General features: G+C 66.7%; 49 protein-coding genes, 1 pseudogene and 1 riboswitch (2 of these 51 cut by a window edge). Of the genes and pseudogenes, 20 read left to right on the forward strand and 30 right to left on the reverse strand.

The window, feature by feature from the left end; genetic code table 11:
- Positions 1-726, reverse strand: partial view of a 23S rRNA (uracil(1939)-C(5))-methyltransferase RlmD gene (gene rlmD / locus D0Y85_RS15065; RefSeq protein WP_025879185.1) — the 5' portion only. 609 nt of this gene lie to the left of the window's left edge; 726 of the gene's 1335 nt are visible here — the first part of the coding sequence; it begins with the start codon at positions 724-726; its stop codon lies off the left edge, out of view.
- A gap of 128 nt (positions 727-854) precedes the next feature.
- Between rlmD and D0Y85_RS15070 the strand changes: the two genes are divergently transcribed.
- On the forward strand, positions 855-1577 hold the full coding sequence (locus D0Y85_RS15070) for a response regulator (protein WP_117311952.1): 723 nt from the start codon (positions 855-857) through the stop codon (positions 1575-1577).
- Positions 1578-1807: 230 nt separating this feature from the next.
- Here the strand turns inward: D0Y85_RS15070 and D0Y85_RS15075 are convergent.
- From D0Y85_RS15075 to rpoE, 10 genes and pseudogenes are all read right to left on the reverse strand, one after another.
- Positions 1808-2715: pseudogene (locus D0Y85_RS15075) on the reverse strand (IS110 family transposase).
- Positions 2716-3343: 628 nt separating this feature from the next.
- Positions 3344-4063 carry a DNA repair protein RecO gene (gene recO, locus D0Y85_RS15085; protein WP_117311004.1) on the reverse strand — a complete coding sequence of 240 codons (720 nt, stop codon included), beginning with the start codon at positions 4061-4063 and terminating at the stop codon, positions 3344-3346.
- Between the two features lie 18 nt (positions 4064-4081).
- Positions 4082-4978: a GTPase Era gene (era, locus tag D0Y85_RS15090; RefSeq protein WP_025877117.1), complete on the reverse strand. Its 897-nt coding sequence runs from the start codon at positions 4976-4978 to the stop codon at positions 4082-4084.
- Positions 4975-5655, reverse strand: coding sequence for a ribonuclease III (gene rnc / locus D0Y85_RS15095; protein WP_117311005.1), 681 nt, complete (start codon positions 5653-5655; stop codon positions 4975-4977). Before rnc ends, era begins: the two co-directional genes overlap by 4 nt.
- Positions 5645-6028: a DUF4845 domain-containing protein gene (locus D0Y85_RS15100; RefSeq protein ID WP_117311006.1), complete on the reverse strand. Its 384-nt coding sequence runs from the start codon at positions 6026-6028 to the stop codon at positions 5645-5647. Before D0Y85_RS15100 ends, rnc begins: the two co-directional genes overlap by 11 nt.
- 34 nt (positions 6029-6062) lie before the next feature.
- Positions 6063-6857, reverse strand: a complete 795-nt coding sequence (lepB, locus tag D0Y85_RS15105) for a signal peptidase I (RefSeq protein ID WP_025877111.1) — start codon at positions 6855-6857, stop codon at positions 6063-6065.
- Between the two features lie 54 nt (positions 6858-6911).
- On the reverse strand, positions 6912-8705 hold the full coding sequence (lepA, locus tag D0Y85_RS15110; RefSeq protein WP_049465871.1) for a translation elongation factor 4: 1794 nt from the start codon (positions 8703-8705) through the stop codon (positions 6912-6914).
- A gap of 184 nt (positions 8706-8889) precedes the next feature.
- Positions 8890-10422 (reverse strand): DegQ family serine endoprotease, encoded by a 1533-nt coding sequence (locus tag D0Y85_RS15115; protein WP_117311007.1) that lies wholly within the window; start codon positions 10420-10422, stop codon positions 8890-8892.
- A 76-nt stretch (positions 10423-10498) separates the two neighbouring features.
- The gene (locus tag D0Y85_RS15120; protein ID WP_117311008.1) at positions 10499-11374 is read right to left on the reverse strand and encodes a sigma-E factor negative regulatory protein; all 876 of its coding nucleotides are present in this window, start codon (positions 11372-11374) and stop codon (positions 10499-10501) included.
- A complete protein-coding gene (gene rpoE, locus D0Y85_RS15125; protein ID WP_025877103.1) occupies positions 11371-11991 on the reverse strand; it encodes an RNA polymerase sigma factor RpoE in 621 nt (206 codons plus the stop codon). The genes D0Y85_RS15120 and rpoE overlap by 4 nt, the downstream gene beginning before the upstream one ends.
- Positions 11992-12226: 235 nt before the next feature.
- Here rpoE and D0Y85_RS15130 point away from each other — a divergent pair, with 235 nt between their 5' ends.
- The 4 genes from D0Y85_RS15130 to D0Y85_RS15145 all read left to right on the forward strand — a co-directional run bounded on the left by D0Y85_RS15130 (position 12227) and on the right by D0Y85_RS15145 (position 17263).
- Positions 12227-14290, forward strand: coding sequence for a 3-hydroxyacyl-CoA dehydrogenase NAD-binding domain-containing protein (locus tag D0Y85_RS15130; RefSeq protein WP_025877101.1), 2064 nt, complete (start codon positions 12227-12229; stop codon positions 14288-14290).
- Between the two features lie 613 nt (positions 14291-14903).
- On the forward strand, positions 14904-15767 hold the full coding sequence (locus D0Y85_RS15135) for a pirin family protein (protein ID WP_117311953.1): 864 nt from the start codon (positions 14904-14906) through the stop codon (positions 15765-15767).
- A 121-nt stretch (positions 15768-15888) separates the two neighbouring features.
- Complete coding sequence (gene aqpZ / locus D0Y85_RS15140; protein ID WP_032951977.1) at positions 15889-16608, forward strand: aquaporin Z; 720 nt, start codon at positions 15889-15891, stop codon at positions 16606-16608.
- A 196-nt stretch (positions 16609-16804) separates the two neighbouring features.
- On the forward strand, positions 16805-17263 hold the full coding sequence (locus tag D0Y85_RS15145) for a hypothetical protein (RefSeq protein ID WP_117311009.1): 459 nt from the start codon (positions 16805-16807) through the stop codon (positions 17261-17263).
- A 165-nt stretch (positions 17264-17428) separates the two neighbouring features.
- On the opposite strand, the gene D0Y85_RS15150 is transcribed toward D0Y85_RS15145, so the two are convergent.
- On the reverse strand, positions 17429-18280 hold the full coding sequence (locus D0Y85_RS15150) for a pirin family protein (RefSeq protein ID WP_117311010.1): 852 nt from the start codon (positions 18278-18280) through the stop codon (positions 17429-17431).
- Between the two features lie 269 nt (positions 18281-18549).
- Here D0Y85_RS15150 and D0Y85_RS15160 point away from each other — a divergent pair, with 269 nt between their 5' ends.
- Together D0Y85_RS15160 and D0Y85_RS15165 are read left to right on the forward strand one after the other, a co-directional pair.
- A complete protein-coding gene (locus D0Y85_RS15160; RefSeq protein ID WP_117311012.1) occupies positions 18550-20631 on the forward strand; it encodes a carbon starvation CstA family protein in 2082 nt (693 codons plus the stop codon).
- A complete protein-coding gene (locus tag D0Y85_RS15165; RefSeq protein WP_025877091.1) occupies positions 20631-20855 on the forward strand; it encodes a CstA-like transporter-associated (seleno)protein in 225 nt (74 codons plus the stop codon). The genes D0Y85_RS15160 and D0Y85_RS15165 overlap by 1 nt, the downstream gene beginning before the upstream one ends.
- A gap of 340 nt (positions 20856-21195) precedes the next feature.
- Here D0Y85_RS15165 and D0Y85_RS15170 read toward each other — a convergent pair whose 3' ends face one another.
- Both D0Y85_RS15170 and D0Y85_RS15175 read right to left on the reverse strand, forming a co-directional pair.
- On the reverse strand, positions 21196-22335 hold the full coding sequence (locus D0Y85_RS15170) for a DUF3103 family protein (protein ID WP_162887680.1): 1140 nt from the start codon (positions 22333-22335) through the stop codon (positions 21196-21198).
- Between the two features lie 177 nt (positions 22336-22512).
- Positions 22513-23763 carry a DUF819 family protein gene (locus D0Y85_RS15175; RefSeq protein WP_025877087.1) on the reverse strand — a complete coding sequence of 417 codons (1251 nt, stop codon included), beginning with the start codon at positions 23761-23763 and terminating at the stop codon, positions 22513-22515.
- Between the two features lie 156 nt (positions 23764-23919).
- Here D0Y85_RS15175 and D0Y85_RS15180 point away from each other — a divergent pair, with 156 nt between their 5' ends.
- Positions 23920-24309 carry a VOC family protein gene (locus tag D0Y85_RS15180; RefSeq protein WP_025877085.1) on the forward strand — a complete coding sequence of 130 codons (390 nt, stop codon included), beginning with the start codon at positions 23920-23922 and terminating at the stop codon, positions 24307-24309.
- A gap of 87 nt (positions 24310-24396) precedes the next feature.
- On the opposite strand, the gene D0Y85_RS15185 is transcribed toward D0Y85_RS15180, so the two are convergent.
- Together D0Y85_RS15185 and D0Y85_RS15190 are read right to left on the reverse strand one after the other, a co-directional pair.
- Positions 24397-25677: a HAMP domain-containing sensor histidine kinase gene (locus tag D0Y85_RS15185; protein ID WP_117311014.1), complete on the reverse strand. Its 1281-nt coding sequence runs from the start codon at positions 25675-25677 to the stop codon at positions 24397-24399.
- Positions 25667-26377: a response regulator transcription factor gene (locus D0Y85_RS15190; protein ID WP_025877081.1), complete on the reverse strand. Its 711-nt coding sequence runs from the start codon at positions 26375-26377 to the stop codon at positions 25667-25669. Before D0Y85_RS15190 ends, D0Y85_RS15185 begins: the two co-directional genes overlap by 11 nt.
- A 132-nt stretch (positions 26378-26509) precedes the next feature.
- Between D0Y85_RS15190 and D0Y85_RS15195 the strand changes: the two genes are divergently transcribed.
- The 4 genes from D0Y85_RS15195 to D0Y85_RS15210 all read left to right on the forward strand — a co-directional run bounded on the left by D0Y85_RS15195 (position 26510) and on the right by D0Y85_RS15210 (position 32945).
- Positions 26510-28213, forward strand: coding sequence for a glycosyltransferase family 39 protein (locus D0Y85_RS15195; protein ID WP_117311015.1), 1704 nt, complete (start codon positions 26510-26512; stop codon positions 28211-28213).
- Positions 28214-28325: 112 nt separating this feature from the next.
- On the forward strand, positions 28326-29078 hold the full coding sequence (locus tag D0Y85_RS15200) for a phosphatase PAP2 family protein (protein ID WP_117311016.1): 753 nt from the start codon (positions 28326-28328) through the stop codon (positions 29076-29078).
- Positions 29075-30724, forward strand: coding sequence for a phosphoethanolamine--lipid A transferase (locus tag D0Y85_RS15205; protein WP_117311017.1), 1650 nt, complete (start codon positions 29075-29077; stop codon positions 30722-30724). Before D0Y85_RS15200 ends, D0Y85_RS15205 begins: the two co-directional genes overlap by 4 nt.
- Before the next feature lie 256 nt (positions 30725-30980).
- Positions 30981-32945, forward strand: a complete 1965-nt coding sequence (locus tag D0Y85_RS15210) for a M2 family metallopeptidase (RefSeq protein WP_117311018.1) — start codon at positions 30981-30983, stop codon at positions 32943-32945.
- A 121-nt stretch (positions 32946-33066) separates the two neighbouring features.
- On the opposite strand, the gene D0Y85_RS15215 is transcribed toward D0Y85_RS15210, so the two are convergent.
- The 3 genes from D0Y85_RS15215 to D0Y85_RS15225 all read right to left on the reverse strand — a co-directional run bounded on the left by D0Y85_RS15215 (position 33067) and on the right by D0Y85_RS15225 (position 35801).
- Positions 33067-33459, reverse strand: a complete 393-nt coding sequence (locus D0Y85_RS15215) for a hypothetical protein (RefSeq protein ID WP_025877073.1) — start codon at positions 33457-33459, stop codon at positions 33067-33069.
- 77 nt (positions 33460-33536) lie between these two features.
- Entirely contained in the window at positions 33537-34433 is an 897-nt protein-coding gene (locus tag D0Y85_RS15220; protein ID WP_117311019.1) for a siderophore-interacting protein, read from the reverse strand.
- A gap of 141 nt (positions 34434-34574) precedes the next feature.
- Entirely contained in the window at positions 34575-35801 is a 1227-nt protein-coding gene (locus tag D0Y85_RS15225; protein ID WP_117311020.1) for a multidrug effflux MFS transporter, read from the reverse strand.
- Positions 35802-36100: 299 nt separating this feature from the next.
- Positions 36101-36203: riboswitch (glycine riboswitch) on the forward strand.
- Positions 36204-36264: 61 nt separating this feature from the next.
- Between D0Y85_RS15225 and gcvP the strand changes: the two genes are divergently transcribed.
- Entirely contained in the window at positions 36265-39132 is a 2868-nt protein-coding gene (gene gcvP, locus D0Y85_RS15230; RefSeq protein ID WP_093818633.1) for an aminomethyl-transferring glycine dehydrogenase, read from the forward strand.
- Between the two features lie 100 nt (positions 39133-39232).
- On the opposite strand, the gene D0Y85_RS15235 is transcribed toward gcvP, so the two are convergent.
- From D0Y85_RS15235 to D0Y85_RS15245, 3 genes are all read right to left on the reverse strand, one after another.
- The gene (locus tag D0Y85_RS15235; RefSeq protein ID WP_117311021.1) at positions 39233-39643 is read right to left on the reverse strand and encodes a VOC family protein; all 411 of its coding nucleotides are present in this window, start codon (positions 39641-39643) and stop codon (positions 39233-39235) included.
- A 105-nt stretch (positions 39644-39748) separates the two neighbouring features.
- Entirely contained in the window at positions 39749-41119 is a 1371-nt protein-coding gene (locus D0Y85_RS15240; protein ID WP_117311954.1) for an amino acid permease, read from the reverse strand.
- Between the two features lie 81 nt (positions 41120-41200).
- A complete protein-coding gene (locus D0Y85_RS15245) occupies positions 41201-41923 on the reverse strand; it encodes an AraC family transcriptional regulator (RefSeq protein WP_025877061.1) in 723 nt (240 codons plus the stop codon).
- A gap of 118 nt (positions 41924-42041) precedes the next feature.
- Here D0Y85_RS15245 and D0Y85_RS15250 point away from each other — a divergent pair, with 118 nt between their 5' ends.
- Complete coding sequence (locus D0Y85_RS15250) at positions 42042-44138, forward strand: catalase (protein ID WP_117311022.1); 2097 nt, start codon at positions 42042-42044, stop codon at positions 44136-44138.
- A 21-nt stretch (positions 44139-44159) separates the two neighbouring features.
- Positions 44160-44648 (forward strand): hypothetical protein, encoded by a 489-nt coding sequence (locus D0Y85_RS15255; RefSeq protein WP_117311023.1) that lies wholly within the window; start codon positions 44160-44162, stop codon positions 44646-44648.
- Here D0Y85_RS15255 and D0Y85_RS20620 read toward each other — a convergent pair.
- Both D0Y85_RS20620 and D0Y85_RS15260 read right to left on the reverse strand, forming a co-directional pair.
- Positions 44645-44809 (reverse strand): hypothetical protein, encoded by a 165-nt coding sequence (locus D0Y85_RS20620; RefSeq protein WP_162887682.1) that lies wholly within the window; start codon positions 44807-44809, stop codon positions 44645-44647. The two genes, D0Y85_RS15255 and D0Y85_RS20620, sit on opposite strands and share 4 nt — an antisense overlap.
- Positions 44810-44870: 61 nt before the next feature.
- Positions 44871-46997, reverse strand: a complete 2127-nt coding sequence (locus D0Y85_RS15260; RefSeq protein WP_117311024.1) for a methyl-accepting chemotaxis protein — start codon at positions 46995-46997, stop codon at positions 44871-44873.
- Positions 46998-47231: 234 nt separating this feature from the next.
- On the opposite strand from D0Y85_RS15260, the gene D0Y85_RS15265 reads away from it, so the two are divergent.
- Together D0Y85_RS15265 and D0Y85_RS15270 are read left to right on the forward strand one after the other, a co-directional pair.
- Positions 47232-48197, forward strand: coding sequence for a L,D-transpeptidase family protein (locus D0Y85_RS15265; RefSeq protein WP_117311025.1), 966 nt, complete (start codon positions 47232-47234; stop codon positions 48195-48197).
- A 4-nt stretch (positions 48198-48201) separates the two neighbouring features.
- Positions 48202-48858, forward strand: a complete 657-nt coding sequence (locus D0Y85_RS15270) for a M23 family metallopeptidase (RefSeq protein ID WP_117311026.1) — start codon at positions 48202-48204, stop codon at positions 48856-48858.
- Positions 48859-48888: 30 nt separating this feature from the next.
- Here the strand turns inward: D0Y85_RS15270 and D0Y85_RS15275 are convergent, their stop codons facing one another.
- The 5 genes from D0Y85_RS15275 to hflK all read right to left on the reverse strand — a co-directional run bounded on the left by D0Y85_RS15275 (position 48889) and on the right by hflK (position 53520).
- Positions 48889-49545 carry a hypothetical protein gene (locus tag D0Y85_RS15275; protein WP_117311027.1) on the reverse strand — a complete coding sequence of 219 codons (657 nt, stop codon included), beginning with the start codon at positions 49543-49545 and terminating at the stop codon, positions 48889-48891.
- 144 nt (positions 49546-49689) lie between these two features.
- Positions 49690-50982: an adenylosuccinate synthase gene (locus D0Y85_RS15280; protein ID WP_117311028.1), complete on the reverse strand. Its 1293-nt coding sequence runs from the start codon at positions 50980-50982 to the stop codon at positions 49690-49692.
- Positions 50983-51270: 288 nt separating this feature from the next.
- Positions 51271-51456: a DUF2065 family protein gene (locus D0Y85_RS15285; RefSeq protein ID WP_025877042.1), complete on the reverse strand. Its 186-nt coding sequence runs from the start codon at positions 51454-51456 to the stop codon at positions 51271-51273.
- Positions 51457-51523: 67 nt separating this feature from the next.
- Positions 51524-52387: a protease modulator HflC gene (locus D0Y85_RS15290; protein WP_025877040.1), complete on the reverse strand. Its 864-nt coding sequence runs from the start codon at positions 52385-52387 to the stop codon at positions 51524-51526.
- A complete protein-coding gene (gene hflK, locus D0Y85_RS15295) occupies positions 52384-53520 on the reverse strand; it encodes an FtsH protease activity modulator HflK (RefSeq protein WP_117311029.1) in 1137 nt (378 codons plus the stop codon). Before hflK ends, D0Y85_RS15290 begins: the two co-directional genes overlap by 4 nt.
- A 152-nt stretch (positions 53521-53672) precedes the next feature.
- Here hflK and D0Y85_RS15300 point away from each other — a divergent pair, with 152 nt between their 5' ends.
- Both D0Y85_RS15300 and pilH read left to right on the forward strand, forming a co-directional pair.
- Complete coding sequence (locus D0Y85_RS15300) at positions 53673-54668, forward strand: YhdH/YhfP family quinone oxidoreductase (protein WP_117311030.1); 996 nt, start codon at positions 53673-53675, stop codon at positions 54666-54668.
- Positions 54669-54756: 88 nt separating this feature from the next.
- Positions 54757-55128: a twitching motility response regulator PilH gene (gene pilH / locus D0Y85_RS15305; protein WP_005410644.1), complete on the forward strand. Its 372-nt coding sequence runs from the start codon at positions 54757-54759 to the stop codon at positions 55126-55128.
- A 162-nt stretch (positions 55129-55290) separates the two neighbouring features.
- Here the strand turns inward: pilH and D0Y85_RS15310 are convergent, their stop codons facing one another.
- Positions 55291-56181 carry a DnaJ C-terminal domain-containing protein gene (locus tag D0Y85_RS15310; protein WP_025877033.1) on the reverse strand — a complete coding sequence of 297 codons (891 nt, stop codon included), beginning with the start codon at positions 56179-56181 and terminating at the stop codon, positions 55291-55293.
- 259 nt (positions 56182-56440) lie between these two features.
- Here D0Y85_RS15310 and D0Y85_RS15315 point away from each other — a divergent pair, with 259 nt between their 5' ends.
- Positions 56441-56775, forward strand: partial view of a peroxiredoxin gene (locus D0Y85_RS15315; protein ID WP_025877032.1) — the 5' portion only. It continues 148 nt past the right edge of the window; only the first 335 of its 483 coding nucleotides appear in the window; it begins with the start codon at positions 56441-56443; its stop codon lies off the right edge, out of view.

The following is a 56775-nucleotide window of genomic DNA, read 5'->3' on the forward strand; positions in this document are numbered from 1 at the left end:
GCCGCCCGACTGCAGGTAGATGACAAAGCCGTGCTGTTGGCCGAAGGCCGCCCAGGCGGCGCGATCGGCATCACTCAGCGGCTGCAGGTGGCGCACGGTCAGCACCACGGCCTGGTCACCGGCGATGAACTCGATCTGCGGGATGTCGCGCTTGCCATCCAGGGATTCGATGAAGGTCGACAGCACCTCCACCTTGGTGCCGATTTCCGGGATCACGGTCAGGCACTGCTGCAGGTCCGCGACGAAGCGCGGGTCCTGCTCGCGGAAGCCGACCAGGGTCTTGTCCTTCTTCTCGACCCGGCGCACCGAGAACCGGCCCTTGCGGCGGTAGCCCCAGCTGTCACCCACCAGCGGCGGCAGCACGGTGCCCGGCTTCACATGGCCGATGCGCTCCAGGTTGTCCATCAGCACGCGCTGCTTGGCGACGATCTGCTGGTCTTCGTCCAGGTGCTGCAGCACGCAGCCGGCGCAGGTGCCGAAATGCGGGCACTTGGGCGTCACCCGCTGCGGCGAGGCCTGCAGCACTTCCACCGTACGCGCTTCATCGAAGTGGCGGCTGCGGGCGGTCTGTTCGGCCATCACCACTTCGCCCGGCAGGGCGCCGCTGATGAAGGTGACCTTGCCGCCCTCGCCTTCACGGCGGGCAACACCGCGACCATCATGGCTGAGGTCGAGGATCTCGGTCTGGAAGGGAGTACGGTCGATGCGGGAGCGGGATCGGGCCACGTGGCAACAGGCTGCGGGCAAAAGTGGGGGCGTATTGTCGCAGATCCTGACCGGCCGGGCCGCTGGCCGCTTGCGCCCGCCGCCGCCGTGCTTGATGATTGACCCCAGCTGACATGGAGGCAGCCCTGATGCAGATGACCCCGCGGGCCAGTCGACCCCGCTTCCTGCTTGTCGAGGACGACATCATCAGCCGTGGTTTTTTCAAAGCGGCGTTGGAAACGTTACCAGCAGATGTGGACACCGCCGACTCACTGGCCAGCGCACTGGCGCGCGCCGAGCCCGGTGCCCACGATCTGTGGCTGATCGACGTCAACCTGCCCGATGGCAATGGTGCCCAGCTGTTGCACCAGCTGCGCCGCTCGCACCCGGACACCCCGGCGCTGGCGCATACCGCCGACGGCGATGCTGCCATTCACGCCCGCCTGCGCGAGGCGGGTTTCAGCGACACCCTGGTCAAGCCGCTGGGCCGTGACCAACTGCTGAAGGCGGTCCGTCGTGCGCTGGTCAACAGCCCCGCCGGTTCCACGTTGCCGCCGGCGGCGGTCGAGCTGGCCCTGGAGGACTGGGACGAAACCGCCGCCCTGGCCGCGCTCAATGGCCAACGCAACCACCTGATCGCCCTGCGCGAGCTGTTCCTGGCCGAACTGCCGGGCGTGCGCGATGCGGTCGAACAGGCGGTGGACCAGCATGACGAGCGCCAGCTGCGCAGCCAGCTGCACCGGTTGCAGGCCAGCTGCGGGTTCGTGGGTGCAGCGCGACTGGCACGTGCGGTACGGCAGCTCCATCACACGCCCGAATCGGGGCAGGCACAGGCGGGGTTCCGCGCGGCGGTAGCGGCCCTGCTGCACTGAGGGTTGCTCGGCGGGGCTGCGCCCTGCACCTGCAGAGGCAACAGCCGGAGCAACGGCAACAGCCAAAGCAGCTTCCTGCGGGATGGCGGGACGGTGTCGGATTGCGGGGACGCCGCAAGTACGTCCGTGTAGCAACTGTGTTGCTGGAGGAGCGCCAGCCCTTCCGGTAAACGGGCACGGTAGTGCCGGCCGCTGGCCGGCAGCCTCAGGAGCAACGCCCTCTGGTGCGCTCAGGCGGGGATCGATCCGCCGTCACGCATACGGGCGTTGAGAATCACCAGCATCTTCCGCATCACCGCCACGATGGCCACTTTGCCTTCCTTGCCCGCGCTCGCAGCGACTGGTAAAAGTCCCGCAGGCGAGGTTCATGCCGCATGGCCGACATGCTGGCCATGTAGAGCACCTGACGGATCTCAGCCCTGCCGCCATGGATGCTTCGTTTGCCACGCATGGTCCCGCTGTCATGGGACATCGGTGCCACACCGACCAGGCTGGCCACGGCCTTGCCACTGATCTTGCCCAGCTCGGGAAGATAGCTGGCCAACACGGCCTGCAGGCCCGGGCCAACACCTTTCATCGACTTCAGGACAGCCAGTTGAGGCTGCTTGGAAACCTGTTCGGAAATCCGCTTTCCCAAACGTTCCACCGTTCTCTGCAAGCAAGTGATGTTGGCCTGAAGCAGTCGGCGTAATTTACGATTACCCACCATTTCCTGCTGCTGCCGCGCGACGGTCAGCGCGTGCATCGCCTGTCGGCGTGCCCGCACGAAGTCACGCATTTCCCGCTGCCAAGGCTCCAGTGGCTGATAGGAACGCAGCTTCACCAGCGCGGCCATCTTGGCCAAGGCATAGGCATCCAAGCGGTCGGTCTTGGCCATGTGGCCAAGCCCCTGGGCCAGTTTCCGCGCCCGCAGGGCATTGGCGCGGACCACCGGATGACCAGCGTTGTGCAGGAAGTCCAGCACAGGCTGTTCGTAGCCACCAGTGGCCTCCAGCACGATCTGGACGGCCGGATGCCCTTGCAGCCAGAGGTCCAATTCAGCAAAGCCGGAGCGGCTATTGCTGACCTGCAGGGTCTTTCCGTCTGTCGTGCCAACGTCCAGCTGGCGCTTGCTGACATCAATCCCGATCCCGTTCATCACCGGACTCCGTATAGTCTGGAAGGGTCGAGAGCTCCCCGCTTGCCCAGTCTTATCACTGCGAGTGTCAGCTCCAGCAACTGTTCGGGCGGATCAAGGGAGATTCCGGCGTGGGCGCCAAGCTACATGGCGATCGTTGAGATCCAGGCTTACACGGCGGCCCACGCCGGCTCTCGACACCTACGGTGCCAGATTCCAATCAGATAAGGCTTGGCCGCGGCATCCATGCCGCGGACACCCCGCAATCCGACACCGACCCGCCTCCGACAATTCCCCGAATGCTGGTAGATCCGCGCCATGCGTGGATGAATCTCCATCGAAATCGAATATTTCGACACTTGAACGAAGAGCATCCACGCATGGCGTGGATCTACGTGTCGACCAAGGTCGACACCTACCAGAGGCGGAAGCCGTTCCGACAGCTCGCGGACAATTGTCGAAGGCGGGGTGGGTCCGGTTGCGGGGTGTCCGCGGCATGGATGCCGCGGCCAAGCCCCAGGGATGGGTTTACGGCGTCCCCCGCTACCGGACCCACCCCGCCTACCCACGGATAGCCAGCTTTTGCCGTTGACGTTGACGTTGACGTTGATTCGGCAGGTGCAGGGCTGCAAGCCCTGCCGAACACCCCTCAACGCCGGGGTGTCAGCTGCTCCAGCATCTCCCACGACTTCAACCCGCGCGCGCCCAGGTGATGGGCCAGCACCCGCCGCATCGGCAGCCGCAGGCTGGCCAGATCGGCTGCGTCGGGTTCGTCGTCGGCTGCCAGCGCCAACAGCGCCGAGCCGGTAGCCGCTGCGCGACGCTCGCCGCCGCGCTCGCTGAGCAGGCGCTGCGGTCCTTCCTGCGGGTCCAGTTCATAGCGCGCCGCCGGGTCGATCGGCTGGCCATCGCTGGCGGTCTCCAGATCGAAGCCCACCCCCAGCACCGCCAGCAGTTCGCGTTCGAAACGGCGCAGGGTCCAGGCCAGTCCAGCCCCCACGGCCAGGCGCGCACGCGCCTCACCAAAGGCCAGGTACAACTCCGGCAGCGGGTCCTGGCGCGGCGCCAGGCGCAGGGTCAACTCGCTGAGATAGAACCCGGCCAGCATGGCCTGGCCGAGCAGGCGCGGCGCCACATCCAGCGCTTCAGCACCGCGCAGCTGGGCCAGTTCGCCACGCTGCAGCGCGCTGAAGCGGATCCACTGCAGTGGCTGCAGGGCCGCTCGCAGCACCTGGCCCTTGGCCGTGGAAACACCACGCGCGAGCAGGCCGATCCGGCCGTGCTCGGCGCTCAATACCTCGACCAGCAGGCTGGTCTCGCGATAGGCCCGCGCATGCAGCACGAAGCCGGTGTCGTCCTCGATCAGCATCGAAGCGACCGTCGCGGCTTATTCGTAGCCGAAGGCCTTCAGCGCGGCCTCGTCATCGGACCAGCCCTCACGCACGCGCACCCAGGTTTCCAGGAACACCTTGGCCCCGAACAGACGCTCCATCTGCAGGCGGGACTTGGCCCCGATCTCCTTCAGGCGGGTGCCGCCCTTGCCGATCACGATCGCCTTCTGGCCTTCGCGCTCGACCCAGATCACCGCACCGATGCGCAGCAGGTTGCCGTCCTCGGTGAAACGCTCGATCTCCACGGTAGTGGCGTACGGCAGCTCTTCGCCCAACTGGCGCATCAGCTGTTCACGCACCAGTTCGCCGGCCAGGAAGCGCTGGCTGCGGTCGGTGATCTCGTCTTCGCCGAACATCGGCGGGGCTTCCGGCAACAGCGCCAGCACGTCACGGACCAGGGCTTCCAGGCCGTTGCGCTTCTGCGCCGAAATCGGATGCACCGACGAGAAATCACGGCCGGCGGTCACTTCCTGCAGGAACGGCAGCAGTGCGCCCTTGTCCTTCATGCGGTCGATCTTGTTGACCACCAGCACCACCGGGATACCGGCGTCGCGCAGCACGTTGAAGGCCAGGCTGTCCTCTTCGTCCCAGCGACCGGCTTCGATCACCAGCAGGCCGGCGTCGACGCCTTCCAGCGAGCCGCGGGCGGCGCGGTTCATGACCCGGTTCATCGCCCGCTTCTGCACCTTGTGCAGGCCAGGCGTATCGACCAGCACCAGCTGCCCTTCCGGGTAGGTGGCGATGCCCAGCAGGCGGTGACGGGTGGTCTGCGGCCGGTTGGACACGATGCTGACCTTGGCCCCGACCAAGGCATTGGTCAGGGTCGATTTGCCCACGTTGGGGCGGCCGATGACGGCCACGCTGCCGCAATGATGGGGAGTTTGTTCGCTCACTTGGAATCCAGTTGTTCAAGGACGGCCGCAGCCGCTTGTTGTTCGGCAATCCGCCGCGAGGAGCCTTCGCCCTCGGTGCTGGCGGCGGGGTCGGCTACGTTGCAGCGTACCCGGAAGTGTTTGGCGTGGTCGTCACCGGATTCTGACACCAGTTCGTACTGTGGCAACGCCTTCTGTCGGCCCTGCAGCCATTCCTGCAGGCGGGTCTTGGGATCCTTCTCCGGCCGCCCCGTAGCCGGCAGCGCCTCCATCGAAGCGGCAAACCACGGCAGGACCTTCGCCCGGCAGGCTTCGAAGCCGGCATCCAGATAGATCGCCGCGACCACGGCCTCCAATGCATCGGCCAGGATCGAGTCGCGGCGATGGCCGCCGGACTTCATTTCGCCAGGCCCCATCGTCAGCCGCTCACCCAGCTGCAGGGCACGCGCGATCACCGCCAGCGCTCCCTCGCGCACCAGCTCGGCGCGGGCGCGGGTCATCGCGCCTTCGTCGGCCTTGGGCCAGCGCAGGTACAACGCCTCGGCGACCAGCATGTTGACGATGCTGTCGCCAAGGAACTCCAGCCGCTCGTTATGCGGCGCGCCGGCACTGCGATGGGTCAGCGCCTGCTTGAGCAGGTCTGGATCGCGGAAGGCGTGACCGATCAGGTCTTCACGTTGGAAAGATTTATTCGGCACCGCTACGGGTCAGGTCCTGGGAAGAATCGAATTTGCCAACCACATCCAGGTTGCCGACCAGCGGGCGGCGCACTTCGTAGTTGACCTTGAGGGTCCAGCCATTGTCGCGGCGATCAAACTTGACGTTGGCCGGCTTCACGTTGTCCGAGTAGTTGATGTACAGCCGCTTGAAGAACAGATCCTGGATGTTGGCCGGCGCCATGCTGCCGATGCCCGGTTCCTTGGCCAGGCTCTTCATCGCCGAGCGCACCGCGTAATACTCCTGGTACATCGGGAACAGCTTCATGCCGATGTAGAGGAAGAAGCCAACCACGATCAGGACCGTCAGGAACGAAGTCAGGGTCATGCCGCGCTGCGTGTTCATCGTCTTCATTGCGTTCTCCCCAGATACGCGAGTGGATGTGAAGTCAGTTGATGCTCGAGCCGATCCGCGACGGTTCGAAGCCGTCCTTGCAGAACCAGCCCTGGCAGTTCAGCCAGATCAGGAATGCCTTGCCGCGCAGGTTCTCTTCCGGCAGAAGGCCCCAGAAACGGCCGTCGTCGCTGTTGTCGCGATTGTCACCCATCACCAGGTACTTGCCCGCCGGCACCGTCCACTGGCCCTGGCCACGCGGATAGTCGGTCTCCAGCACGGTGTGGGTGCGGCCCGGCAGGTGCTCGACCAGCAGGTTGGCGCCCTCGCCCTGGCCCTTGTGGCCGGCGTAGATGCCCTTGTTGTCGTACTTCAGCGGCTCGCCGTTGAGGATCACGCCGTCGCCTTCGAACACGACGGTGTCGCCCGGCACGCCGATCACGCGCTTGATGAAGTTCTCGCCCTTGGCCGGGTCGTTGTCACCATGGCCGGGGAAGTGGAACACCACCACGTCACCGCGGGCCGGATCGCCGACCGGCACGAAGCGGGTATTGGTGATCGGCAGGCGCAGGCCATAGGAGAACTTGTTGACCAGGATGAAATCGCCGATCAGCAGGTTCGGCATCATCGAGCTGGACGGGATCTTGTACGGCTCGGCGATGAAGCTGCGCACGATCAGCACGATCGCCAGCACCGGGAAGAACGCACGCGAGTAGTCCACCAGCACCGGCTCGGTGTCGAGCAGGCCGGCGCGCTGGGCGCGACGCTTGGCCAGGTACAGCTTGTCGGCCAGCAGGATCAGGCCGGAGGCCAGGGTCAGCACGACCAGGAGGATCTCAAACAGTTTCATTCAGGGTCCTTTGCAACGTCACCGGACGATCGGCCCGAAGGCCGGTTTCGGGGCTTATTTGTTGTCCATCTGCAGCACGGCCAGGAACGCTTCCTGCGGAATTTCCACGCGGCCGACCTGCTTCATGCGCTTCTTGCCTTCCTTCTGCTTTTCCAGAAGCTTCTTCTTGCGCGAAACGTCGCCACCATAGCACTTGGCCAGAACGTTCTTGCGCATGGCCTTGACCGTGGTGCGCGAGATGATCTGCGAGCCGACGGCAGCCTGGATGGCCACGTCGAACTGCTGGCGCGGGATCAGGTCCTTCATCTTTTCGCACAGCTCGCGACCACGACGATCGGCATGGCTGCGATGCACGATCAGCGACAGCGCATCGACCTTGTCGCCGTTGATCAGCACGTCCACGCGCACGAACGGACCGGCATCGAAGCGCACGAAGTGGTAGTCCAGCGAGGCATAGCCACGGCTGACCGACTTCAGCTTGTCGAAGAAGTCCAGCACCACTTCGGCCATCGGCAGCTCGTAGCTGATCTGCACCTGGCTGCCCAGGTAGTTGATGCCGATCTGGCTGCCGCGCTTTTCTTCGCACAGCTTGATGATGTTGCCGATGTACTCCTCGGGAGTGAGCACGTTGGCGCGGATGATCGGCTCGCGGATCTCCTGCACATGGTTGACCGGCGGCAGCTTGGCCGGGTTGTCCATGTTGATGATCGTGCCATCGGTCTTCAGGACTTCATACACCACCGTCGGCGCGGTGCTGATCAGGTCCAGGTTGTATTCGCGCTCCAGGCGCTCCTGCACGATTTCCATGTGCAGCATGCCGAGGAAGCCGCAACGGAAACCGAAGCCCATCGCTTCGGAGCTTTCCGGCTCGAAGCGCAGCGCGGCATCGTTCAGGCGCAGCTTGTCCAGCGCTTCGCGCAGGTCCGGGTAGTCCTCGGCATCGACCGGGAACAGGCCGGCGAACACGCGCGGCTGCATTTCCTGGAAGCCCGGCAGCGGCTTCGGTGCCGGGTCGCCGGCCAGGGTCAGGGTGTCGCCCACGGGCGCGCCGTGCACGTCCTTGATGCTGGCGGTGACCCAGCCCACTTCGCCCGCACGCAGTGCCGGCAGCACCTTGCGCTTGGGGGTGAACACACCGACGTTGTCGACCTGGTGGTTGCGGCCGGTGGACATCACCTGCAGCTTGTCACCGGCCTTGATCTCGCCCTGCATCACGCGCACCAGCGAGACCACGCCCAGGTAGTTGTCGAACCACGAGTCAATGATCAGCGCCTGCAGCTTGTCGGTATCGCGCGGCACGGGCGCCGGAATGCGATGCACGATCGCTTCCAGCACGTCCTGCACGTTCAGGCCGGTCTTGGCGCTGACCGGCACGGCGTCGCTGGCATCGATGCCGATCACGGCCTCGATCTCGGCCTTGGCGCGCTCGATATCGGCGGTGGGCAGGTCGATCTTATTGATCACCGGCACCACTTCCAGCCCCTGCTCAACGGCCGTGTAGCAGTTGGCGACGGACTGCGCTTCCACGCCCTGAGCCGCATCGACCACCAGCAGCGCGCCCTCGCAGGCGGCCAGCGAGCGGCTGACTTCATAGGAGAAGTCGACGTGGCCGGGGGTGTCGATGAAGTTCAGGTGGTAGGTCTGGCCATCCTTCGCCACGTACGGCAGCGACACCGACTGCGCCTTGATGGTGATGCCACGCTCGCGCTCGATCGGGTTGGAGTCGAGCACCTGCGCTTCCATCTCGCGGGCCTGGAGGCCGCCGCAGAGCTGGATGATGCGGTCGGCCAGCGTGGACTTGCCGTGGTCGACGTGGGCGATGATGGAGAAGTTGCGGATGTTCCGCATCGAATCAGAGGACATAGAGAGGTGGCGGCGGCGCGCGGCGTCGTCAGGGTAACGGTCGATTATCGCATGCCCGGAGGGCCGCCGCGTGGTTGGCCTGCCGGCACGGCCCCGGAATGGCCGAAGCCCCGCCGGGGCGGGGCTTCGGGGACATCACGAGGGCCACCGTGAAGGCGGCCATCGGTCGTTACGGGCCGGCCTTGACCGCGACAAAGGCGCTGTTGCCGCTGCCGGTACGGACCAGCAGCATGACCACATCGCCCTTCTTGTAGCCGGACAGCGCACGGTTCAGGGCTTCGACGCTGCCGACCGGAGTGCTGGCCACCTGCAGGATCACCATGCCACCGGACAGGCCGGCATCACGCGCGCCCTCGCCCTTCACGGCGGTGATGCGGACACCTTCGCCCGCCTCCAGGCCCAGCTGCTTGCGCTGCGGTGCGGTCAGGTCGGCAACATCCAACCCCAGCAGGGCATTGGCGCCGGTCTGGGGAGCTGCGGTGTCATTGCCGGCGGAAAGGCTGCGGGCATTGCCCTGCGCGTCCTCGGCCAGAGCGGTCAGGGTCGCACTCAGATCACGCGGCTTGCCATCGCGGATCACGCCCAAGGTGACGCGGCTGCCCGGCGCCATCGCACCGATCAGCGGCGGCAGATCGGACCAGCTGTTGACCGGCGCGCCGTTCACCGTGCGGATCACGTCACCGATCTTGACCCCGGCCTTGGCCGCAGCGCTGTCCGGCACGATCTGGTTGACCAGCGCACCGCGGCTGTCGGGCAGGCCCATCGCCTGCGCCTTCAGGCCGTCGATTTCCTGGACCACCGCGCCGAGCTGGCCACGGGTGACCTTGCCTGTCTTCTTGATCTGCTCGACTGCGCTCATCGCCAGATCGATCGGGATCGCGAAGCTGATGCCCATGTAGCCACCCGAGGCCGAGAAGATCTGCGAGTTGATGCCGACCACCTCACCACGGGTGTTCAGCAGCGGGCCGCCGGAATTGCCCTGGTTGATTGCCACGTCGGTCTGGATGAACGGCACATAGCGCTGGTCCGGTCCACCGGTGTTGCGGCCGAGGGCACTGACCACGCCAGCGGTAACCGAGTGGTCGAGGCCGAACGGCGAGCCGATCGCGACAACCCACTGACCGGGCTTCAGGCTGTTGGAATCACCCACGCGCACGGTCGGCAGGTTCTTGCCGTCGATCTTCAGCAGGGCGACGTCGTACTGCTGGTCGCTGCCGACCACCTTGGCGGTGAACTCGCGACGATCGCCGAGCTTGACCTTCACTTCGCTGGCGTCGGCGACCACGTGGTAATTGGTCAGCACGTAGCCGTCAGGCGAGATGATGAAGCCCGAGCCCATGCCGCGGCCCTTGATGCTGGGGCCGCCCGGGCCGCCGGGACCCTGCCCGGGCATCGGGAAATCCGGGCCGAAGAAGCGGCGGAAGAACTCGGGCATCTCGTCATCACCCGGGCCCATGCCGCCCCGCGCCTGGCGGGTGCTGCGGACGATGGTGGTGTCGACGTTGACCACGCCGGGGCCGACCTGCTCGACCAGGTTGGTGAAGTCGGGCAGACCGCTGACCAACGGCTGCGCCGGTGCGCGTAGGGCAGCGGCGGCGGCGGCCTGCGGCTGGGCGGCAGGCGCCGCCGGTTGGGCACAGGCCACCAGCGGCAGGGTCAGGGCGAACAGGCCAATTGCATGTGTGCGGAGTCGGGGAGTCATCGGACGGCAACCTCCGGGTCGGATGGAAAGGGAAAGAAGCGCCCCGCCGACGGCGGGGCGTGGAACGCTACCCGGCTCAGTCGCGCGGGCGTTGCGACGCCGGCAGTTCGTCCTGCAGGCGTGGCTCGAACGGATAGAACGCGGTGCCACCGGCGTGGGCCGGGAAACTGGCATTGAGGGCGCCACCGGCGGCGGGCGCCAGGCTGGAGCGCGGCCATGGCCGTGCCTGCAGGTTGCCGACCTCGCCAAAAGGCAGAGTGCGCGCGCTACCGGCGGGCATGGTCGGGGTCAGCGGCGCCTGGCTGGCAACCGCGCGCAGCGGCGCGTCATCGCGCTGGGCCACGCGCGCGGCCTGCTGGCTGCGGGTGGCGCTGGCGCGGCGCACGTCCTGGCGACGGCTGGCGGCGGCCATGGCCACCGCCGGCACGCTGGCCACGGCCATCGCGGCAGTGTCCACCGATGCCTCGGTGACGGCGGCCGGTTGCTCCGATGCCGGTGGCAACTGCGCCTGGCTGGCGATCACCTGCGGTGCGGAGACATCCACTGGCGGCGCCTCCTGCAGTTTTTCGCGGCCGACGAACAGCGCTACGGCGGCAACCGAAGCGGCCAGCGCACCGCCGCCCCATGCACGCCAACCACTACGGCGGGTCTGACGCTTCGGCTCGGCCAGCGGTGCGGGCTCGGCGGCGATGGCGGCAGCCACGGCGGCGCTGAAACCGGCCGGTGCCAGCAGCGACGCCTGGCCGCGCATGACATCACCCAGCAGCTGCCAGCGTTCCTGGCAGCCAGCCAGTTCCGGATCGTGTTCCATGCGGCGCACCAGGAAGCGCGCCTCGTCTGCCCCCAGCTCGCCGTCGACCAGCGCCGACAACTGCTGGCGATGGCGTTCGTCCAGGCGTTGCCCGGCGGGAGACTGGTGGTTGTGCGATTCGTTGTTCGGAATGCGGGTCATATACGGCTCTTCTCGCGGGTGGCACTGCCGATGTCCAGCAGCGGCCGGAGTTCGGTGTCGATCGCCTCGCGCGCCCGGAAGATCCGTGAACGCACGGTGCCGATCGGGCACCCCATCTTCTGCGCGATTTCCTCGTAGCTCAGGCCTTCCACCTCGCGCAGGGTGATCGCCGACCGGAGTTCTTCCGGCAGCGCGTTGACGGCCTTCATCACCGTCTGTTCCAGTTCCTGGCGCATCAACTCGCGCTCGGGCGTATCGGTGTCGCGCAGGCGCGTGCCGCTGTCGAACTGCTCGGCGTCGCCGATGTCGATGTCATCGGTCGGCGGGCGGCGATTGTGCGAAGCCAGATGGTTTTTGGCGGTGTTCACGGCGATCCGATGCAACCAGGTTGAGAACTGGGCGTCGCCACGGAAGCTTCCAATCGCACGGTATGCACGGATGAAAGTGTCCTGGGCCACGTCCTGACATTCACTCCAGTCGGCGATGTAGCGACCGACCAGGGCCACGACCCGATGCTGGTACTTGCGCACCAGGACATCGAAGGCGGCACTCTCGCCGTGCTGCACGCGCCGGACCAGTTCCAGATCCAGCTCCTGAGGTGTATCAACATCGGCCATGAGGGGCCGCACTCCTGTCAGCCCAACCGACGTCGGGCAATGAGACTGCCAATCCCGGGAAAAGTTCAGTCGCCGATCACCTGGCGCCGCACCAGCTTTTAACCACCGTTCCGTTAACGTTCCGGTCCAAGGCCTGCGATCCGGGGCGCCACACCCCTGGTATTGGGATTTGACGCGGGGGAAACAACCTCTGGATCATAGCCCCCTTCTCCATACACAACCGGATGGAACGTCCATGCTCTCAAGCTTCGATGGTCTCCGCTTCAGCCACTGGCACCCCGAGATCCGCGACGATGGCGTGGTGGTCCTCTCCCTGGATCGTCAGGACAGCAGTGTCAACGCAATGTCGCAGGATGTGCTGCTGGAGCTGGGCGACCTGCTGGAGCGCATCGCCATGGACCCACCGAAGGGCGTGGTGATCCAGTCCCTCAAGAAGGCAGGCTTCATCGCCGGTGCCGACCTGAAGGAGTTCCAGGAGTTCGATCGCCGCGGCACCGTCAACGACGCCATCCGCCGCGGCCAGTCGACCTACCAGAAGCTGGCAGAACTGCCCTGCCCGACCGTCGCCGCCATCCATGGCCATTGCTTGGGCGGCGGTACCGAGCTGGCCCTGGCCTGCCGTTATCGCGTTGCATCCAATGACAGTTCCACCCGCATCGGCCTGCCGGAAACCCAGCTGGGCATCTTCCCGGGCTGGGGTGGCAGCGCGCGCCTGCCGCAGCTGGTCGGCGCACCGGCGGCGATGGACATGATGCTGACCGGACGCACGCTGTCGGCCTCGGCCGCACGCGGCATCGGGCTGGTCGACAAGGTGGTGGCACCGGCCGTCGTGCTCGATACCGCCGTGGCGCTGGCACTGTCCGGCACCACCCGCCCGTTCAAGCAGCGTGCGCTGGCCTGGGCGACCAATACCTGGCCGGCACGCCAGCTGCTGGCCCCGCAGATGGTCAAGCAGGTCGCACGCAAGGCGAAGAAGGACCAGTACCCGGCGCCGTATGCGTTGATCAGCACCTGGCAGCGCAGCGGCGGCAAGCCGGTGCAGGCACGCCTGGATGCCGAACGACGCGCCGTAGTGAAGCTGGCCAGCACGCCGACCGCGCGCAACCTGATCCGCATCTTCTTCCTCACCGAACGCCTGAAGGGCCTGGGCGGTGGCGATTCCGGCATCCGCCACGTGCACGTGGTCGGTGCTGGCGTGATGGGCGGTGACATTGCTGCGTGGGCCGCCTACAAGGGTTTTGAAGTGACCCTGCAGGACCGCGAGCAGCGCTTCATCGACCCGGCCATGGAGCGTGCGCAGGCACTGTTCGCCAAGAAGGTGCGTGACGAGAGCAAGCGCCCGGCCGTCGCCGCTCGCCTGCGTGCGGACCTGGAAGGCAATGGCGTGGCGCAGGCCGATCTGGTCATTGAAGCGATCATCGAGAACCCGGAAGCCAAGCGTGCGCTGTACCAGACGCTGGAGCCGAAGATGAAGCTCGACGCGTTGCTGACCACCAACACCTCGTCGATTCCGCTGGTGGAGCTGCGCGATCACATCCAGCGCCCGGCGCAGTTCGCCGGCCTGCATTACTTCAACCCGGTGGCCCAGATGCCGTTGGTGGAGATCATCCATCACGACGGCATGGCGGCCGAAACCGAGCGTCGCCTGGCAGCCTTCTGCAAGGCGCTGGGCAAGTTCCCGGTGCCGGTGGCCGGCACGCCCGGTTTCCTGGTCAACCGCGTGCTGTTCCCGTACATGCTGGAAGCGGCCACCGCATACGCTGAAGGCATTCCGGGCCCGGTGATCGACAAGGCGGCGGTGAAGTTCGGCATGCCGATGGGCCCGATCGAACTGATCGACACCGTAGGCCTGGACGTGGCCGCTGGCGTGGGCAAGGAACTGGCCCCGTTCCTGGGCCTGCAGATTCCGGCGGCGCTGCAGACGGTGGAACCGGACAAGCGCGGCAAGAAGGATGGCCAGGGCATCTACACCTGGGAGAACGGCCGGGCCAAGAAGCCGGACGTGGCGCGCGACTATCAGGCGCCTGCCGATCTGGAAGATCGCCTGATCCTGCCGTTGTTGAACGAAGCGGTGGCGTGCCTGCACGAAGGCGTGGTGGCCGACGCGGACCTGCTGGACGCGGGCGTGATCTTCGGTACCGGTTTCGCACCGTTCCGCGGCGGTCCGATCCAGCACATCCGTGCGGTGGGTGCCGATGCCATCGTGGAGCGCCTGAAGGCGCTGCAGCAGCGTCACGGTGATCGCTTCGCACCGCGCCCGGGCTGGGACAACCCGGTACTGCGCGAACCGGTGGTTTGATCAGCCGGGCCTGCGGCCCGGCACCCGCTGGATCAAAAGCCAAAACCAGAGCCAGAGCCGGAGCAACAGCCGGCTCTGGCTTTTCTGTTTGTTGGCGGGGCGGTGTGGGTGGGCAGGACACGCCGCAAGTACGTCCCTGTAGGCTCGATGGCGCCATCCATGGCGCCAACGGTCCTGCCCACCCACACCGCCCCACCCCTGACAGTTTTCCGGTGACGGTAGGCAAATCGCGATTTCCTGTAGCTGTCGACCTTGGGCGACACGCTTGGTCCACGCTCTGCGTGGATGCGAGCGAAGCGACCGGCGTTTGATTTTGATTTTGATTTTTTTTTCTTTTCCGTGGCTGGACGCCCACGGAAACTGTCTAAGGCCGTGCGGGGTGGGTTCGCAGGACCGTTGGCGCCATGGATGGCGCCATCGAGCCCCCATGGACGGGTTTACGGCGTGTCCTGCGAACCCACCCCGCACGGCCAAGCGCATGATCTGCTTTATGCGTTCAGCCACGAGGGGCTGCGCCGTTGGCTGGAACAACCTGTTACCCGGACGGGGAATGTCACCGCCACCACCGCATGCGATGCTGACCGCCTTGATCCCTGCCAGCGAGAACGCCCGCATGACCACCATCATCGCCCCGCGCGTACACGACATCGGCGGCCTGGAAGTGCGCCGCGCCGTGCCCACCCTGCAGGCCCGCAGCATCGGTTCGTTCGTGTTCGTCGACCAGATGGGCCCGGCACTCATGCACCCCGGTACCGCCATCGACGTGCGCCCGCACCCGCATATCGGCCTGGCCACCGTCACCTACCTCTGGTCCGGTGCCATCGGCCACCGCGATACGCTGGGCTCGGACCAGGTGATCCGTCCCGGTGACGTCAACTGGATGACCGCCGGCCGCGGCATCGCCCATTCCGAGCGCACGCCGCAACCGGACCGCGACCATGACAACCCGATCCACGGCATGCAGACCTGGGTTGCGTTGCCGAAGTCGCATGAGGAAATCGAACCGGCCTTCTACCACCATGCCGCCGCCGCCCTGCCCGAGCAGCGCCGCAACGGCGCCTGGCTGCGCGTCATTGCCGGACGCGCCTATGGCGAGGAGTCGCCGGTCAAGGTGTTCGCCGACACGCTCAACGTGGCGATCGACCTGGACCCGGATGCAGAGATCGACATCGATGATGGCCACCGCGAACGTGCGCTGTACATCCTCGAAGGCCAAGCGCAGCTGGATGGTGTGGACATTCCCGCCCAGCACCTGGTGCTTCCCGAAGCCGGTGCGCGCGGCCGCCTGCGCGCGAAGACGCCGGTGAAGGCGATGCTGTTCGGCGGCGAACCGCTGGATGGCCCGCGCCATCTGTGGTGGAACTTCGTTTCCAGTTCCAAGGAACGTATCGAGCAGGCCAAGCACGACTGGGAAGCCGGACGTTTCGGCACCATTCCCGGCGACGACAAGGAATTCATTCCCCTGCCCCAGTACTGAGCATCGCGTGTTGCACACATCCGAAGGTGTATCCCTGCACCCGGCGTTGACGCTACAGTCACCCGCTGATCACTGAAATGTGACATAAATCACACTTTAGACCGTCAAAGGAGTGCAACACATGAGCATGGGTAAACGCTTGTCCGCCGAGTTCCTCGGTACGTTCTGGCTGGTTCTGGGTGGCTGTGGCAGTGCGGTGCTGGCCGCCAAGTTCGGTGGCGACGGCAATCCGCTGGGTATCGGTTTCCTCGGCGTGGCCCTGGCCTTCGGCCTGACCGTGGTGACCGGCGCCTACGCGTTCGGCCATATCTCCGGTGCGCACTTCAATCCCGCGGTCAGCGTGGGCCTGTGGGCCGGTGGCCGCTTCCCGACCCGGGATCTGGTGCCCTACATCATCGCCCAGGTGGCCGGCGGCCTGCTGGCCGGCTTCATCCTGCTGCAGATCGCCTCCGGTGCCAGCGGCTTCGCCATTGATGGCAGCCAAGCCGGCGCGTTCGCCAGCAACGGCTATGGTGCGCTGTCGCCCGGCGGCTACAGCGTGGCGGCCGCATTCCTGTGCGAAGTGGTGCTCACGGCCGTGTTCCTGATCGTGATCATGGGCGCGACCCATGGCAAGGCGCCGGCGGGCTTCGCGCCGCTGGCCATCGGCCTGGCCCTGACCCTGATCCACCTGATCAGCATTCCGGTGACCAATACGTCGGTGAACCCGGCCCGCTCCACGGCGGTGGCCTTCTTCGCCGGCAGTGGCGCAACCGGCCAGCTCTGGCTGTTCTGGGTCGCCCCGCTGCTGGGCGGTGCGATCGGCGGCATCATCTACAAGTGGATCGGCAACGACCGCTGAGCCATGACCGTGCCATTGCGGCCGACCCTCGGCCGCAATGGTTACGGATGTAACCGCGATTTGTGCGATCGCTCACGTTCCGTTAAGGTCTGGTCATCCGCCCGTGCTTTCGCCGGGCAGGACGGCATCCGGGGATGGGATGCCTCGACCGCCGGTGTCACCGGCGGTGCCAACGACACGCCACCTTGGGGGATGCATGAAGTTCGCGCCTGTTGTTCTGTCGAGCCTGTTGTTCGTTGCGGCGTCTGCCTGCGCGCAGGCCCCGGTCGACTGTCCTTCGTTGCCCGCCAGCAGCGGCCTGCAATGGCAGCAGCAGGCACAGTCCGGCTTCCTGGTCTGTCGCGCAGCCACCAGTGACGGGCGCGAAGTACTGAGCCTGATGCTCAGCCAGCGCGATCCGGGCATTCCGCTGACCCGCTCACTGCGCCAGGAAAAAGGCAGCTTTGCCGGTGAATCGATGTACTGGTACCAGCCGGACCTGGGCGGCCAGCAACCGCCGGGCTATGCCGAGCGCCGCATCAGCGTGGTCAAGCTGGACAAGGGCCGCTACGCGCAGATCGCGCTGTATCCCGACAGCGCCCAGGAACTGGGCACGCTGCAGCAGCTTGCGCAGGGCATGAACCTGACGCCCTCTGCCGTGGCCGACGGCCGCTGAGGCGCTGCGGGGATGACTGCCTTGCAGCATTCCCGCACTTCCACCCGATCCATCGGTAGCGCCGGGCCATGCCCGGCGGCTTTCTGCCGTGTCGGCTCTTTTGGACATCCGCCGGGCATGGCCCGGCGCTACCAATGTGCTGTGGGCATGGCCCGCAGCGCGACCTCAGAACCTGCCTTCCTGGAAATCGACGAAGGCCTGCATCAGCTCTTCGCGGGTGTTCATCACGAACGGGCCATGCCGCATCACCGGCTCGCGCAGCGGACGACCCGCCACCAGGATCAACCGCGCACCGTCGCTGCCTGCCGACAGATGCAGCTGCTCGCCGCCGCCCAGCACCGCCAGTTCCTGCCGCGCCACGTCGCGCGCCGCATCCTGCTCGCCCACCGTCAGCCCGCCTTCGAACACGTAGACGAACGCGTTGTGGCCTTCGGGCAGGGAGTAGGTCCAGGCACGATCGGCCTCCAATGCAATGTCCAGGTACAGCGGATCGGTCGCCGGCTGCGCGATCGGCCCCGCCGTGCCCTCGACCGTGCCGGCGATCACCTTGACCTGCACGCCTTCGGCCGGCTGCACCATCGGGATCTTATCGGGAGCGAATTCCTGGTACTTCGGCGCGGTCATCTTGTCGCGCGCAGGCAGGTTCACCCACAGCTGGAAGCCGCGCATCTGCCCGCTTTCCTGCTCGGGCATCTCCGAATGCACCAGGCCACGGCCGGCCGTCATCCACTGCACGCTGCCCGGGGTCAGCAGGCCTTCGTTGCCGTGATTGTCGCGATGACGCATGCGGCCATCGAGCATGTAGGTGACGGTCTCGAAACCACGATGGGGATGCTCGGGGAAACCGGCGATATAGTCCTCGGCGCGATCGGTACCGAATTCGTCGAGCAGCAGGAACGGATCGAGGTCGGGCAGCGAGGGGCCGCCGATGACCCGGGTCAGGCGAACACCGGCACCGTCGGAGGTGGGCATGCCACGGATGGTGCGCAGGACGCGGACCGGCTCGGGAAGGCTCATGGTGACTCCTGTTGGATGGATGCCGGTAAAAATGGACGCTGCAGCGCGCAACGCCAATGGATGCCGTCGCAACCGATTGTTCCATCCCTGGTGTTCGCCGCACGTCATGTCCGCACGCCGGCACCGCCTGCGTTGTCGGCTGCGAGGGAACATCGCCACCTGCCACACCCATGTACGACCAAAGTACTACCGCACAATGGTCCCGTGCACATTGACCCTGCCAGGGGCACGCGGGACTCTTTGCCTGTCTTTCCGGGAGAGAGCACCTCATGAAAGGTTTTTCCAAAATAGGCTGGGCGGCCCTCGCCCTGCTCGGCGCGTTCTGCCTGGGCACGGTAGCGCTGCGGCGCGGTGAGCACATCAATGCGTTGTGGATCGTGGTCGCGGCGGTATCGCTGTACCTGGTTGCCTACCGCTTCTACAGCCTGTTCATCGCCGACAAGGTGATGCAGCTCGATCCGACCCGGGCCACCCCGGCGGTGATCAACAACGATGGCCTGGACTACGTACCGACCAACAAGCACGTGCTGTTCGGCCACCACTTCGCCGCCATTGCCGGTGCCGGCCCGCTGGTCGGCCCGGTGCTGGCCGCGCAGATGGGCTACCTGCCCGGCCTGCTGTGGCTTGTGGTCGGCGTGGTGCTGGCCGGTGCGGTGCAGGACTTCATGGTCCTGTTCCTCTCCAGCCGCCGCAACGGCCGCTCACTGGGTGACCTGGTGCGCGAGGAGATGGGCCAGGTGCCCGGCACCATCGCGTTGTTCGGTGCCTTCCTGATCATGATCATCATCCTGGCCGTGCTGGCGATGGTGGTGGTCAAGGCACTGGCGGAAAGCCCGTGGGGCATGTTCACGGTGATCGCGACGATGCCCATCGCGATCCTGATGGGCGTCTACATGCGCTACATCCGGCCGGGCAAGATCGGTGAGATCTCGGTGGTGGGCCTGGTGCTGCTGCTCGCCGCGATCTGGTTCGGTGGCAAGGTGGCGGCAGACCCGACCTGGGGCCCGGCGTTCACCTTCACCGGTACCCAGATCACCTGGATGCTGATCGGCTACGGTTTCGTCGCCTCGGTGCTGCCGGTCTGGCTGCTGCTGGCACCGCGCGACTACCTGTCGACCTTCCTGAAGATCGGCACGATCATCGCGCTGGCCATCGGCATCCTGGTGGTGATGCCGGAACTGAAGATGCCGGCGCTGACCCAGTTCGCGGCCAGCGGCGACGGCCCGGTGTGGAAAGGCGGCATGTTCCCGTTCCTGTTCATCACCATCGCCTGCGGCGCGGTGTCGGGTTTCCACGCACTGATCTCCTCGGGCACTACGCCCAAGCTGCTGGCCAATGAAGCGCACATGCGCTACATCGGCTACGGCGGCATGCTGATGGAATCGTTCGTGGCCGTGATGGCGCTGGTGGCGGCCTCGATCATCGATCCGGGCATCTACTTCGCGATGAACAGCCCAGCGGCGGTGATCGGTGCCGATGCCGCCTCGGCCGCGCACTACATCACCAATACCTGGGGCTTCACCATCACCCCCGAACAGTTGACGGCCACGGCGGCAGCGATCGGTGAACCGACCATCCTGCATCGTGCCGGTGGTGCCCCCACCCTGGCGGTGGGCATCGCGCAGATCCTGCATGAGGCGATCCCCAGCAGCAGCGACGCGATGATGGCGTTCTGGTACCACTTCGCCATCCTGTTCGAAGCACTGTTCATTCTCACCGCGGTGGATGCGGGCACACGTGCCGGTCGTTTCATGCTGCAGGACCTGCTCGGCAATTTCGTGCCGGCGCTGAAGAAGACCGAGTCGTGGACCGCCAACATCATCGGCACTGCCGGCTGCGTGGCGCTGTGGGGCTACCTGCTGTACACCGGCGTGGTCGATCCGTTCGGCGGCATCCAGACGTTGTGGCCGTTGTTCGGCATCTCCAACCAGATGCTGGCGGGCATCGCGCTGATGCTGGGCACGGTGGTGCTGTTCAAGATGAAGCGTGACCGCTATGCGTGGGTCACCGCGGTGCCTGCGGTGTGGCTGCTGATCTGCACCACCTACGCCGGTTTCATCAAGATCTTCGACAGCAATCCGGCGCAGGGCTTCCTGGCACAGGCACACAAGTTCCAGGATGCGTTGGCCAGCGGCACGATCACTGCACCGGCCAAGTCGGTCGCGCAGATGCAGCAGATCGTGGTCAATGCCTACGTCAACACCGGCCTGACCGCGCTGTTCCTGCTGGTGGTGGCGTCGGTGCTGGTGTATTCGATCAAGACGATCGTGGCGGCGCGCCGCAATCTGCAGCGCAGCGACCGCGAGACCCCGTACGTGGCGCTGAAGCCGCATGAAATGGTGGACCTGTAATGAGTACACAACTGGTTCCGGTGGGCCAGTACCAGGCGCATCGCCGGATCTGGCGACGCCTGGTGCAGACGGCACGGCTGTGCTGCGGCATTCCCGACTACGACAACTATGTGCGGCATGTGCGGGAGAAGCATCCGGACCGCGAGCCGATGGACTACAAGACGTTCTTCCGCGAACGGCAGGAAGCGCGGTATGGCGGGCGCAACGGTGGTCGCTGCTGTTGAGGTTCCCGGTGGGTGCCGGGCTTGCAGCCCGGCGCCCGCAGAGGCAACGGCAACGGCAACGGCAACATCAACTGCAACCGCAACTGCTGGAGCGTCGGCTCTGGGGTTCTGTGGGTTTGGCGGGGCGGTGTGGGCTTGCAGGACACGCCGTAAACCCGTCCATGGGGGCTCGATGGCGCCATCCATGGCGCCAACGGTCCTGCAAGCCCACACCGCCCCGCCTTTGACAGATTTCCGGTGACGGTGCGAATCATCCGGGCCTGATCCGTTTTCCCTGGAGAACGGATCAGGCCCCTTTCTGTTTGTGGATGCCGGCAGTTGCGGGCCTCGCCCGGCGGGACTATTCCGTGAGGGTGATCGGGGTCAGGGTGACCTTGGCGTTGTTGGCCGCGCCCATGCGGTCCTGGTAGGCCTGGCCGCGCTGCAGCAGGTAGTAGCTGTCGATATAGTCGATGTCGTTGGCAAACCACGACGTGGGCATGGCCTTGAGGATCGCGCCTGCGATGTCGGCGATGACGGCATACTCAGGAGCGAAGGCGCCCAGTGCGGCTTTGACGCCGTTGCTCAGCGCCACCAGCAGTTCCTGATAGTTGGTATCGCCGTCATCTTCGAACAGCTGCACGTTGGCAGCGTTGAAGCGATAGTTGCCCCAGATGATCAGCGGTTGCTGCGGGGTGTAGTCGGTACCGTCGTAGTCCAGGTACGGCATGTCGACGGTGACCATCTCCGGTGCGGTGGCGCCCACCTGCAGACCGGAAACAACAGCGAACACCTCGGCTGCCCCCAGCGCCCAGGGCTCTTGGTCGTCCGCCAGGCGGATGCGGTCCAGGCGGGTGATATCCAGCGACGCCTGCGTGCCGTCAGCCGACAGCTGGATGCGTTCGGGCGATTGCAGGCCGCGGGCCTTCAGACCCGCATTGACCAAGGCCATGCCCTCCTGCACGGCACGCCGCGTGTCGACGTCGACGATCAGCACAGGAAAGTCCGGGGCCCGTTTCGCATCCAGTACATGCGCGCGGCCCTGCGCGTCGTAAGCGGTGATCGTGGTCCAGTCGCGATCATTGCCACGCGGCAGACTGGCCACCCACAGCGGATGCCCATTGATGGCCGCCAGCGAGTGACCCTCGGGCACGTACGCACGCAGCTGCAGCAGCCCCTGCCCCTGTGCCGGGAGCCCCTTGCGCTGGCGCAGCTGGCGATCGCCAGCAGCCAGCGATGCACTGGCCAGCGTCTGCGCCTGCGGATCGAAACGGCCCATCAACGATTGCACCGGCACGCCCTGCTCCGGCGCCGCATGCAGCGAGCTGCGCACTGCATCGGCGAACCCTGGCTGGGCGATCAGTGCCGCCACCTCGCGCGCACCGGCATCGGTCAGCACCTGCACATCGGCGCCGCCGGCCCTCACCGGCCCCTGCGCGAAGGCCCCCGTGCTGGCCAGCAACAGCACCAGTGCGGAAACCCGAAACCTCCATTGCTTCATCATCGACGGCCCCATCGAACGTCGCCGGCAACGCCGGCAGGAGCTTGCCACGCTACGACGCACGCGCCATACGTTCCGGTATGTGCCGCACAGTTCCGGCAGTGTCCGGCGAAAAGCTGCCGAGCGTGGGCTCGGCGCTACCCGTTCCTGATTTTCCGTCGCTGGCCGCGAGAGGGCTCAGCCGTTGGCCATCCACTTCAGGATCAGCCCGGTCACATACGCCAGGCCGGTACCGGTGGCATAACCGACCGTACCGAGCAGCACGCCCACCGGCGCCAGCGTCGGATGGAATGCTGCCGCCACCACCGGTGCCGAGGCGGCGGCGCCGATGTTGCCCTGCGAACCGATCGCGAAGAAGAACAGCGGCGCACGCACCAGCTTGGCCACGATCCACAGCACAAGCACGTGGGTGGCCATCCAGATGGCCCCCAGCAGGAACAGCCAGGGACGATCCAGCAGCGACAACAGGTTCATCTGCATGCCGATGCAGGCGATCAGGAAATACAGGAACACGGTGCCCAGGCGCGAAGCGCCTGCCGCTTCCAGCCGGCGTGCACGGGTGAAGCTGAGCGTCAGGCCCATCGCGGTGGACAGCAGGATCACCCACACGAACTGGCTGTCGAGGCTGAACTGGCTGGCCCAGCTGACATTGGCCTTGAACCAGCCCGACAGCGGTGCGGCGATGGCATGGGCCAGGCCGACGCCGCCCAGTGCCACGCCGACGATCACCATCAGGTCGGTCATGCTGGGGATGCGCGCGTTCTGTGCCTCGTAAGCGCTGATGCGTGCCTTCATCTCATCGATGGCGCGGGTGTCGGCACCGTTGCGTGCATCGATCTGCTGGGCGCGGTTGGCCATGAACAGCAGGATCGCCATCCACAGGCTGGCGCAGGCCACGTCGACCACCGCGAACTGGCCGAAGGTGGTGGCATCGGTGCCGAACACTTCGCGCATGGCGACCATGTTGGCGCCACCGCCGATCCAGCTGCCGGCCAACGCGGCCATCCCGGCCCAGGTGTCGCCAGCCACGGTTTCCGGATGGATCAGCTTCATCACCTGGAAGGAGACGATGGCGCCGAGCATGATGCCGGCGGTGCCGGCGCAGAACACCAGCAGCAGCTTCGGCCCCAGCTTGGCGATGCCCTTCAGGTCGATCGACAGGGTCAGCAGGACCAGCGCCGCCGGCAACAGCACATCGCGGGCGACCGGGTTGTACAGCGAGGTGTTGTGGCCATCGATGACACCGGCGGTGTTGTAGATGGCGGGGATGAAATAGCACAGCAGCAGTGCAGGCACCCAGGCGAAGATCTTCTTCAGCAGGGGCGTCGGGCCACTGGCGGCCCAGAAGATCAGGGCAAGGGTGGCGGCGATCAGACCAAGGCCAACGATGTCGTTGCTGATCAGGGCAGTAGCGGGTTCGGTCGGCATGGGATCCTCTGTCGATCGAAAGAGCGGAAAAGAAAAGCGCCGCATAAGCGGCGCGGGTCGAAATTAACATAGTCTTCACGCAGGGTCATGCTGCGCTGCTTGCGGCAGCGGGTGGGCCTGCCGAGAATCGCTGCATTCCCTACTGGAGCCTGCCCCATGCAACTCGGCGCTTTTTCAGTCAGCCTGGCGGTGAAGGACCTGGCCACCTCACGTGCGTTCTACGAAGCGCTGGGGTTCTCGGTGACCGGTGGTGATGCGGCGCAGAACTGGCTGGTACTGCGCAACAACGGCATCGTGGTCGGCCTGTTCCAGGGCATGTTCGAGGGCAACCTGCTCACCTTCAATCCCGGCTGGGACCAGCACAAGCAGGAACTGGCGTCCTTCCAGGACGTGCGTGAGGTACAGGCCGAGCTGGACGCCAAGGGCATCGCGCTCACGGCGCGTGCCGATCCCGATGGCGAAGGTCCGGCCTATCTGCAGCTGACCGATCCCGATGGCAACGTGATCCTGATCGACCAGCACGTGGCGCGGCCAACGGGGCGGTGACGCGGCCAGCGTGCCAACCAGGGTTGGCACCTACCGGAACGCACGCGGCCATTGCCTGGCAGGCGTCGACCTTGGTCGACGGAGAGGTCAGCCTGGCCGCGATGTACCAAAGTCGAGCGAGGCCAGGGTCCCGCGCGGCTGGCAGGGCCGCAGCTGCAAGGTCCAGCCCAGGTGCTCGCACAGCCGCGCGATCAGTTCCAGGCCGATGCCGCCGCGGTCGCCGCGCTCACCGCGGGCCATCCGCGCGTGGATCGCCGCGATCTCCTCCGGGCTCATGCCATGGCCGGGATCCTGCAGGGTCAACACCGCTGCCGAGGTCAGGCGCAGTTCGATATGACCGCGGCCGCTGTTCTCGATGGCATTGCGCAGCAGGTTGCCGATCGCTGCCTGCACCACCGCCAGCGGCGCGACGATGTCGACCGGCGCAGCCTGGATGCCGATGCTCAGGTCCTTGTCGCCCAGCAGGTGGCGATGGTCGTCGACGATCTCCGGCAGCAGCTGGTCCAGCGCGATGCGCTCGGCACGGGCAGCCAGGCGGGCGGGATCACGCGCCAGCACCAGCAACAGCTCGATCAGCTGCTCAACGCCCTGCGCGGTACGCAGCACGCGCTGCATCTGCTGTCGTGCGCGCTCGGGCAGGCCGGGCTGCTCCAGCGCCAGTTCGGCGGCACCGGTCATCACGGCGATCGGCGTGCGCAGTTCATGGCTTGCGGTACTGATGAACACCCGCTCGCGCTCGACGAACTGCTCGTTGCGATCAAGGTAATCGTTCAGCGCATCGGCGATGGTGTGCAGCTCGGAACTGCCGCGCGGATCGACGTCAATGCGCTGGCCCTGCACGCCGGGCCGCAGTGCACCGATGTGCTGGGCCAGCAGGCTCAAGGGGCGCACCATGCGCTCCATGCCGAAGGAGGCCATCAACACGGTGACGAAGATCATGATGATGCCGGCCAGCATCACCCAGCGCGTTGCGAATTGTTCCAGATCGTGGAAATCGGAGATGTCCAGGGCCAGCGCAACCCGTCCCATCGAGCCGGTATCGCGCACCATCACCGCTGTCTCGCGCTCGCCGATCATCACCCCGTCATGCAGGCCCGGATGCAGGCTGAGCAGGCTGGCGGGCATGTTGGCCTGGTTGAAGCGGAACAGGCTCAGCGTGTCCGAGTCCTGCCAGCGATAGTGCGGCTCGTGCTCGGTGTGCTCGACGATGCTGTCCAGTTCGGAATTGAGCAGCGCGCGCCACGCCGCGTGCTCGGCGTGTTCGTGCACGTAGTTGCCCACACTGAACACCGCCAGCGAGATCAGCGCCAGGTAGCCCAGCAGCCACCACACCACACGCCGGTACAGCGGCCCGGGCTTACGCGCCATCGTCATCGTTCCGTGCGTCCGCGCCTGCGGTGGACGCCAGCCGGTAGCCCACCCGCGGCAGGGTGTGGATCAGCTTGTCGGCAAAGGGGCCGTCCACGCTGCGGCGCAGTTCGTACACATGCGAGCGCAGCAGGTCGCCGTCCGGTGGCTCGTCACCCCACAGGGCAAATTCCAGCTGCTGCCGGGTGACCGCGCCCGGGCTGGCGCGCATCAGCACTTCCAGCAGCTTGCGGCAGGCCGGGTACAGGTGCAGTACCTGGCCGGCGCGCTGCGCCTCCAGGCTGGCCAGGTCCAGCACCAGGTCGCCCACCTGCAGGCGCTTGCGCGGATTGCGACCCTGCGCGCGCAGCAGCAGCGCCTCCAGGCGCACTTCCAGTTCCGGCAGTGCGAATGGCTTGGTCAGGTAATCATCTGCGCCGGCCCGGAAGCCGGCGATCTTGTCCGGCAGTTCGTCGCGCGCGGTCAGCATGATCACCGGCACTTCCGAGGCGTGCTCGGAGCGCAGCCGCCGCAGCACCTCCGGGCCTTCCATGCGCGGCAGCATCCAGTCCAGGATCACCGCGTCATACGGGTGGCTGCCGGCCAGGTGCAGGCCGGTGATGCCATCCGGGGCCACGTCGAGCACATGCCCGCGCGACTCGAAATAGTCGAACAGGTTGGCCACCAACTGGCGGTTGTCCTCGATCACCAACAGGCGCATGCACGAAACATCCACGGAAGTTCATGCCATGGTAGCGCTGCGGATGTCGGAATGCGGTCGCCATGCCGGCCGCTCCGACGGCTTTCCCACGTGCCCCTTATCAGAATGGCCGTTTTGCTCCCGGAGCCTGCCGTGCCCGTTGCCCTGCCCCGCCGTTGGCACCTGCCGCTGCTGTGGTTGTTGATCGTGATGGCGCTGGCGGCCGGGCTTGGCATGCGCCAGCCGCAGCCACCGGACGAACCACGCTTCGTCCTGGCCGCACGTGCCATGGTGGAGAGCGGCGAGTGGCTGCTGCCACACCGGGGCAGCGAGCTGTACGCCGAGAAGCCGCCGGTGTTCATGTGGCTGCAGGCCGCCGCCCACCAGGTGGTCGGCAGCTGGCAGTGGTCGTTCCTGCTGCCGTCACTGCTGGCCGCGCTGCTCAGCCTGTGGCTGGTGTCCGACCTGGCACGCCGGCTATGGTCGCCACGGCATTCGTTGTACGCGCTTGGCGCACTGTTCTGCACCCTGCAGTTCGGCCTGATGGCCAAGCGCGCGCAGATCGACATGGTGCTGGTGGGCATGACCACGCTGGCCCTGTGGGGCCTGCTGCGCCACCTCTGCGAGCGCCGCAACCTGCCGGCCCTGTGGCTGGCCGGCTTTGCTGCCGGCGTCGGCACGGTGACCAAGGGGGTGGGCTTCCTGCCCTTGCTGATGGTGCTGCCCTGGCTGGGCTGGCGGTTGTACCAGCGCCGTCGCGGCCAACCCGTGGACGGCCCCCACCCCGCCAGCCTGCTGTGGCTGATTCCGGCCTTCCTGCTGGGTACCGCGGTGTGGCTGGCACCGCTGGGCTGGGCGCTGCTGCATGAACCCAGTGCATCGCTGCAGTCGTACGCCCACGAGCTGTTGTTCAAGCAGACCGGCACCCGCTATGCCAACGCCTGGCACCATCGCCAGCCGGTCTGGTACTACCTGCAGGTGATCGCCACGCTGTGGCTGCCGGGTGCGCTGCTGCTGCCGCTGATGGTCAAACCGTGGTGGCGCCGGCTGCGTCGCGGCGACCAGCGCCAGTGGCTGCTGCTGGGCTGGGCCGCGCTGGTCCTGCTGTTCTTCACTGCCAGCCCCGGCAAGCGCGAGGTGTACGTGCTGCCGATGCTGCCGGCGATGGCACTGGCGGTGGCGCCGCTGTTGCCCGGCCTGCTGCGTCGCCTGTGCGTGCGCCGCTACCTGTTCGGCTACAGCCTGCTGCTGATGCTGGCCACCGGCGCGCTTGGCGTGATGATGCTGACCGACAGCCCCTGGGCGCAGGCGCAGCTGGCCCGGCGGGCGATGCCCGACACCCTGCTGCCCGTGTTCGGCGATGGCCTGCTGACCTTCGCCATCGCCGTGGCGACGCTGGCGGTGTGGCTGCGGATACGACGCGCGGCCACGCTGGTACTGCTCACCCACGGTCTGCTGTGGATGCTGTACGGACTGGTGCTGATACCGGCGCTGGACCCCTACGCCTCGGCGTCGGCGGTGATGCGCCGAGTGGGCACGCGGATCCGCCCCGATGCGGAGCTGGCGCTGGTGGCCTGGCGCGAACAGAACCTGCTGCAGGCCGACCGGCCGGTGCGCGAGTTCGGCTTCAAGCGGCCGTGGGCAGAGCAGTGGCACGACGCCGGTCCATGGTTGGCCGAGGCGCCGGACAAGCGCTGGCTGCTGGTACTGGACAAGGCCATGAGCCCCTGTGTCGATCCGGCCCAGGTCATCGAGATCGGTGTTGCCAATCGCAATCGTTGGCAGTTGCTTCCGGGCACCGCCTGGGATGCGGCCTGCCATGCCGAGCGTGCAGGCGCCAACGACGAAGAAGACTGAACGATGATTCGCGCCGGGCACCGATTAACCCGGCGCAAACGCGTGTACGACCCTTCTCCGACATGCCAGTGACGAGCATGGCCGCGGATTCCCGTAACGGCCCCTTCCCTGCATGCCCGCTCGCCCTCTTGTCCCGGCAGTCTCCTTTGCGCCCTCGCTGCTGGCGTCGCGTTTTGCCGTTACCCATCTTTGGCTGCCTTCTGTCATCGGCGTTGCGGTGTTCACCGCGCTGATGGGCCTGGGTGGCGACCAGTGGCTGGCCGACCATCTGTTCCGGCTGGAAGGCGGCCGCTGGGCGCTGCAGGATGCATGGCTGACGCGTTCGGTGGTGCACAAGGCCGGCAAGTGGCTGAGCACCGCTGCGGCACTGCTGGCGATGCTGCTGTGCTTCCACCACTGGCGCCGCGGCCGCGATCGCACGCTGCGTTGGGCGCTGCTGTATGTGGTGGTGGCCGTGGCACTCGGCACCGGGCTGATCTCGCTGCTGAAGTCGCTGGTGCCGATGGACTGCCCGTGGGATCTGCTGCGCTATGGCGGACACGACCCGTTCGTCGGTCTTCTCAGCAGCCGCCCGACCGGCATGGCCGCCCGCGCCTGCTTCCCCGCCGGCCACGCAAGCGCGGGATACGCATGGATGTGCCTGTACTTCTTCGCGCTGCTGTGGCGCCCCGCCTGGCGTTGGGCCGGGCTGTGGATCGGCCTCGGCAGCGGCCTGGTGTTCGGCATCGGCCAACAGCTGCGCGGCGCCCACTTCCTTTCGCATGACGTTGCCACCGCCTTGGTCTGTTGGCTGCTGTCGCTGGGCCTGTACCTGATGGTCCGCCGCCAGTTGGATCGCTCGACCCGCCAGGAGGCGATTGCATGAACGCATCGGTCCAACGTTCCTTGCGGCTGCCGACACTGGCCAGCATCCGCGCATGGCGGCCACAGCTGTCCACCGAAGCGCTGATCGTGCTGACCAGCCTGTTCTTCGCTGTGGCCGGCAATGGCCTGTTCTGGCACAGCGCCATGGCCAGCCATCCGGGCAGCCTGCGCTATGCGCTTTCACTGCTGTTGCTGCTGCTGGGTGCGCACGGTGTGCTGCTGGGCATCCTGGTGTGGCGCTGGAATGCCAAGGCGGTGATCAGCGTGCTGCTGCTGATCACCGCGTTTGCCGCGCACTACATGAGCCGTTACCACATCTATCTGGATGCGGACATGCTGCGCAACGTGCTGGCCACCGACCCCAAGGAAAGCCGCGAACTGATGACGGTGTCGCTGCTGTGGCCGGTCCTGCTGCTGGCTGTGTTGCCGATGGTGGTGCTGTGGCGCGTTGACCTGCGCCGCCGCAGCTGGGGCCGCAGCCTGCTGTGGCGCATCGGCTTCCTGCTGGTCGCTGCGGTCACCGCACTCGGTGGCGCGCTGGTGTCCTTCCAGGATGTGTCGGCGCTGATGCGCAACCAGCGCGAAGTGCGCTACCTGGCCACGCCGGCCAATGTGCTGCTGGGGCTGCCGCGTGCGCTGCGCGGCGACAACCCGGTGCAACGCGCGCCGAAGCTGCCGATCGGTACCGATGCCAAGGCGACCCCGCGCGCATCGACCAGCAAGCCACGCCTGCTGGTGATCGTGATGGGCGAAACGGTGCGTGCGCAGAACTGGGGCCTGAATGGTGGCCGCAATACCACGCCGGAGCTGGCCCAGGTGGCGGTGGTCAATTTCCCGGACATGCACTCCTGCGGTACCAGCACCGAGGTTTCGCTGCCCTGCCTGTTCTCGCCGTGGGGACGCCACGAGTACGACGAAAAGAAGATCCGTGCGCACCAGTCGCTGCTGCATGTACTGAACCGCGCGGGCATCGCGCCGCTGTGGCGCGACAACCAGTCCGGCTGCAAGGGCGTATGCGAGGGCCTGGACTTCCAGTCGCTGTCGGACGCGACCACGCCGGGGCTGTGTGCCGATGGCCGTTGCATGGACGAGATCCTGCTGCAGGACCTGGCGACGCAGGTGCGTGCGCGCCCGGGTGATCGGGTGGTGGTGCTGCACCAGCTGGGCAACCATGGCCCGGCCTATTTCGAACGCTACCCGGCCGCCTTCCGCCGCTTCACCCCGACCTGTGACACCCAGGACATCGGTCGCTGCTCGCGCGAAGAGATCACCAACAGTTACGACAACGCCGTGCTGTACACCGATCACTTCCTGAGCAAGACCATCGGCACGCTGCAGGGCCTGCAGGACTACGACACGGCGATGATCTACCTGTCCGACCACGGCGAATCGCTGGGCGAAAAGGGCCTGTACCTGCACGGTGTGCCGTACGCGATCGCACCGGCCGAGCAGACCCGGGTGCCGATGACGATGTGGTTCTCGCCGGGCTTCGCCAGCAGCCGTGGACTGGACCTGCAGTGCGTGCGCAAGCGCTCGGCCAGCTACACCGACCACGACAACCTGTTCCCGTCGGTGCTGGGGCTGATGCAGGTGAAGACCTCGCTGTACGAGCGGGATCGCGACCTGTTTGCCGGCTGCGAGGGGTGAGGGTTGTTCGGCAGGGCTGCGCCCTGCACCCGCAGAGGCAACGGCAACGGCCGGAGCAACAACGGCTTCCTGTGGGTAGGCGGGGTGGGTCTGGGAGCTGGTAAGTGGGGCCCACGTTTCGCGCAGCGAAGCGTGGGAGCGACAGCGCGCATGCGGTGTCGCGGTCCCCGGGCGCCGCCCGGCCGACTTCCGCCACTTGCGGTGGCAACGCCTGCCCACTAGCCTTCGGCGGTCGTTCACCACCCAAGGACCGCCCGTGAAACACCGTCATCTCCTGCTGGCCTCGGCAATCGCCGCCGCCACGCTGGCCCTGGCCGCCTGCAAGAAGGACCCCACCCCAGGCGCCGAGACCGCCAGCAGCAGCGCAGCGGCCGGCGAAACCGCCGACCAGTTCGTGGCCCGCATCAATGCCGAATTCAAGGCGGCCTACCCGGAGATGACCTCGGCGCAGTGGCTGTCCTCCACCTACATCAACAGCGACTCAGAGCGCATCGCGGCCAAGGCCAACGAGCGTTCGCTGACCCAGCTCAACAGCTGGATCGAGCAGGCCGGCAAGTTCGATGGCAAGCCGATGAGCGAAGACAGCAAGCGCGCGATCCACCTGCTGAAGCTGATGTCGTCGATGCCGGCGCCGCGGGACCCGGCCAAGCTGGCCGAGCTGACCCAGATCGCCACCCGCATGGAAGGCAGCTACGGCGCAGGCAAGTACTGCACCGACGCCAACGATCCCAACTCCTGCCGCCAGCTGGGCGAACTGGAGCAGGTGCTGGCGCGCAGCCGCGACTATGACCAGCAGCTCGATGCCTGGCAGGGCTGGCACAGCACCACCAGGAGCATGCGCGGTGATTACCAGAAGTTCGTCGGCCTGGTGAATGAAGGTGCCAAGGGCATGGGCTTCACCGATGCCGGGCAGATGTGGCGCAGTGGCTATGACATGCCGCCGGAGCAGATCGGCCCGGAAACCGATCGCCTGTGGGAACAGGTCAAGCCGATGTACGAGCAGCTGCACTGCTACGCGCGCGGCAAGCTGGACAAGACCTATGGCAAGGACAAGGCCGAGGTGGGCAACGGCCTGATCGCCGCGCACCTGATGGGCAACATGTGGCAGCAGGACTGGTCCAACCTGTGGGACCAGCTGGAACCGTACCCGGGCGCCGGCAGCCTGGACATCACTGCAGCGCTGGAAAAGCAGTACCAGACCAACCTGAGCGCGGCGCTGGCCAAGGCCGGCAAGGATGCGAACGTAGCCGCGCAGTACAAGGCGCAACGCGAGGCCGAACTGCGCACCGCCAAGCAGATGACCGAGCGTGCACAGGACTTCTACGTCTCGCTGGGCATGCCGTCGTTGCCGCAGTCGTACTGGGACAAGACCCAGTTCATCAAGCCCGATGACCGCGACGTGGTCTGCCACGCCAGTGCGTGGGACATGAACATGGAAGGCGACGTGCGCACCAAGATGTGCATCAAGCCCAACGAAGAGAACTTCACCACCATCTACCACGAGCTGGGCCACATCTATTACGACCTGGCCTACAACCCGCTGCCGCCGCTGTTCCAGGGCGGTGCCAACGATGGCTTCCATGAAGCGATCGGCGACACCATCGTGCTGGCGATGACGCCGAAGTACCTCAGCTCGATCGGGCTGGTCGACGCGCCGACCGAGAGCCGCGAAGCGGTCATCAACAACCAGATGCGCATGGCGCTGTCGGGTGTGTCGTTCCTGCCGTTCGGCCTGATGATCGACCGCTGGCGCTGGGGCGTGTTCGATGGTTCGATCACCCCGGACAACTACAACAAGGCATGGTGGGACCTGAAGGCCAAGTACCAGGGCGTGGCCCCGGCCAGCGCCCGTGGCGAGGAATTCTTCGACCCGGGTGCCAAGTACCACGTGCCGGGCAACACCCCGTATACCCGCTACTTCCTGGCGCGCATCCTGCAGTTCCAGTTCTACAAGGGCCTGTGCGATGCCGCCGGCTTCAAGGGCCCGCTGCACGAGTGCACCTTCTACGGCAACAAGGAAGCCGGCCAGAAGTACTGGGCGATGCTGAGCAAGGGTGCCAGCCAGCCGTGGCAGGCCACGCTGAAGGAACTGACCGGCTCGGACAAGCTCGATGCCGGCCCGATGATCGAGTACTTCAGCCCGGTCAATGCCTGGTTGAAGCAGCAGAACGAAGGCCAGATGTGCGGCTGGCAGGCCAACGCGGCACCGGCGGCGAAATGAAAAAAGGGCGGATCCGCGAGGATCCGCCCTTTTCCGTTTCGGTAGCGCCGGGCCATGCCCGGCGAGCGCAGCGGCGTAATGAAAAGCCGCCGGGCATGGCCCGGCGCTACCACGATGACGATCAGTTGCTCTTCTTCGCCGCCAGCTGCGCGGCCAGCGCGGCCTTGAATTCCTCGAAGGTCTGCCCCTTCTCGTTGGCTTCGGCCTGCGCCGCATCGCGCAGCGCATCCGAATAGATCAGGCGCACCGGCGTGCCCTGCCGTTCGTGCAGTTCACCGGCCTGCATGATCAGCGCCAGCACCTGGGCCGCACTCTCGCTTTGGCCGGCGATGCGGCCATCCATGCCCAGCACCCATTCGCCATCGCGACGGACGATGCCGGCCAGCAGCGTGCGCTGCGTGTCGCGCAGCTCGGCGTGCGGCTCGACGGGCGAGGCGGTGGCGGCGGCCTTGTTGGCAGCCTGCTGTTCCTGGCGACGGCGCTGGTCGCGGCGGGATTTGGAAGAGGTCGACATCAGTGGGGCTTGCATTGCGGGGGCGCAAGGATAACCCACACCCCCTGCATGCCGGTTCACGCCGGTGCGGTAGCGGCTCAGTCCAGTACCCGCCCCTGCCGCCAGTACCCCATGAAGGCGATCGCGCGGCGATCCAGGCCGCAGTCCTTCAGCAGATGCCGGCGGATCGCTATCACCGCGCCGGCCTCGCCCGCTACCCAGGCATACAGCGCGCCGTCCGCGCTGGCGTCAGCCTGCTCCCACAGGATCTGCGCATCAACGTCGATGTCGTCCAGCCCGGCAGCCCCGGCGACGGTCGCGGCCGCCGCCAGCCGCGCCTGTACTGCCTGCAGCAACCGCTGCCCATGGGCCTGCTGCCCGCGTGGCAACCACACCAGTTCGGCCGTGGCCGGGGCCTTCAACGGCACCGCATCACCGGCCTGGGCGATCTCCAGCAGGGCCAGCGTGCGCGGCGGATCGGCCAGCCCGGCCAGTTCCTCGAGGATGCCGGCCACCGCCGGCAATGCGGTCTCATCGGCCACCAGCAGCACCTGGCCTACCCCGGCTGGCGGCTTCCATTCCCAGCCCTCGCTGCTGTCCGCACAGTCGGCATCGGGGGCCAGCAGCACCACACGGTCACCCGGCCGTGCATGCGTGGCCCAGCGCGAGGCCGGTCCGGTCTGGCCATGCAGCACGAAGTCGACGTCGACCTCGCACTCGCCGGCACGCAGGTGGCGGAGGGTAAAGGTGCGCATCGGCGGCCGCGCCTCATCGGGCAGTGCCCGGTAACGGGCATACCAGTCTTCGCCGCTGGGCACGTCCGGCGCGTCCTGCCCGGGCAAGGGGAAAAACACCTTGATACGCTGGTCCGGGCCTTCGGTCTTCATGCGCGCCACGTCGGCGCCGGTGAACACCATGCGGTCCAGGGAAGGAGAAAGAACGCGGCGCTCCTTCAGCGCCACCTCGAACAGGCGGTAGGTCTGCTGCGCAGCCATGCGGGTACCTCATGCGACGACATCGGAATGGCTGGCTGTCGTGCACCCACGAACCGGCTCGCTGGAAACCCCAGCCTAATCCCTGCCCGCAGCACCGCAACGGATCCGCGCGTGATGACGCGCCCTACCCCTGCACGACGCTCAATGCGCCGTGCCGGCTGCCTCTGATGCGCGCTCGCGCTGGTGCTCCCAGTACCAGAACACGAAGCCGGCCGCGAAGAAGCCCGCCTGTCCCAGCGCCAGGTGCAGCGGGTTGTTGTGCAGCAGCGGCGATACCACGCCGGCCACCACGGTGCTGATCATCAGCTGCACGAACGCCTGCAGCGACGACGCCAGGCCGCGCTGCAGCGGATACATGTCCAGCACCGCCAGCGCCAGGATCGGGAAGATCAGCGCCATGCCCATGCCGCCAAGGAAGATCGGCATCACCGCCCACGGCAGCGCGAACTGCGGCGCCAGGGTGACGTAGCCGATGTTCAGCACGGCAGAGACCGCACACAGGGTGAAACCGAGCGCGACCTGCCGGGTCGGTGTGCTGTGCCCGGCCATGCGCCCGGACAGGAACGAACCGGTGGTCATGCCGCCGATGGTGGGAATGAACAACCACGCAAAGCCACCTTCACCCAGATGCAGGTGCTGCATCACGATGGCCGGCGCCGAGGAGATGTACAGGAAGATGCCGCCGAACCCGATGCTGCCGGCCAGGGCCAGGCGCAGGAACCGCGGGTTGAAGCCGATGCGCACGTAATCGCGCAGCAACGTGCGTGGCGACAGGGCGATCCGCGCCTGCTCCGGATGGGTTTCCGGCAGGAAGCGCGCGGTGGCCGCCAGCAGCACCAGCGCAAATACCACCAGGAACCAGAAGATCAGCGGCCAGCCGGCACCGCTGAGCAGGATCCAGCCACCGATGATCGGCGCGATGGCCGGGGCGATACCGAACAGCATCGACACCTGGCTCATCAGCCGCTGCGCGTCGTGGCCGTGGTACAGATCGCGGATCACCGCGCGGCCGACGATCATGCCCACGCCGGCGGACAGGCCCTGCAGTGCGCGGAACGCCAGCAGCGTGGTCAGGTCGGTAGACAACGCACAGCCGACCGAGGCGCCGACGAAGATCACCAGGCCGCCGAGGATCACCCGCTTGCGCCCCCACGCATCGGACAGCGGGCCATGGGCCAGGCTCATCAGGCCGTAGAACAGCAGGTAGACGCTGATGGTCTGCTGCACCGCCACCTCGTCCACCGCCAGGCGCTGGGCCAGCTGCGGAAACGCAGGAAAGATGGTGTCGATCGAGAACGGACCGAACATGGCCAGGCCAGCGAGCAACAGGGCCATGCGGCGGGTGGAAGGAGCAACGGCGGCGGTCATCGGGCAAGCGTCCGGCAGGGCCATGCGTGACACGCACGGCGGGCGCCGATCCCCTGCAGCAGGGACGGCGCCAGATGAATACGAGAATCCAATCATCATAGGTGGGGAATGCGCGCGATGCCATGCACGGATGCACAGAACGCACGCCCGGGCCATCGGCCATTCAGCCCCGTGAGGCCGGCCCGGGCCACCGTCAGGAGCCGGCAACGGGCTATAATCGGCGGGCAACACGGTGGGAGAAGCAGGTCACCGCTGCCGAAGGCGCAACGCCCGTAATCGCTCAGGCCCGATACCACCCGTAACAGAACTCTGGAGAGACCGGTTCGATCCGGCGCCGAAGGGGCACGAAGCTGCGGTTTTCCGCGCTTCTAAACTCTCAGGCAAAAGGACAGAGGGGCGCCCGCAGACCGCCGACCGGCGGCTTGTGCCCGTGCGTGTGCCCTTTCCTGACGGATCCTTCGCCATGTCCCAGAACACCCCTTCCCTGCGTGAGCTCGAGCACCATTCGGCGTTCGTCGAGCGCCACATCGGCCCCAACGATGCCGAGATCGCGCAGATGCTCGGCGTCATCGGCCACGCCTCGCTGGATGCGATGACCGATGCCATCGTGCCGGCCAAGATCAAGTCGCCGGCACCGCTGGCGCTGCCGGAGTCGATCACCGAAGTGCAGGCGCTGGCGAAGATCCGCGCGATCGCCGACAAGAACACCGTGCTGCGCAGCTTCATCGGCCAGGGCTACTACGGTACCCACACGCCGAACGTGATCCTGCGCAACATCCTGGAAAACCCGGCCTGGTACACCGCCTACACCCCGTACCAGGCGGAAATCTCGCAGGGCCGCATGGAAGCGCTGATCAACTTCCAGACCCTGTGCGCCGACCTGACCGGCATGGAAATCGCCAACGCCTCGCTGCTGGACGAAGCCACGGCCGCCGCTGAAGCGATGACCCTGGCCAAGCGCTCGGCCAAGTCGAAGTCGGACACCTTCTTCGTGCACGACGCCGTGCACCCGCAGACGCTGGAACTGCTGCGCACCCGCGCCGAGCCCATGGGCATCGTGCTGCGCGTGGGCACCCCGGCCGAAGCGCTGGAAGCGGAAGCCTTCGGCCTGCTGCTGCAGTACCCGGACACTTTCGGCCAGGTGGGCGACTACAAGGCGCTGGTCGATGCCGTGCACGCGCGCGGTGGCCTGGTGGCCGTGGCCACCGACCTGCTGGCACTGACCCTGCTGGCTGCCCCGGGCGAATGGGGTGCGGACATCGTGGTCGGCAACAGCCAGCGTTTCGGCGTGCCGTTCGGCTTCGGTGGCCCGCATGCTGCGTTCATGGCCTGCCGTGACGCCTACAAGCGTTCGATGCCGGGCCGCCTGATCGGCGTCTCGATCGACGCACAGGGCAACCCGGCCTACCGCCTGACCCTGCAGACCCGCGAACAGCACATCCGCCGCGAGAAGGCCACCTCCAACATCTGCACCGCACAGGTGCTGCTGGCGGTGATGGCCTCGATGTATGCCGTCTACCACGGTCCGGAAGGCCTGACCCGCATCGCCCGCCGCACCCATCGCCTGGCCGCCATCCTGGCCAGCGCGCTGCGCACTGCCGGTGTGCAGGTCGGTGCCGACTTCTTCGACACGCTGCACGTCACCGGTGTCGACGCCGACGCGATCCATGCCAAGGCCCGTGCCGCCGGCTACAACCTGCGTGCGATCGACAGCAGTTCGGTCGGCATCAGCTTGGACGAGACTGCCACCCGCGCCGACATCGTCGCCGTAGGCGCGTTGTTCGGTGCCACCGTTGATGTGGACGCGCTCGATGCCAGCACCGCCGATGCGCTGCCGGCCGGCCTGCTGCGCCAGTCCGCGTTCCTGACCCACCCGGTGTTCAACACCCACCACAGCGAGCACGAACTGCTGCGCTACCTGCGTTCGCTGGCCGACAAGGACCTGGCGATGGACCGCACGATGATCCCGCTGGGCTCGTGCACCATGAAGCTCAACGCCACCGCCGAAATGATTCCGGTGACCTGGCCGGAGTTCTCGCAGATCCACCCGCTGGTGCCGGCCGAGCAGGCGCTGGGCTACAAGGAACTGATCGATTCGCTGGAAGCGATGCTGGTCGAGTGCACCGGCTACGACGCCGTCAGCCTGCAGCCGAACTCCGGTGCGCAGGGCGAGTACGCCGGCCTGCTGGCGATCCGCGCCTACCACCGCTCGCGTGGCGAAGATCACCGTGACATCTGCCTGATCCCGGATTCGGCGCATGGCACCAACCCGGCCTCGGCGCAGATGTGCGGCATGAAGGTCGTGGTCACCAAGACCGATGCCAACGGCAACGTCGACGTTGAAGACATCCGCCTCAACGCCGAGAAGTACAGCGACCGCCTGGCCGCGATCATGATGACCTACCCGTCCACGCACGGCGTGTTCGAGGAAGAGGTGGTGGAGATCTGCGAGATCATCCACAAGCATGGCGGCCAGGTGTACACCGACGGCGCCAACATGAACGCCCTGGTCGGCGTGGCCAAGCCGGGCAAGTGGGGTTCGGACGTTTCGCACCTGAACCTGCACAAGACCTTCTGCATCCCGCACGGCGGCGGCGGCCCGGGCGTTGGCCCGTGTGCGGTCAAGTCGCACCTTGCCCCGTTCCTGCCGGGCAAGCTGGGTGACAACGGTCCGGTCGGCATGGTCAGCGCCGCCAGCTTCGGCAGCGCCTCGATCCTGCCGATCAGCTGGATGTACATCGCGATGATGGGCACCGAAGGCCTGCGCAAGGCCACCCAGGTCGCCCAGCTCAACGCCAACTACATCGCCAAGCGCCTGGCCCCGCACTTCAAGACCCTGTACACCGGTCGCAACGGCCTGGTCGCGCACGAGTGCATCCTGGACGTGCGTCCGCTGGAGAAGGCCAGCGGCATCGGTGCCGAAGACGTGGCCAAGCGCCTGATCGACTTCGGCTTCCATGCCCCGACCCTGAGCTTCCCGGTGGCCGGCACGCTGATGGTCGAACCGACCGAAAGCGAATCGCTGCACGAGCTGGACCGCTTCATCGACGCGATGATCCAGATCCGCGAAGAGATCACCGCGATCGAAGACGGCCGCCTGGATCGCGAGGACAACCCGCTGAAGAATGCCCCGCACACGGCCACGGCCGTGACCGCCAGCGAGTGGACCCACGCCTACCCGCGCGAGCTGGCCGCCTTCCCGCTGCCGAGCCTGAAGCTGCAGAAGTACTGGCCGCCGGTGGCCCGCGTCGACAACGTGTACGGCGACAAGAACGTGATGTGTGCCTGCATCCCGGTCGATGCCTACAAGGATGACGAAGTCGAGGCGTAAGCCATCGCGGCATCGGAAATGAGAACGGCCCGCGCAAGCGGGCCGTTCTTGTTTTCCGGTAGCGGCGGGCCATGCCCGGCGAGCGCAGCGGCAGGACGCGTCACGGGTCGGGCATCTGCCCCAGGCTCAACTGCCACGACACGCCGAAGCGGTCCTGCACCCAGCCGTAGCGGCTGCTGAAATCCTGCTCGCCCACGGGCATCAGCCAGTGCCCGCCGTCGCCCAGCACGCGCGCGGCACGCTCGAATGATTCGGCGCCGGAACACTCGACGAACAGCGAGATCGAGGGCGTGAAGGTGAAGTCGTGCACATCCAGGCTGTCAAAGCACAGGTAGTGGGTGCCGCCGAGCAGGAAAATGGCCTGGCGGACCTGCCCGGGCACGCCCGCGCCCGCTCCGTCCGGGTGGCGCTGCAGGGCCAGCAGGCGGAATTCGGCGAAGGCTTCGGCGTACAGGGCCAGCGCCGCTTCGGCCTGGCCGGTGAACATCAGGAAGGGACGGCTGCGCAGCATGCGGTGCTCCCGTTCGTCGGGCCGGTGATGGCCCACCCGATCAGGATGGCACGCGGAATGTGGGCGCGGCGTATCGGTAGCGCCGGGCCATGCCCGGCGGCCCCATCACCCCTCGCGCATGCGCCGGGCGATGGCGCTGCTGGCCGCGATGGTCGCCGTCAGCGCCACCATCGACAGGAACTGCAGGCGCGTATGCGCTTCACTCAGCAGCAGGCCGAAGATCAGCGCCAGGATCGCCAGCGCACAGACGGTCAGCCACGGGAAGCCCGCCATGCGGAACGGCAGGCGCGTGCCCAGGCGGTCGGCGCGACGGCGCAGCACCAGCTGCGAGACCAGCGACAACGTCCACACCAGCAGGCAGGTGGAGCCGACGATGTTCAGCAGCACCGGCAACACCTTGTCCGGGAACAGCAGTTCCATGATGGTGGCAGCAAAGCCGAACAGGACGCTGGCCAGCACCGCGATCACCGGCACCTGGCGCGGATCGGTCCAGCCCAGCACGGCCGGTGCTTCGCGGCGTTGCGCCAGCGAATACATCATGCGCGAGGCGCCGTAGAGGTTGGCATTGAGCGCTGACAGCAGGGCGATCACCGCGATCAGGGTGATGGCGGTGGCCGCGCCCGGAATATTGGCGACATCAAGAACCGCGGCAAACGGCGACTTCAGCGCTTCGCTGGTCCACGGCACCACGGCGATGATCACGCTCAGCGAACCGATGTAGAACACCAGGATGCGCCAGGCCACGGTGCGGATGGCACGGGCGATGCTGCGCTCGGGATCTTCGGTCTCCGCCGCAGCGACGGCCACGATTTCGGTGCCACCGAAGGCGAACACCACCACCAGCAGCGCCGCGCCGATGCCGGCCAGGCCCTTCGGTGCGAAGCCACCATGCTCGGTGAAGTTGCTCAGGCCCGGCGAGGCCACCTGCGGCAGCCAGCCCATCAGCAGCGCCACGCCCACGGCGATGAAGGCCAGGATCGCCGCCACCTTGAGGATGGCGAACCAGAATTCGAACTCGCCGAAGTTCTTCACCCCGAGCAGGTTGATCGCGGTGAAGAACAGCATGAAGGCCAATGCCGCCATCGGTACCGGCACCACCGGCCAGACCGTGGCCAGCAATCCGGCCGCACCCACTGCCTCGGCGGCGATCACGATGACCAGCTGCACCCACCACAGCCAGCCCACGGTGGCACCGGCGGTGGCGCCCATGGCATCGGCCGCATACACCGAGAACGCACCGCTGGTCGGCTTGGCCGCAGCCATTTCGCCCAGCGCGTTCATCACGATGATCACCAGCGCACCGGCCACCAGGTAGGACACCAGCACCGCCGGGCCGGCCGCCTGCACGCCCACGCCGGAGCCGAGGAACAGGCCGGCGCCGATGGCGCTGCCCAGCCCCATCATGATCAGCTGGCGTGGCTTGAGCGAATGGCCGAGGCGGGAGGGCGAAGCGGTCGTATCGGGGGTGGCGGGCATCGGCAGGGCTGGCGGCGGCGACAAGGGCGACACCTTACCGTGTCCAGCCGCCGCGGGGATAGGCACAGCGCAGCAGGAAACTCAGGCCGGTACCGGCTCGCCGACATTGCCGCCGATGCGGGCGCGGTAGGCGCGCGGGGAGAAACCGGTTTCAGCCTTGAACTTGCGGGTGAACGCGCTCTGGTCGCTGAAACCGCAGGCCTGGCCGATGCAGGCGATGCTCTCGTTGCCATGCAGCAGGTGCATGGCCATCTGGATCCGCAGCCGGGTCAGCACCTGCTGCGGCGTCATCTGGAACACCTTGCGGAAGCTGCGCTCCAGCTTGGACAACGAGAATCCGGTGATGTCCAGCAGCGTCTGCATCCGCACGTTCTCGGCGTAGTGCGTATTGAGGTGGGCCAAGGCCAGACGAAGCTGCTCGTACTGGGTCCCCAGGCTGTCCTTCTGACCGAGGTCGCGGGAAATGCCGATCAGCCCCTCGACCTGCCCGTCCACCAGCAGCGGACGCTTGCAGGTCAGGCACCAGCCCGGTTCGCGGTTGGCGAACAGGTGCAGCTCCATCAGGTTCTCGATCACCTCGCCGGACAGCACGCGTGCGTCCTGGTCGACATAGTCCGCACTCAGGCCGGTGGGGTAGATCTCGGCCGCGGTGCGTCCGATCACGTCCTTGCGCGCACGCAGGCCCAACCGTCGCAGCATGGTCTGGTTGACGTAGGTGTAGCGGCCCTGGCGGTCCTTCATGAAGAACAGCACGTCCGGAATGGCGTCGAACAGGGCTTCGATGTCGGCGGGTTCGACTCGCATGCGGCAAGCATACCCGAGCCGCCGATTTGTCTGCGCGTTCACTCCCACGGGACCGTGCATTAACGCCGGCGGCGCCACTGTCTGGGGTCTGCCCCCTACCCGCTCCAGGAGATCCTCCATGGCCGCCAGCAAGCCGACCGGCAAGCGCGCTCCCGCCACCACCTCCGCCGACCGTGACAGCCGCGGCCAGGGCGATGAACTGCATCAGCTCGCAGGAGGCGCCCATCCGGTACTGACCAGCAACCAGGGCATTCCGGTTGCAGACAACCAGAACTCCCTGCGCCAGGGACCGCGTGGCCCCACCCTGCTGGAAGACTTCCTGCTGCGCGAGAAGATCACCCACTTCGACCACGAGCGTATTCCCGAGCGCATCGTCCACGCGCGCGGTTCGGCTGCCCACGGCTTCTTCGAACTGACCCGGTCGCTGGGCAAGGTGACCCGGGCGAAGATCCTCACCGAGGTCGGGGTGAAGACGCCGGTGTTCACCCGCTTCTCCACGGTTGCCGGCGGCGCCGGCTCGGTCGACACCCCGCGCGACGTGCGCGGCTTCGCGGTGAAGTTCTACACCAGGGAAGGCAACTGGGACCTGGTCGGCAACAACATTCCGGTGTTCTTCATCCAGGACGCAATCAAGTTCCCCGACCTCATCCATGCGGTGAAGATGGAACCGGACCGCGCGTTCCCGCAGGCGGCCAGCGCACACGACACGTTCTGGGATTTCGTCTCGCTGATGCCCGAATCGATGCACATGATCATGTGGGCGATGAGCGACCGCACGATTCCGCGCTCGCTGCGCACCATCGAGGGCTTCGGCATCCACAGCTTCCGCCTGCTGGATGAGGAAGGGAACTCCACCTTCGTCAAGTTCCACTGGCGGCCGAAGCTGGGGCTGCAGTCCACCGTCTGGGACGAGGCGCTGAAGCTGCAGGCCGCCGACAACGATTTCCACCGCCGCGACCTGTTCGAGGCGATCCAGCGCGGCGACTTCCCCGAGTGGGAGCTGGCCGTGCAGCTGTTTACCGAAGAACAGGCCGATGGCTTCCCGTTCGACCACCTGGACCCGACCAAGATCATCCCCGAGTCGCTGGTGCCGCTGCAGGTGATCGGACGCATGGTGCTGGACCGCTGGCCGGACAATTTCTTCGCCGAGACCGAGCAGGTCGCCTTCTGCCCGGCCAACGTGCCGCCGGGCATCGATTTCAGCAATGACCCGCTGCTGCAGGGGCGGCTGTTCTCCTATCTGGATACCCAGCTGATCCGCCTGGGCGGACCGAACTTCAACCAGATTCCGATCAACGCACCGAAGTGCCCGTTCGCCAACCATCAGCGCGATGGCCACATGCAGATGCAGGTGCCGAAGGGGCGCGTGGCCTACGACCCCAGTTCGCTGCAGGAAGACAGCCCGCGCGAGACGCCCGCCGGTTTCCGCAGCCACGCCAGCGCCGATGATGGGCGCAAGGGCCGCACCCGCGCGGAGAGCTTTGCCGACCACTACAGCCAGGCGCGGATGTTCTTCCGCAGCCTGGAAAAACCGGAACAGGCGCACCTGGCCTCGGCGCTGGTGTTCGAGCTGTCGAAGGTGGAAACCGAGAAGGTGCGCGTGCGCACCGTCAGCCATCTGCGCAACATCGACGAAGGCCTGGCCAAGCGCGTGGCCGACGGGCTGGCCCTGGGCACCCTGCCCGCCCCGGCACCGACGGCAACCCCTGCACAGGACCTGCCCGCCGCACCCGAGGTCCGCGTGATCGGCCGCAACAAGCCCCTGCTGCAGGGGCGCTGCATCGGCATCCTGTTCGACGAGGGCTCCGATGCACGGGTGATCGCCACTCTGCGCAAGGCCGCCGAAAAGGCCGGCGCCAGCGTCAAGCTGGTCGCACCGAAAATCGGTGGCGCCACGCTCAGCGACGGCAAAATGCAGGCCGCCGACGGACAGCTGGCCGGTACCCCGTCGGTGGTGTTCGACGCAGTGGCGGTCGTGCTGAGTGCCGACGCCGGCAAGGCCTTGGCCAAGGAAGCGGCAGCCGTGGGCTTTGTCAGCGATGCCTGGGCGCACCTGAAAGCCATCGCCAGTGACGAAGGCGCACAGGCCCTGTTGAAGGCAGCGCGCGTCGGCAACGATGCCGGCACCGTCGAGGCTGAGGACAGCAAGGCCTTCCTCGCCGCTGCCGCCACCCGCCAGTGGGCCCGCGAGCCGAAGCTGCGCCTGCTGGCCTGACCATCCGACAGGAGAATCCCCATGCCCCGTGGTGACAAATCCGCCTATACCGACAAGCAGAAGCGCCAGGCCGAGCATATCGAAGAGAGTGAGCGCGAACGCGGTGCCAGTGAAGGCACCGCCGAGCGCATCGCCTGGGCCACCGTGAACAAGCAGGATGGTGGTGGCAAGCGCAGCGGCAGCGCGCGCAAGGCAACGAAGAAGGTGGCCAGAAAGACAACGGCGAAGAAGGCTTCCGCAAGCAAGGCGCCGGCGAAGAAGGTGGCGAAGAAGACCGCTGCGAAAAAGACGCCTGCGAAGAAGGCCGCCACCAGGAAGACTGCTGCAAAGAAGGTGGTGAAGAAGGCGCCTGCGAAGGTCCCTGCAAAGAAGGCGGCCGCCGGGAAGGCAACGCAGAAGAGCGCCTCACGCAGCACCGCAGCGAAGAAGGCCGCGAAGACCCGTGCAGCAAAAAAAGCGGTACGCAAGACCGCGGCGAAAAAGGCCGCACGCACCCGCGCCGGCAGTTAGCCGGTAGCGGGCAGCGCCCTCACCCAACCGGCCACCACCGCGGCGGCCGGTTCGGCACAGGCCTGCCGCGGCGGCAATGCGCGTACGTCCACCCGCAGGGTCGCTGCGGTGCGCTGCCACAACGTGGTCGATGGCATCTGAGCCAACGCGACGCGAAGCATCGACGCCCTGCATGCGGGTCATCGCATGCAGGGCGCCATCCAGCATCGCGCTGCCGTGGGCTTACGCCGCGCGTGCAGGCACGGTGTGCATGCGTCCACCCTGCTCCAGCTGGAACACCGACACCGAGGTGGTCAGCGCATGCGCCTGCTCTTCCAGCGCGCGGCTGGCAGCGGTCGCCTCTTCCACCAGCGCGGCGTTCTGCTGGGTTACCTGGTCCATCTGCACCACCACCTGGTTGACCTGCTCGATGCCGGCCGCCTGTTCCTTGCTGGCGGCGGCGATGTCGCTCATCAGCTGGGTGGTACGCGAGCTCGCCTGGGCCACGCGGGCAATGGCGGCTTCCGATTCCACGGTCACGGCCAGGCCGCTCTGCACCTTGGCAGCGGCGTCCTCGATCAACTCCTTGATCTCCTTGGCAGCGACACCGGCACGCTGTGCCAGCGTACGCACTTCGCTGGCCACCACCGCAAAGCCGCGGCCCTGTTCGCCGGCACGCGCCGCTTCCACTGCAGCGTTCAGCGCCAGGATGTTGGTCTGGAAGGCGATGCCATCGATCACCGTGGAGATTTCCGAAATGCGCGCCGAAGACTGGTCGATCTCGCCCATCACCGTGGCCATCTGCGCCATGGCCTGCTCGGTCTCGCGCACGGCAACGCCGGCCGCATGCGCTTCGCTGTCGGCCTGGCGTGCCAGCTCGGCGTTCTGGCGCACGGTCGAGGTCAGCTCTTCCATCGAGGCGGCAGCCTCTTCCAGATTCGCGGCCTGTTGTTCGGTACGGCGCGACAGATCGTTGTTGCCGGCCGCCAGTTCCTGTGCCGCGTTGTTGATGCTGTCGGCGGCCACCTGGATGCCACGCACGATACCGGTCAGCTGCGTGGTGGTGGCATTGGCATCGTCACGCATGCGCGCGAACACGCCCTCGTACTCGCCCTCCATGCGCGCGGTGAGGTTGCCATGCGAGATGGCGCGCAGCACGTCGGAGACATCGGCGATGCTGGCCTGCGAACTGGCCATCATGCCGTTGAGGTGGTTCACCATCGCCTGGAACTGGTACTGGAATGCCGCGGCGTCGCCACGCACGCTGAAATCGCCAGCGCGCGCGGCACGGGCCAGTTCATCGATCTGCGCGTTGATCGCCATCAGGCTCTGCTTCACAGCCGCCAGCGTGCGGGTCAGCGTGCCCTTCTCGCCCGGGTACTCGGGCAGATCGCGGCTGAGGTCGCCGATGGCATAGCGCTGCATCACCTCGGCCATCAGCAGCTGCACCTGCACGTGCGATTCGACCAGGTGGTTGGTGGCCTGCACCATGCGGCCGAAGTCGCCGGGGAACGCACTGGCGTCCATCCGGTAACGGATCGCGCCGGCTTCATGCTGCTCGGCCATCTGCAGCTGCGCGCCGATGGCGGCCTGCACGCTCTGGCGCACGCTGGCCATGGCCTCGCCGAGCTGGGTCAGCTCGTCACGGCCACCCAGGCGGAATTCCTGGTCCAGTTCACCCTTGGACAGGCGCTCGGCCAGCTGCACTGCACGCGCCAGCGGGCCGGTCATGCTGCGACCGATCAGCACCGATGCGGCGATGCCTGCCAGCAGCGCCACGCCACCCAGCACCAGCAGCTGCAGCAGGCTGCGCTCGCCCAGGCGGATCGCCTCGGCAGCGGCCTCGCGGCTTTCCTTTTCTTCATAGGCCACGCCATCGGCCAGTGCCTTGTTCCAGCCATTGGCCGCTTCCTGCACCGGGCCCAGGGTCAGCGCCACGGCGCCGGGGAAATCGCCCTGTTCCATCAGTTCGCTGGTCTGCTTGTTGAGCGGACGGGCGAGCGCGCGCTTGGCGGCGATGGTCTCGCCGATCACCTTGCCTTCGGCATCGCCGGGCAGGGCCTGGTAGGCCGTCCAACTGGCCTCGTAGCGCTTGACCAGAGCGGCGATGCGCTGCTCGTCGTTGGCACGGTCTTCGCCCTGGCGGATCAGCATCTCGCGGCGCACGACCATCATCTGGTTGTTGGCATCGAGCATTTCCGACAGCAGCCGCACCTTGGCTACGCCGACCTCGACCACCTGCTCCATCGCGCGCTTCTGCACCATCGTGGCAGTGGCGCCGGTAGCGACCACGGCGGCAACCAGCAGCAACAACAGGCCAAAGCCAAGCCCAAGACGCCAGGCGACCCTGACGTTCCTCAAGTAGTTCATGGGGTGAATCCAAAACGGGGGGGATGCGCCCATATCGGCCCACCAACCGGGAATCTTGATCGCCTCCCGCTCGACTGCGTCGGAAGCCGTTCACCTTGGTGAGACCCGGCCTTCCGCTTCTGCGGTGGGAGGATGGCCCGGCGGCGCGGCCCCACTGCTCATGCTGGCATCAGTTTTCTTTCACGGCGGCTGCGCAGCGTCTACGGGCAGGGTGGAGGCGTGATCTGCCTGGAGATGCCCATGCCCGTATGCCGCCCCGCCCTGCTGGCCCTGTCGCTGCTGATGTCGCCCGCCTTTGCGCAGACACCCCCGCCCGCCGGCCTGCCAGCACCCATCGCCGAAAAGGCCGGTCCTGACACGGCGGCGCACTCGCCGCTGCACGCCCAGGTGCTTCTGGACCGCGCCAATTTCTCTCCGGGCGAAATCGATGGCGAAGTGGGCAGCAATCAACGCCGCGCGGTATCCGGCTTCCAGGCAGCGCACGGGCTGACGGTCAGCGGCGAACTGGACGACGCCACCTGGAAGGCCCTGCAGGCCGACTCGGTCGGCCCCCTTGCCAGCTACACGCTGACCGCAGAGGACGTGGCCGGTCCGTTTGTCGCTGTTCCCAAAAAGCCTGCCGACCAGGCCAAGCTGAAGGCACTGGGCTTCAGCAGCGTGGAGGAATCGCTGGGCGAGCGCTTCCATGCTGCACCGGAGCTGCTGAAGGCGCTCAATCCCGGTGTGGATCTGAGCAAGGCCGGCAGCCGCATCCAGGTGCCCAATATTGCGCCCGCTGCGTTGCCCAAGGCGGCCAAGCTGGTGGTCGACAAATCCGATTCCACCCTGCAGCTGCTGGACGCGCAGGGCAAGGTGATCGCACAGGTACCGGTATCGTCGGGCAGCGAGCACGACCCTCTGCCGATCGGAGAGTGGAAGATCCTCGGCGTCTACCCGGATCCGCCCTTCCACTACAACCCGAAGCTGTTCTGGGACGCCAGCAAGGGCGATCGCAAGGCCACGATTCCGCCCGGCCCGAACAATCCGGTCGGCCGGGTCTGGATCGACCTGTCCAAACCCCATTACGGCCTGCACGGCACACCGGTGCCCGGCCATGTCGGCAAGACCGAATCGCACGGCTGCGTGCGCATGACCAATTGGGATGCGCTGCGCGTGGCTGCAGCGGTGGATACGTCGGTACCGGTCGTCATGCAGGAGTGAGCCGATGCGACTAGCGCAATTGATCGTACTGGGGCTGGTGATGGGCGTAGCAGCCGGATGGTGGCTGCAGCGCGATGGCACGCCGTCCGATGACACGGATGCCCGCCCCCTTGCAGTGGCGCAGACCTCCACTGCGGCCGACAGCGCCCGTGCCGTACCCGTGGAGCAGGCGACAACGGCAATCGCTGCGCCCGCCCCAGCAGCAACGGGCGACACACCCTCCGGCCTGCTGCTGCCGGTACAGGGCATCACGCCCTCGCAACTGCAGGACACCTTCACCGACGCACGCAGCGAAGGCCGCGTGCACGATGCAATCGACATCATGGCTGCTGCCGGCACACCGGTACTGGCGGTGGCCGATGGCCATGTCGAGAAGCTGTTCGACAGCGAACGCGGCGGCCTGACCATCTATCAGTTCGAACCCAGCGGCCGCTGGTGCTACTACTACGCGCACCTGCAGCGCTACGCCGACGGCCTGGCCGAAAAGCAGACCATCAAGCGCGGCGACGTGATCGGTTACGTCGGCAGCACCGGCAACGCCAACCCCGAAGCGCCGCACCTGCATTTCGAAGTGCACGTGCTGGGCCCGGAGAAGCAATGGTGGAAGGGCGAGTCGATCAATCCCTATCCATTGCTGAAAAAAGGGGACGGAGGGGATTAAGTCGCAACCCGCACGGTCTGGTCGTGGCGCCTAGGCAGCGCGTGGACGCTGCCTGCGCAGCGCGATGGTGAAGATCGCCAGTGCGATGCCTGGAACCAGCAGCAACAGCGCTGCCAGTTTCCAGAAGAAGAACGGCCACAACCAGAGGTAGTCCAGGTCGGTCAGTTTCAGAAGATCCAACGGCGGCTGCACTTCGACCGTTGCCGGCCTGCCGGCCAGCGCCGGCTCCACTTCCAGCACGGTCACCCGCAGCCAGGAGCGGCCACGGGGCAACGCATCACCGCGGCCATAGCCGAAGTACGCGGCGGTAAAAACAGCCGTTTCAACGGTTTCCAGCCTGCGCACAACATCCATCCCGGCTGGGCCAGAACGCACGCCCGCACGGAAGTCCGCATGCTCGTTGGGGGTGTCGACACGCATCAGCACGTCGGGGTCGAGGGCCGGGTCGGCGGCGTTGGGCGGGTAACGCAGCCGCAACCGCAGGCGATCATCAATGAAGCGGTAGACCGTGATCTCCGCGCTCGCACCGGGGCTCAGCACCAGCGGCAGGGTCTGCGTGCGTGACGCCAGGTGGTTGGCCACGGCGCCCACCGCCAGCACCACACAGGCGACTGCCCACAGGCCCCAGAACACCCACAGGGTGATCCGCAGCACCCGCGTCCCTTTCGCGCTGACATCGCCGGTCATCGATCCGCTTCCCTGCTGGCATTGCGTACACACTAACGAAAAAGCCCCGCTTTCGCGGGGCTTCTTCTTTCAGCGACGCCGGGCATGGCCCGGCGCTACCGGTGCGGCAGCGTTGCCAGGCAGCGTCTGGCATCGCCGCATCGCTCAGGCGAACGGATCCTGCAGGACCATGGTGTGGTCGCGGTCCGGGCCGGTGGAGACGATGCTGATCGGGCAGCCGGCCAGCTCTTCCAGCGAACGCAGGTAGGCGCGTGCGGCCGGCGGCAGGTCGTCCCAGTTGGTGATGCCGTGGGTGTTTTCGGTCCAGCCCGGGAACTCCAGGTACACCGGGGTGCACTCTTCCCAGCCCTGCGCGTCCAGCGGCGCGTACTCGGTACGCTTGCCGTTGTATTCGTAGGCGATGCAGACCTTCAGCTTTTCCATGCCGTCCAGCACGTCCAGCTTGGTGATGCACAGGCCGCTGATGCCGTTGATGGCCACGGCGCGCTTCAGCGCGACGATGTCCATCCAGCCGCAGCGACGCGGGCGGCCGGTCGAGGCACCGTATTCGGCGCCGCGGTCGCGGATGCCCTGGCCGACTTCATCGTCCAGCTCGGTCGGGAACGGGCCGCCGCCAACGCGGGTCGCGTAGGCCTTGGCAATGCCCAGCACGTAGTCGATCGCATCGGCGCCGACGCCGGCACCGGCCAGCGCACCACCGACGGTGGTGTTGGAGCTGGTGACGTACGGGTAGGTACCGTGGTCGATGTCCAGCAGCGCGCCCTGCGCACCTTCGAACAGTACGCGCTTACCCTGCTTGCGCAGGTCATGCAGGATGCCGGCAACGTCCGACTTCATCGGCTGCACGTACTCGCCGAAGGCCAGCGCCTCGTCGAAGGTCTTCTGGAAATCGACCGCGTCGGTGTTCAGGTACTTGGTCAGCACGAAGTTGTGGTAATCCAGCGCGGTGCGCAGGAGTTCTTCCAGCTGCTTCGGATAATGCAGGTCGGCGATGCGGATGCCGCGACGCGCCACCTTGTCTTCGTAGGCCGGGCCGATGCCACGACCGGTGGTGCCGATCGCCTTGCCGCCGGCAGCGCGTTCGCGCGCCTGGTCCAGGGCGATGTGGTACGGCATGATCAGCGGCGCGGCCGGGGAGATCTTCAGGCGCGAACGCACTTCCACGCCGGAGGTTTCCAGCTCGGCGATTTCCTTCTGCAGCGCGGCCGGCGAGATCACCACGCCGTTGCCGATCAGGCACAGCGCATCGTCACGCAGGATGCCCGACGGGATCAGGTGCAGGACGGTCTTCTTGCCGTTGATGACCAGGGTGTGGCCGGCATTGTGGCCGCCCTGGAAGCGCACGACGGCGCCGATTTCCTCAGTGAGCAGATCGACGATCTTGCCCTTGCCTTCATCGCCCCACTGGGCACCAAGCACTACGACAGACTGACCCATGACGGGTTCCTCTATTTGTTGCGGCCATCGGGGCCGCGGACGGGTAAACCGCAGCGGGGCTGGCCAGCGCTTGGGTGGCGGCTCCAAACGGGGAGCGGCCGGCGATGGATGGCCCAGACACGGAAAAAGCCGAACGGGGAGGCCCGTCCGGCTTTTGTGCATTATCCGGGTTTCCGGGGTCCGGTGCCACCTTTCCGACGGGCGGCTTCACCAGCCGGTCAGCCCCCCGGTAGTGCCGGCCGCTGGCCGGCAGTCCCAGGTTGCCGGCCAGCGGCCGGCACTACCCTTCTAATGCCGCACCCACCACAGCAGGCTCAGCCCGGCCAGCAGGACCAGGCCACCGAAGCTGCGCAGGGCCGGGCTGGGCAGGTCCAGCAGGCGTTCGGCCATGCGCTTCCAGGCCACGGGGGCCACGAACAGCAACAGGCCTTCCAGCACCGCGACCAGACAGACGGCGGCGAACAGATCTTTCATGGGGGAACTCCGGAAAAGCACGGGGCCCGGCGTATGGCCGGGCCCCGTGAGGTACTGCCGTGCGGACTCAGCGATCGTTCTTGAGGTACTGCAGGAACGGGTCGTTCTTGTCCAGCACGATCACGCCGTTGCCGTCAGTCATCGAGCCGCGGTACGCCTCGAGGCTGCGGTAGAACGCGTAGAACGACGGGTCAGCCGAACCGGCCTTGCCGTAGATGCGCGCGGCCTCGGCATCGCCTTCACCACGCAGGCGCTGGGCATCGCGTTCGGCTTCTGCGATCAGCACGGTGCTGTCACGGTCGGCCTGGGCGCGGATGGTCAGCGACTGCTCCTCGCCTTCGGCGCGCAGCTTGGCGGCTTCCTGCTTGCGCTGGGCGCGCATGCGCTCGTACACGTCGTTGATCACCTGGCTGTCGGTGGGCAGGTCCACCTGCTTGATGCGCAGGTCGATCATCTGCATGCCCAGCCCGGCGACGGCTTCGTTGATGCCCTTCAGCTGCTCGGCGATCAGCTCGCTGCGGTCGCCGGAGACCAGTTGCTGCAGGGTGCGCGAGTTGATCTGGTTGCGCAGCGAGTCGGTGATGATCGGTGCCAGGCGGGCGTTGGCGATACGCGGATCGCCACCGGTGGCACGGAAGTAATCACCCACGTTGGAGATGTACCCGATGGCGAAGAAGTCGACGCTGACGTCCTTCTGCTCGGCCGTGAAGTAACGGGCCGGCGCGGTGTCCAGCACCTGGAAGCGGCGGTCGAACACCCGCACCGTTTCCACCACCGGCAGCTTGAAGTGCAGGCCCGGCTTGATGTCCGAACGCACCACCTTGCCCAGGTTCAGGACCATGGCGGTCTGGTCCTCGCGGACCACGTACACCGAGCCGAGCAGGCCCAGCAGCACCGCTACGACAACGGCGATCCAGATTGAATTTCTCATCGGCTGCCCTCCTCACGGCCGCTCGAACGCCCGGTCGGGCGGCCCACCGGCCGGCCCGGATCACGGGAAGCTTCCACTGCGGTGGTACCCGGCAGCGACGGCATCACCACATCGGGGTTCGGTACCGGCGCCGGTGCCGAGGTGCTGGCACGGGTATCACCGGTCATCGGCACGTAGATCAGCTGGCGGCCATCGCCACCAATGACCTTGCGGTTCTCGCTCAGCACCTGCTGCACGGTTTCCAGCCACAGGCGCTTGCGGGTGACTTCCGGGGCATCCTTGTACTGGGCCTGCAGCAGGCTGAAGCGCTGGCCATCACCCTCGGCCTTGGACACCACGGCCTGCTTGTAGCCCTCGGCGGTGGTACGGGCACGCGAGGCCTGGCCACGCGCTTCAGGCACGACCTTGGCCGCATAGGCCTGGGCTTCGTTGATCAGGCGCTCCTTGACCTGCTGGGCACCGTTGACCTCGTCGAAGGCCGGCTTGACCTCCTCCGGCGGGCGGGCGTCCTGCAGGGTCAGGCCGGTCACGGTCAGGCCGGTCTTGAAGGCACGCAGCAATGTCTGCAGGCGCTCTTCGGCGGCCACGGCCAGCGGGCCACGGTTGTTCAATACGGCGTTGAGGTCGGCGCGGCCGACTTCCTCGCGCACCGCGCTCTGCGCCGACTGCTCCAGCACCTGGTTGGCATCAACGGTGCCGAACAGGTACTGCTGCGGGTCATCGATGCGGTACTGGACGTTCAACGAGACATTGACGATGTTCTCATCGCGGGTCAGCACCGGCACCTGGATCGAAAAGGTCTTGATCTCGGTGGCGTTGACCTTGGTGACCGATTCGATCGGCCAGGGCAGCTTGAAGTTCGGGCCTGGGGTCAGGATGCGCGAGAACTGGCCGAAGCGCAGCACCACGCCACGCTGCTGTTCGCCGATCAGCTGGAAGCTGGAGAACAGCACCAGCAGGACCACTGCCGCCACCACCCAACGCAGGATGCCGCCGTCGAACAGATCCTTCAGCGGTCCGGGCAATCCGCCCCAGCCGCCACCATTGCCACCGCCGCGCGACCGGAACGGCCCGCGTCGATTGTCCTCGGGGCCTTGTCCGCCCTTGTTGCCGCCGGGTGTATTCCAGGCCATGCACGCTCCATCAAGATGTGGGCTGCGACGCGGGCCCTTCCCGCAACGCCAGCCGTTAACCACTACCGATCATACAAGATGGGGCGGACCGGCAGGATTGAAAGGGGCCGGACCGGGTAAGGTGGCGTTTTCCTCGAAGTCAGGCAACGCCGATGGCCCCCACCACCCCGTTCACCGCCTTCCGCATCGAAAAAGACGACGCCGGCTACCGCAGCGGCCTGGTCCCGCTGCGTCTGGACGACCTCAACCCCGGCCAGGTGCTGATCCGCGCCCACTGGTCCTCGGTCAACTACAAGGATGCCCTGGCCGGCACCGGCAAAGGCCGCATCCTGCGCCGCTTCCCGCTGGTGGGCGGGATCGACGTGGCCGGCACGGTGGTCGCCTCCACCGATCCGGCCTGGCGCGAGGGCGATGCCGTGCTGGCCACCGGTTGCGGCCTCAGCGAAACCCGTGATGGCGGCTACAGCCAGTACGTGCGACTGGAATCGAGCGCGGTCATCGCCCAGCCGGCCGGGCTGAGCCCGCGCGAGGCGATGGTGCTGGGCACCGCCGGCTTCACCGCCGCGCTGGCGCTGCTGCGCCTGCAGGACAACCGGCAGACGCCCGAGCTTGGGCCACTGGCGGTCACCGGCGCCAGCGGCGGGGTCGGTGCCCTGGCGGTGGACATCTTCAGTCGCGCCGGCTATGCCGTGCACGCGATCAGCGGCAAGCCCGAGCAGAGCGACTTCCTGCGCGACATCGGTGCTGCCGAGGTGTTGCCGCGCGATGCACTTGCCGACACCGGGCCGCTGCAGTCGGCACGCTTCGGCGGCGGCCTGGACAACGCCGGTGGGACGATGCTCGCCAGTCTGCTGGCCCAGACCGTGCCTTACGGCAGCGTGGTCAGTGCGGGACTGGCCGCCAGCCCGACGCTGGACATGACCGTGATGCCCTTCATCCTGCGCGGTGTCTCGCTGCTCGGCGTTTCGTCCGCCAATGCCCCCCGCGCGCTGCGCGAAGAAGTGTGGGCACGCTTGGGTGACGCGTGGAAACCGCAGCACCTGGACCGCATCTGCACCGCCGAAGTCGGTCTGGACGGTCTGCCTGCGGTGTTCGATCGCATGCTGGCGGGCGGCTCGCTTGGCCGCACGGTGGTGCGGATCGACTGAACGTCGCAGGCAGGCGACGGACGGCAGCTGTCGCCCTCCCGCCAACAGGATGCCGGCACTACACTTCCGGCATCACATGGGGAACAACATGGCACGCATTCTGATCGTCGACGACTCACCGTCGCAGCTGTTGGGGATACAGCGCATCGTCGAGAAGCTCGGGCACCAGATCCTGACCGCCACCGATGGTGCGGCCGGGGTGGAGACTGCCAAGGCCGAGCTGCCCGACCTGGTGTTGATGGACGTGGTGATGCCCAACCTCAATGGCTTCCAGGCGACCCGCACGCTCGCCCGCGATGAGGCGACCCGGCACATTCCGGTGATCCTGGTGACCACCAAGGACCAGGACACCGACCGCATGTGGGGCATGCGCCAGGGCGCCAAGGCCTACATCACCAAGCCGTTCTCGGAAGACGAACTGTCCGAGGTGCTGGAACGGGTATTTGCCGGTCAGGGCTGACACACCGCTCCGGTAGGTGCCAACCTTGGTTGGCACGCCTCTGCCGGCCAGCGGCCGGCACTACCTGGTAGCTGCCAACCTTGGTTGGCACGCCGCTGCCGGCCAGCGGCCGGCACTACCACAAGGCGTGCGGACCGAGGTCCGCACTCACCGAAGGGAATGTCAGATCGTTTCGCCAAACGCCTTGGCCAGATTCCGATAGGCCTTCTTCTGCGCGTCGTCCGTCGCCGCCGGGGCGACAATCTCCAGCTCGACGATCTGGTCGCCCTCCGGACTGCCCGGCAAGCCGCGCCCACGCAGCCGCAGCTTGCGACCTGCGTCGGAATCGGCCGGAATCTTCAGTTCCACCGCGCCGCCCAGGGTCGGCACGCTGATGCTGGTGCCCAACGCGGCCTGCCACGGTGTGACCGGCAGCGTGTACAGGATGTTGCGGCCGTCGACCTCGAACTGCGGATGGGCGGCGTACTCTACTTCCAGCAGCAGGTTGCCGCCGTGGTTGCCCTGCCCGGCCAGGCGGATCACCTGCCCGGGGCGGATGCCCTTGGGCACGCGCACATCCAGCTGCTTGCCGTTGACGGTAATGCGCAGGCTGTCGCCGTTGTAGGCCGCCTCCAGCGGTACTGACAACTTGGCCCGGGTATCGCGGTTGGGCGCATGGCCATGGCTGCTGAAGCCCGGGCCCGGGCCTGCACCCTGGCCGCCGCGCTGGCGCGCGAACAGGCTCTCGAAGAAGTCGCTGAAACCGCCGTTGGGGCCACCGCCGCCGAACACTTCCTCGAAATTGAAACCGCCACCGCCGTAGTTCGGCGGCACGTTGAATTCCTCGCCCGGGCGATAGCCCTGCGCACGCAACTGGTCGTAGGCCGCGCGCTTCTCGGGATCGCGCAACGCCTCGTAGGCCTCGTTGATGGCCTTGAACTTGTCCTCGGCCCCGGCCTCCTTGCTCACGTCCGGGTGGTACTTGCGTGCCAGCCGGCGATAGGCGGTCTTGATTTCCGCCTCGCCCGCGCTCGGTTCCACCCCCAGGGTGGCGTAATAATCCTTGAATTCCATCCAGCTACCTCGATTCGCTTCGGCCGCGCCGGTAGGCGCCGCCCCGGGTTCATTCTACGCGCCGGCGATGCTACGCCGCCGGTCGTGCGGCAACGGTGAGGCCGACTGATCCAGCGCAATGCGCCTGCCGTCGCCCTGCCCCATGCTGTGGCTGACCGCCCGCCGCGGACGACGGAGATGGGGTGTATACATGGGTTTTCCAATGTCTTGACGCGTCCGTCCCCTCCTGGCCCCTACCCTGACCCAGCAAGGAGTTCCCATGACCATCCATGTCGGCGACCGTATTCCGGAAGTCACCCTCAAGCGCATCCGCGAAGGCATCGAGACCCTCGATACCCACGCCCTGTTCGACGGGCGCAAGGTGGTGCTGTTCGCCGTGCCCGGTGCGTTCACCCCCACCTGCTCGGCCCGGCACCTGCCCGGGTACGTGGAAAAGTTCGAGGCGTTCCGCCATCGCGGCATCGATGTCTACTGCGTGGCGGTCAACGACCCGTTCGTGATGAAAGCCTGGGCCACCGACCAGCACGTACCCGACGGTCTGCTGATGTTGTCCGACGGCAATGCCGAACTGACCCGTGCACTTGGCCTGGAACT

This window comes from Stenotrophomonas sp. G4, from assembly GCF_003428825.1.
Lineage (GTDB): Bacteria > Pseudomonadota > Gammaproteobacteria > Xanthomonadales > Xanthomonadaceae > Stenotrophomonas > Stenotrophomonas indicatrix.

What these genes read in the sequence shown, in the direction of transcription:
- recO (WP_117311004.1), bottom strand. Translation starts at nt 4,063, where the DNA reads ATGCTGATCGAGGACGACACCGGCTTCGTGCTGCATGCGCGGGCCTAT.
- D0Y85_RS20620 (WP_162887682.1), bottom strand. Translation starts at nt 44,809, where the DNA reads ATGCTTCGCGTCGCGTTGGCTCAGATGCCATCGACCACGTTGTGGCAG.
- D0Y85_RS15220 (WP_117311019.1), bottom strand. Translation starts at nt 34,433, where the DNA reads ATGGCTGCGCAGCAGACCTACCGCCTGTTCGAGGTGGCGCTGAAGGAG.
- D0Y85_RS15290 (WP_025877040.1), bottom strand. Translation starts at nt 52,387, where the DNA reads ATGAGAAATTCAATCTGGATCGCCGTTGTCGTAGCGGTGCTGCTGGGC.
- D0Y85_RS15130 (WP_025877101.1), top strand. Translation starts at nt 12,227, where the DNA reads ATGCTCTCAAGCTTCGATGGTCTCCGCTTCAGCCACTGGCACCCCGAG.
- D0Y85_RS15235 (WP_117311021.1), bottom strand. Translation starts at nt 39,643, where the DNA reads ATGCTGCGCAGCCGTCCCTTCCTGATGTTCACCGGCCAGGCCGAAGCG.
- D0Y85_RS15260 (WP_117311024.1), bottom strand. Translation starts at nt 46,997, where the DNA reads ATGAACTACTTGAGGAACGTCAGGGTCGCCTGGCGTCTTGGGCTTGGC.
- D0Y85_RS15310 (WP_025877033.1), bottom strand. Translation starts at nt 56,181, where the DNA reads ATGGAATTCAAGGATTATTACGCCACCCTGGGGGTGGAACCGAGCGCG.
- D0Y85_RS15180 (WP_025877085.1), top strand. Translation starts at nt 23,920, where the DNA reads ATGCAACTCGGCGCTTTTTCAGTCAGCCTGGCGGTGAAGGACCTGGCC.
- D0Y85_RS15215 (WP_025877073.1), bottom strand. Translation starts at nt 33,459, where the DNA reads ATGTCGACCTCTTCCAAATCCCGCCGCGACCAGCGCCGTCGCCAGGAA.
- rpoE (WP_025877103.1), bottom strand. Translation starts at nt 11,991, where the DNA reads ATGGCCGATGTTGATACACCTCAGGAGCTGGATCTGGAACTGGTCCGG.
- D0Y85_RS15255 (WP_117311023.1), top strand. Translation starts at nt 44,160, where the DNA reads ATGCCCCGTGGTGACAAATCCGCCTATACCGACAAGCAGAAGCGCCAG.
- D0Y85_RS15200 (WP_117311016.1), top strand. Translation starts at nt 28,326, where the DNA reads ATGCCCGCTCGCCCTCTTGTCCCGGCAGTCTCCTTTGCGCCCTCGCTG.
- D0Y85_RS15070 (WP_117311952.1), top strand. Translation starts at nt 855, where the DNA reads ATGCAGATGACCCCGCGGGCCAGTCGACCCCGCTTCCTGCTTGTCGAG.
- D0Y85_RS15205 (WP_117311017.1), top strand. Translation starts at nt 29,075, where the DNA reads ATGAACGCATCGGTCCAACGTTCCTTGCGGCTGCCGACACTGGCCAGC.
- D0Y85_RS15190 (WP_025877081.1), bottom strand. Translation starts at nt 26,377, where the DNA reads ATGCGCCTGTTGGTGATCGAGGACAACCGCCAGTTGGTGGCCAACCTG.
- lepB (WP_025877111.1), bottom strand. Translation starts at nt 6,857, where the DNA reads ATGAAACTGTTTGAGATCCTCCTGGTCGTGCTGACCCTGGCCTCCGGC.
- D0Y85_RS15135 (WP_117311953.1), top strand. Translation starts at nt 14,904, where the DNA reads ATGACCACCATCATCGCCCCGCGCGTACACGACATCGGCGGCCTGGAA.
- lepA (WP_049465871.1), bottom strand. Translation starts at nt 8,705, where the DNA reads ATGCGGAACATCCGCAACTTCTCCATCATCGCCCACGTCGACCACGGC.
- D0Y85_RS15185 (WP_117311014.1), bottom strand. Translation starts at nt 25,677, where the DNA reads ATGGCGCGTAAGCCCGGGCCGCTGTACCGGCGTGTGGTGTGGTGGCTG.
- D0Y85_RS15150 (WP_117311010.1), bottom strand. Translation starts at nt 18,280, where the DNA reads ATGAGCCTTCCCGAGCCGGTCCGCGTCCTGCGCACCATCCGTGGCATG.
- D0Y85_RS15120 (WP_117311008.1), bottom strand. Translation starts at nt 11,374, where the DNA reads ATGACCCGCATTCCGAACAACGAATCGCACAACCACCAGTCTCCCGCC.
- pilH (WP_005410644.1), top strand. Translation starts at nt 54,757, where the DNA reads ATGGCACGCATTCTGATCGTCGACGACTCACCGTCGCAGCTGTTGGGG.
- D0Y85_RS15300 (WP_117311030.1), top strand. Translation starts at nt 53,673, where the DNA reads ATGGCCCCCACCACCCCGTTCACCGCCTTCCGCATCGAAAAAGACGAC.
- D0Y85_RS15160 (WP_117311012.1), top strand. Translation starts at nt 18,550, where the DNA reads ATGAAAGGTTTTTCCAAAATAGGCTGGGCGGCCCTCGCCCTGCTCGGC.
- D0Y85_RS15265 (WP_117311025.1), top strand. Translation starts at nt 47,232, where the DNA reads ATGCCCATGCCCGTATGCCGCCCCGCCCTGCTGGCCCTGTCGCTGCTG.
- D0Y85_RS15115 (WP_117311007.1), bottom strand. Translation starts at nt 10,422, where the DNA reads ATGACTCCCCGACTCCGCACACATGCAATTGGCCTGTTCGCCCTGACC.
- D0Y85_RS15225 (WP_117311020.1), bottom strand. Translation starts at nt 35,801, where the DNA reads ATGACCGCCGCCGTTGCTCCTTCCACCCGCCGCATGGCCCTGTTGCTC.
- D0Y85_RS15240 (WP_117311954.1), bottom strand. Translation starts at nt 41,119, where the DNA reads ATGCCCGCCACCCCCGATACGACCGCTTCGCCCTCCCGCCTCGGCCAT.
- hflK (WP_117311029.1), bottom strand. Translation starts at nt 53,520, where the DNA reads ATGGCCTGGAATACACCCGGCGGCAACAAGGGCGGACAAGGCCCCGAG.
- aqpZ (WP_032951977.1), top strand. Translation starts at nt 15,889, where the DNA reads ATGAGCATGGGTAAACGCTTGTCCGCCGAGTTCCTCGGTACGTTCTGG.
- D0Y85_RS15250 (WP_117311022.1), top strand. Translation starts at nt 42,042, where the DNA reads ATGGCCGCCAGCAAGCCGACCGGCAAGCGCGCTCCCGCCACCACCTCC.
- D0Y85_RS15270 (WP_117311026.1), top strand. Translation starts at nt 48,202, where the DNA reads ATGCGACTAGCGCAATTGATCGTACTGGGGCTGGTGATGGGCGTAGCA.
- D0Y85_RS15175 (WP_025877087.1), bottom strand. Translation starts at nt 23,763, where the DNA reads ATGCCGACCGAACCCGCTACTGCCCTGATCAGCAACGACATCGTTGGC.
- D0Y85_RS15285 (WP_025877042.1), bottom strand. Translation starts at nt 51,456, where the DNA reads ATGAAAGATCTGTTCGCCGCCGTCTGTCTGGTCGCGGTGCTGGAAGGC.
- D0Y85_RS15170 (WP_162887680.1), bottom strand. Translation starts at nt 22,335, where the DNA reads ATGAAGCAATGGAGGTTTCGGGTTTCCGCACTGGTGCTGTTGCTGGCC.
- D0Y85_RS15275 (WP_117311027.1), bottom strand. Translation starts at nt 49,545, where the DNA reads ATGACCGGCGATGTCAGCGCGAAAGGGACGCGGGTGCTGCGGATCACC.
- gcvP (WP_093818633.1), top strand. Translation starts at nt 36,265, where the DNA reads ATGTCCCAGAACACCCCTTCCCTGCGTGAGCTCGAGCACCATTCGGCG.
- D0Y85_RS15280 (WP_117311028.1), bottom strand. Translation starts at nt 50,982, where the DNA reads ATGGGTCAGTCTGTCGTAGTGCTTGGTGCCCAGTGGGGCGATGAAGGC.
- D0Y85_RS15165 (WP_025877091.1), top strand. Translation starts at nt 20,631, where the DNA reads ATGAGTACACAACTGGTTCCGGTGGGCCAGTACCAGGCGCATCGCCGG.
- D0Y85_RS15100 (WP_117311006.1), bottom strand. Translation starts at nt 6,028, where the DNA reads ATGAAGACGATGAACACGCAGCGCGGCATGACCCTGACTTCGTTCCTG.
- D0Y85_RS15145 (WP_117311009.1), top strand. Translation starts at nt 16,805, where the DNA reads ATGAAGTTCGCGCCTGTTGTTCTGTCGAGCCTGTTGTTCGTTGCGGCG.
- D0Y85_RS15245 (WP_025877061.1), bottom strand. Translation starts at nt 41,923, where the DNA reads ATGCGAGTCGAACCCGCCGACATCGAAGCCCTGTTCGACGCCATTCCG.